47 protein-coding genes (1 of these 47 only partly in view) are annotated in these 57,113 nt (G+C 66.0%); 16 read left to right on the top strand and 31 right to left on the bottom strand.

The genetic code is table 11. The annotated features are described in order from the left end of the window. Positions 1–115: 115 nt before the first annotated feature. The 8 genes from neuC to pnp form a co-directional block, all read right to left on the bottom strand. Positions 116–1,291, bottom strand: a complete 1,176-nt coding sequence (gene neuC, locus QSJ34_RS07885) for a UDP-N-acetylglucosamine 2-epimerase (protein ID WP_285573568.1) — start codon at positions 1,289–1,291, stop codon at positions 116–118. After that, positions 1,288–2,295, bottom strand: a complete 1,008-nt coding sequence (neuB, locus tag QSJ34_RS07880; protein ID WP_285573565.1) for an N-acetylneuraminate synthase — start codon at positions 2,293–2,295, stop codon at positions 1,288–1,290. Before neuB ends, neuC begins: the two co-directional genes overlap by 4 nt. Continuing rightward, complete coding sequence (locus QSJ34_RS07875) at positions 2,292–2,921, bottom strand: acetyltransferase (RefSeq protein ID WP_285573563.1); 630 nt, start codon at positions 2,919–2,921, stop codon at positions 2,292–2,294. The genes neuB and QSJ34_RS07875 overlap by 4 nt, the downstream gene beginning before the upstream one ends. Positions 2,922–3,084: 163 nt before the next feature. Beyond that, complete coding sequence (locus QSJ34_RS07870; RefSeq protein ID WP_285573560.1) at positions 3,085–4,218, bottom strand: aminotransferase class I/II-fold pyridoxal phosphate-dependent enzyme; 1,134 nt, start codon at positions 4,216–4,218, stop codon at positions 3,085–3,087. A 3-nt stretch (positions 4,219–4,221) separates the two neighbouring features. Next, complete coding sequence (locus QSJ34_RS07865) at positions 4,222–5,481, bottom strand: polysaccharide biosynthesis protein (protein WP_285573557.1); 1,260 nt, start codon at positions 5,479–5,481, stop codon at positions 4,222–4,224. Positions 5,482–5,491: 10 nt separating this feature from the next. Continuing rightward, positions 5,492–6,187 carry an acylneuraminate cytidylyltransferase family protein gene (locus tag QSJ34_RS07860; RefSeq protein WP_285573554.1) on the bottom strand — a complete coding sequence of 232 codons (696 nt, stop codon included), beginning with the start codon at positions 6,185–6,187 and terminating at the stop codon, positions 5,492–5,494. Further along, positions 6,184–7,215: a sugar phosphate nucleotidyltransferase gene (locus QSJ34_RS07855; RefSeq protein ID WP_285573551.1), complete on the bottom strand. Its 1,032-nt coding sequence runs from the start codon at positions 7,213–7,215 to the stop codon at positions 6,184–6,186. Before QSJ34_RS07855 ends, QSJ34_RS07860 begins: the two co-directional genes overlap by 4 nt. A 219-nt stretch (positions 7,216–7,434) precedes the next feature. Beyond that, positions 7,435–9,609, bottom strand: coding sequence for a polyribonucleotide nucleotidyltransferase (gene pnp / locus QSJ34_RS07850; protein ID WP_285573548.1), 2,175 nt, complete (start codon positions 9,607–9,609; stop codon positions 7,435–7,437). A 405-nt stretch (positions 9,610–10,014) separates the two neighbouring features. On the opposite strand from pnp, the gene QSJ34_RS07845 reads away from it, so the two are divergent. The 5 genes from QSJ34_RS07845 to QSJ34_RS07825 all read left to right on the top strand — a co-directional run bounded on the left by QSJ34_RS07845 (position 10,015) and on the right by QSJ34_RS07825 (position 15,578). After that, complete coding sequence (locus QSJ34_RS07845; protein WP_309568725.1) at positions 10,015–11,064, top strand: MraY family glycosyltransferase; 1,050 nt, start codon at positions 10,015–10,017, stop codon at positions 11,062–11,064. Between the two features lie 327 nt (positions 11,065–11,391). Next, entirely contained in the window at positions 11,392–13,956 is a 2,565-nt protein-coding gene (locus QSJ34_RS07840) for a polysaccharide biosynthesis/export family protein (protein ID WP_285573543.1), read from the top strand. Positions 13,957–14,034: 78 nt separating this feature from the next. Further along, entirely contained in the window at positions 14,035–14,382 is a 348-nt protein-coding gene (gene queD, locus QSJ34_RS07835) for a 6-carboxytetrahydropterin synthase QueD (RefSeq protein ID WP_285573540.1), read from the top strand. 1 nt (position 14,383) lies between these two features. After that, positions 14,384–14,884 (top strand): hypothetical protein, encoded by a 501-nt coding sequence (locus tag QSJ34_RS07830; protein WP_285573536.1) that lies wholly within the window; start codon positions 14,384–14,386, stop codon positions 14,882–14,884. A gap of 13 nt (positions 14,885–14,897) precedes the next feature. Continuing rightward, positions 14,898–15,578, top strand: coding sequence for an HAD family hydrolase (locus QSJ34_RS07825; protein WP_285573533.1), 681 nt, complete (start codon positions 14,898–14,900; stop codon positions 15,576–15,578). Positions 15,579–15,695: 117 nt separating this feature from the next. On the opposite strand, the gene QSJ34_RS07820 is transcribed toward QSJ34_RS07825, so the two are convergent. The 5 genes from QSJ34_RS07820 to QSJ34_RS07800 form a co-directional block, all read right to left on the bottom strand. Continuing rightward, positions 15,696–17,225: an Rne/Rng family ribonuclease gene (locus tag QSJ34_RS07820; protein ID WP_285573529.1), complete on the bottom strand. Its 1,530-nt coding sequence runs from the start codon at positions 17,223–17,225 to the stop codon at positions 15,696–15,698. Positions 17,226–17,431: 206 nt separating this feature from the next. Then, on the bottom strand, positions 17,432–17,830 hold the full coding sequence (gene panD / locus QSJ34_RS07815) for an aspartate 1-decarboxylase (protein ID WP_285573523.1): 399 nt from the start codon (positions 17,828–17,830) through the stop codon (positions 17,432–17,434). Between the two features lie 117 nt (positions 17,831–17,947). Next, positions 17,948–18,838, bottom strand: coding sequence for a pantoate--beta-alanine ligase (gene panC / locus QSJ34_RS07810; RefSeq protein WP_285573520.1), 891 nt, complete (start codon positions 18,836–18,838; stop codon positions 17,948–17,950). 52 nt (positions 18,839–18,890) lie between these two features. Beyond that, complete coding sequence (gene panB, locus QSJ34_RS07805) at positions 18,891–19,754, bottom strand: 3-methyl-2-oxobutanoate hydroxymethyltransferase (protein ID WP_285573518.1); 864 nt, start codon at positions 19,752–19,754, stop codon at positions 18,891–18,893. Between the two features lie 61 nt (positions 19,755–19,815). Next, a complete protein-coding gene (locus QSJ34_RS07800) occupies positions 19,816–23,217 on the bottom strand; it encodes an ATP-binding protein (RefSeq protein ID WP_285573515.1) in 3,402 nt (1,133 codons plus the stop codon). Between the two features lie 185 nt (positions 23,218–23,402). Here QSJ34_RS07800 and QSJ34_RS07795 point away from each other — a divergent pair, with 185 nt between their 5' ends. The 3 genes from QSJ34_RS07795 to QSJ34_RS07785 all read left to right on the top strand — a co-directional run bounded on the left by QSJ34_RS07795 (position 23,403) and on the right by QSJ34_RS07785 (position 24,971). Further along, on the top strand, positions 23,403–23,912 hold the full coding sequence (locus tag QSJ34_RS07795; protein ID WP_285573512.1) for a hypothetical protein: 510 nt from the start codon (positions 23,403–23,405) through the stop codon (positions 23,910–23,912). Between the two features lie 93 nt (positions 23,913–24,005). Further along, on the top strand, positions 24,006–24,548 hold the full coding sequence (locus QSJ34_RS07790; protein WP_285573509.1) for a hypothetical protein: 543 nt from the start codon (positions 24,006–24,008) through the stop codon (positions 24,546–24,548). Between the two features lie 90 nt (positions 24,549–24,638). Next, on the top strand, positions 24,639–24,971 hold the full coding sequence (locus QSJ34_RS07785; RefSeq protein WP_285573505.1) for a hypothetical protein: 333 nt from the start codon (positions 24,639–24,641) through the stop codon (positions 24,969–24,971). A gap of 16 nt (positions 24,972–24,987) precedes the next feature. Here the strand turns inward: QSJ34_RS07785 and QSJ34_RS07780 are convergent, their stop codons facing one another. From QSJ34_RS07780 to QSJ34_RS07695, 18 genes are all read right to left on the bottom strand, one after another. Continuing rightward, on the bottom strand, positions 24,988–29,979 hold the full coding sequence (locus tag QSJ34_RS07780; RefSeq protein ID WP_285573500.1) for a Pls/PosA family non-ribosomal peptide synthetase: 4,992 nt from the start codon (positions 29,977–29,979) through the stop codon (positions 24,988–24,990). Positions 29,980–30,129: 150 nt separating this feature from the next. After that, the gene (locus QSJ34_RS07775) at positions 30,130–31,017 is read right to left on the bottom strand and encodes a protoheme IX farnesyltransferase (RefSeq protein ID WP_285573498.1); all 888 of its coding nucleotides are present in this window, start codon (positions 31,015–31,017) and stop codon (positions 30,130–30,132) included. A gap of 162 nt (positions 31,018–31,179) precedes the next feature. Beyond that, a complete protein-coding gene (gene coxB, locus QSJ34_RS07770) occupies positions 31,180–32,133 on the bottom strand; it encodes a cytochrome c oxidase subunit II (protein WP_285573495.1) in 954 nt (317 codons plus the stop codon). Between the two features lie 7 nt (positions 32,134–32,140). Further along, on the bottom strand, positions 32,141–32,455 hold the full coding sequence (locus tag QSJ34_RS07765) for a cytochrome C oxidase subunit IV family protein (RefSeq protein ID WP_285573491.1): 315 nt from the start codon (positions 32,453–32,455) through the stop codon (positions 32,141–32,143). A 9-nt stretch (positions 32,456–32,464) separates the two neighbouring features. Next, positions 32,465–33,067 (bottom strand): cytochrome c oxidase subunit 3 family protein, encoded by a 603-nt coding sequence (locus tag QSJ34_RS07760; RefSeq protein WP_285573488.1) that lies wholly within the window; start codon positions 33,065–33,067, stop codon positions 32,465–32,467. Continuing rightward, positions 33,064–34,686, bottom strand: coding sequence for a cytochrome c oxidase subunit I (locus QSJ34_RS07755; RefSeq protein ID WP_285573484.1), 1,623 nt, complete (start codon positions 34,684–34,686; stop codon positions 33,064–33,066). Before QSJ34_RS07755 ends, QSJ34_RS07760 begins: the two co-directional genes overlap by 4 nt. Next, a complete protein-coding gene (locus tag QSJ34_RS07750) occupies positions 34,683–35,531 on the bottom strand; it encodes an SCO family protein (protein ID WP_285573480.1) in 849 nt (282 codons plus the stop codon). The genes QSJ34_RS07755 and QSJ34_RS07750 overlap by 4 nt, the downstream gene beginning before the upstream one ends. A gap of 6 nt (positions 35,532–35,537) precedes the next feature. Next, positions 35,538–36,239 carry a c-type cytochrome gene (locus QSJ34_RS07745; RefSeq protein WP_285573477.1) on the bottom strand — a complete coding sequence of 234 codons (702 nt, stop codon included), beginning with the start codon at positions 36,237–36,239 and terminating at the stop codon, positions 35,538–35,540. Continuing rightward, complete coding sequence (locus QSJ34_RS07740) at positions 36,236–37,384, bottom strand: hypothetical protein (protein ID WP_285573474.1); 1,149 nt, start codon at positions 37,382–37,384, stop codon at positions 36,236–36,238. The genes QSJ34_RS07745 and QSJ34_RS07740 overlap by 4 nt, the downstream gene beginning before the upstream one ends. Continuing rightward, positions 37,381–38,523 carry a quinol:electron acceptor oxidoreductase subunit ActD gene (locus QSJ34_RS07735; RefSeq protein ID WP_285573470.1) on the bottom strand — a complete coding sequence of 381 codons (1,143 nt, stop codon included), beginning with the start codon at positions 38,521–38,523 and terminating at the stop codon, positions 37,381–37,383. The genes QSJ34_RS07740 and QSJ34_RS07735 overlap by 4 nt, the downstream gene beginning before the upstream one ends. Then, the gene (nrfD, locus tag QSJ34_RS07730) at positions 38,516–39,922 is read right to left on the bottom strand and encodes an NrfD/PsrC family molybdoenzyme membrane anchor subunit (RefSeq protein ID WP_285573466.1); all 1,407 of its coding nucleotides are present in this window, start codon (positions 39,920–39,922) and stop codon (positions 38,516–38,518) included. The genes QSJ34_RS07735 and nrfD overlap by 8 nt, the downstream gene beginning before the upstream one ends. A gap of 75 nt (positions 39,923–39,997) precedes the next feature. Then, positions 39,998–42,970 (bottom strand): TAT-variant-translocated molybdopterin oxidoreductase, encoded by a 2,973-nt coding sequence (locus QSJ34_RS07725; protein ID WP_285573464.1) that lies wholly within the window; start codon positions 42,968–42,970, stop codon positions 39,998–40,000. A 4-nt stretch (positions 42,971–42,974) separates the two neighbouring features. Further along, positions 42,975–43,178, bottom strand: coding sequence for a hypothetical protein (locus QSJ34_RS07720; RefSeq protein WP_285573462.1), 204 nt, complete (start codon positions 43,176–43,178; stop codon positions 42,975–42,977). An 11-nt stretch (positions 43,179–43,189) separates the two neighbouring features. Beyond that, complete coding sequence (locus QSJ34_RS07715) at positions 43,190–43,753, bottom strand: cytochrome c3 family protein (RefSeq protein ID WP_285573460.1); 564 nt, start codon at positions 43,751–43,753, stop codon at positions 43,190–43,192. Positions 43,754–44,153: 400 nt separating this feature from the next. Next, the gene (locus tag QSJ34_RS07710; protein WP_285573457.1) at positions 44,154–44,783 is read right to left on the bottom strand and encodes a Maf family protein; all 630 of its coding nucleotides are present in this window, start codon (positions 44,781–44,783) and stop codon (positions 44,154–44,156) included. Next, positions 44,780–45,280 carry a GNAT family N-acetyltransferase gene (locus QSJ34_RS07705; RefSeq protein ID WP_285573454.1) on the bottom strand — a complete coding sequence of 167 codons (501 nt, stop codon included), beginning with the start codon at positions 45,278–45,280 and terminating at the stop codon, positions 44,780–44,782. The genes QSJ34_RS07710 and QSJ34_RS07705 overlap by 4 nt, the downstream gene beginning before the upstream one ends. After that, the gene (gene lnt / locus QSJ34_RS07700) at positions 45,280–46,791 is read right to left on the bottom strand and encodes an apolipoprotein N-acyltransferase (protein ID WP_285573449.1); all 1,512 of its coding nucleotides are present in this window, start codon (positions 46,789–46,791) and stop codon (positions 45,280–45,282) included. Before lnt ends, QSJ34_RS07705 begins: the two co-directional genes overlap by 1 nt. Beyond that, entirely contained in the window at positions 46,785–47,552 is a 768-nt protein-coding gene (locus QSJ34_RS07695) for a TrmH family RNA methyltransferase (protein WP_285573446.1), read from the bottom strand. Before QSJ34_RS07695 ends, lnt begins: the two co-directional genes overlap by 7 nt. An 84-nt stretch (positions 47,553–47,636) precedes the next feature. Here QSJ34_RS07695 and QSJ34_RS07690 point away from each other — a divergent pair, with 84 nt between their 5' ends. The 8 genes from QSJ34_RS07690 to QSJ34_RS07655 form a co-directional block, all read left to right on the top strand. Beyond that, on the top strand, positions 47,637–49,766 hold the full coding sequence (locus QSJ34_RS07690) for an OPT family oligopeptide transporter (protein ID WP_285573443.1): 2,130 nt from the start codon (positions 47,637–47,639) through the stop codon (positions 49,764–49,766). A gap of 117 nt (positions 49,767–49,883) precedes the next feature. Next, positions 49,884–50,234: a PqqD family protein gene (locus tag QSJ34_RS07685; RefSeq protein WP_285573440.1), complete on the top strand. Its 351-nt coding sequence runs from the start codon at positions 49,884–49,886 to the stop codon at positions 50,232–50,234. 18 nt (positions 50,235–50,252) lie between these two features. Continuing rightward, positions 50,253–50,570, top strand: a complete 318-nt coding sequence (locus QSJ34_RS07680) for an ATP-dependent Clp protease adaptor ClpS (protein WP_285573438.1) — start codon at positions 50,253–50,255, stop codon at positions 50,568–50,570. Further along, complete coding sequence (locus QSJ34_RS07675; RefSeq protein ID WP_285573435.1) at positions 50,563–52,821, top strand: AAA family ATPase; 2,259 nt, start codon at positions 50,563–50,565, stop codon at positions 52,819–52,821. The genes QSJ34_RS07680 and QSJ34_RS07675 overlap by 8 nt, the downstream gene beginning before the upstream one ends. Further along, positions 52,803–53,483: a leucyl/phenylalanyl-tRNA--protein transferase gene (aat, locus tag QSJ34_RS07670; protein WP_285573432.1), complete on the top strand. Its 681-nt coding sequence runs from the start codon at positions 52,803–52,805 to the stop codon at positions 53,481–53,483. The genes QSJ34_RS07675 and aat overlap by 19 nt, the downstream gene beginning before the upstream one ends. Before the next feature lie 54 nt (positions 53,484–53,537). Further along, the gene (gene glgC, locus QSJ34_RS07665) at positions 53,538–54,803 is read left to right on the top strand and encodes a glucose-1-phosphate adenylyltransferase (protein WP_285573429.1); all 1,266 of its coding nucleotides are present in this window, start codon (positions 53,538–53,540) and stop codon (positions 54,801–54,803) included. A gap of 3 nt (positions 54,804–54,806) precedes the next feature. Beyond that, entirely contained in the window at positions 54,807–56,240 is a 1,434-nt protein-coding gene (gene glgA, locus QSJ34_RS07660) for a glycogen synthase GlgA (protein ID WP_285573426.1), read from the top strand. Position 56,241: 1 nt separating this feature from the next. Then, on the top strand, positions 56,242–57,113 hold the 5' portion of the coding sequence (locus QSJ34_RS07655; RefSeq protein WP_285573424.1) for a hypothetical protein. Its footprint extends 265 nt past the window's final position; 872 of the gene's 1,137 nt are visible here — the first part of the coding sequence; its start codon is at positions 56,242–56,244; its stop codon lies off the right edge, out of view.

The following is a 57,113-nucleotide window of genomic DNA, read 5'->3' as shown; positions in this document are numbered from 1 at the left end:
ATGTTAGGCGATTGCATGCCAGAGTTTCCAGAGCGGTCTCACCCGAATCAGGCAAACAGCGCGGTTAGGTTGTCCTTGGCAAGCGGTCCAAGTGGTTACCGCGGGCTGCCCGCAACTACTCCCGGAGCAATCCTGGGACAAAGTCATGGAACTGTTTTTTCAGAAGGTTGTTGAGAGGATGGTTTTCGAGGATCCGCGCGATTCTTCCGCTGGCACCGCCATCCCCGTAGGGGTTCTTCGTCTCCTGAAGGGTTTGCTTGAAGTCGGCGGTATAGAGCCTTTCGATTGCCGCCAGGATATCACCGCGCTGTGGAAGGCAGTCGATGACACTCGCGGCCTTGAGCCTGCCACGCTGGCGATCTCCGATATTGACGCTACCGACGCCAAGGCTGGGAGCTTCCGCCAGACCACTGGAAGAATTCCCAACCACACCGTCAACCAGGTGCATACATGAAAGATATCGAAGCTGGCCAAGGGAGGTATAGGCGCGGGCATTGGGATGCGACGCGACGAACCCCTCCACTAGGCGAGTCAACTCTCGGCCGCCGGCATCGGCATTCGGCAGGGTGATGATCAGGTGAGTGTCGGTCAACGTGTGCAGCGCTTCCAGAAGCTCCACCATCTGCTGGGGGGAGGTCTCACCTTCCAATGTGACCGGATGGAAGGTGACCAGCAGATTCTTCTTGGCGAATGTGAAATCAAGCGATATTTCCAATGCCTGCCGGTCCATGAATGTCAGTCGGGTGATGGCATCGACGCCCAGCCCACCCACCATGAACACGCGCTCCGGCTGTTCACCAAGTTGGATCACACGGCGCCGGTATTCTTCGGCGGCCACGAAATGCAGGTGTGACATCTTGGTCACCGAGTGGCGGATGGCTTCATCAATGGCACCTTCCGTGGTCTCCCCACCATGCAGGTGAGCCACGGGAATACCCGCGACCAGGGCAGCGGTAGCCGCCATCAAGATCTCGAAGCGGTCTCCCAGAAGCACCACCAGGTCGGGGGCTAAGCGCGCCAGAGCTTCTGACATTCCGATCAAGCCCAACCCCATGGACTTGGCTGTGCCGGTGCAGGTATCGGAACTGAGCAGCATCTCGATCTTGGCATCAATGGCGAATTCGTCGCGCTCGATGTCCCTGTAGGTCAGGCCGAACTCGGGCGAAAGGTGCGCACCTGTCGCCAGAATCTGCAGCTCGACAACGGGCGATTCCTTAAGCTCCTGTAGAAGCCACCGGAGCAGGCCATACTCCGCGCGAGTGCCCGTCACCACACAAATCTTGCGTGTCATAGCACGATCTGTTCATCGATGGCGAAATCGCGAATGGCCTCACGTCCGATCACTTCGTCCCAGCGCATGGGGGAGAGGCCTGTACCTGGCCGCTTGGCGATGAGGTTATTCTCGCTGAAGCGCTCCCCGGCGCTGATGGCCCGGGCGGCAACCAAGGACTTCCTGGCAATGGGCTTGTTCTTAAGCTCGCTCGGATTCGGTCGCTTAATGCCGTCGCCCAGGGCCTGCTCGATGTTACGGATGGCATCCACCATAGCCTTCATTTCCCGAGGTTCCAGGCTGGCCTGATGGTCCGGTCCGGGTAGGCCCCGGTCGGTGGTGAAATGCTTCTCGATTACGGTTGCCCCGAGAGCCACCGCAGCGATGGGCACCTCGATGCCAACGGTGTGATCAGAGTAACCAACGTCAAGGCCGAACGCACTCTTCATGCCGCACATGGCCCGGAGGTTCACATCGGCCATGGGGGTTGGATACTCGGTACTGCAATGCAGGATGGTGACCAGCTCGCGGGGAGTCCCGGCCTGCACGATGACCTCCAATGCGGCCTCGACCTCGCCGAGAGTGGCCATGCCGGTCGAAAGGATGACGGGCCGGCCGCTGCTCCCCAGATGCCGCAGCAGGGGCAGGTTGGTGAGCTCACCGGAAGGGATCTTGACCAAGTCAATGCCCAGCTCAATCAAGAGGTCGAAGCTCTCCGCATCGAAGGCGGTCGAGAGGAACCTGATTCCGTGACGGCGGCATTCCTCGATGAGGGCCACATGATCGGCACGTGAAAGTTCAAGCTTGCGGACCATCTCAAACTGGCTTTCCTCAGCGCCGGTAGCTGCAGTCTGGTACTGAGCCTTGGGCGCGTGGATCGAGATGCTCTTTTTGGCGATGAAGCTCTGGAACTTCACGATATCCGCGCCGGCAGCAGCGGCGCTTGCGACCAGTTTTTTCGCCAGGGTAATATCACCGTTATGGTTGACACCAGCCTCGGCAATAATGAGTGTTTTGTGATTCATATTTTCCCTGACCCAACACATTTACTACGATCCAAGACATTATGCCTGACCGAAACACCCATCCCAATTAAACATTCGTGCCCTAATTGCAGCCCTTCTTTGACTATACTTCCGCTACCGACAAAACTTCCCCAACCCACACTCACGTTGCCATTGAGAATAGCCCCAGTAGAGATGTGGCAGTGAGCATGAACGGTCACGTCATGTTCAATGAGTGCGCGAGAGTTGATCAAGCAGTTCTCACCAATGGATGATCCCGAATTGATAATTGCTCCATGCATGACAATGGTGCCCGGTCCAATTGGAACGCCCCGGGCGACGTGAGCGTAAGGCGAAACGATCACGGGGAACTGAAGGCCCAGTGAGGCCGCATACTCGTAGAGGCGGATCCGGCAATGTGGAGAACTAATTTGACCCACTGTAATGAGTGCGTATTGATATTCTTCGGCAATTCTAGGCAAATCGCTATCAGAGCCGATGACCTTATAGCCAAGGACCTGGGAATTTATTTCATCAGGCATACCAATTAAGCCAGCAATATCATATTTGCCCTGCTGTTCAATAACATCGATACAGGAATGGCAGTGGCCGCCGGCTCCGATGAGAATAATCTTGGGTTTATTCATTTAGTAATTTTAGCCCAATAAGGAATGCCCGTCGGGAAATTCTGGGAACTTTTGTCTCCGTGTGAGGTGCGAACTCCTGAGTATCGACGTTGTGGGTAACGGAACAAGTCGTCATTCATCCAAGATCACCGTCCATATTCATCCAAGATCACCGTCCATTCTCTCAGGAGGATTGTCTGTGCAGTTTAAGAACGGCCTCAATGACAGACTGCTGATCGTCTCCGGAAAGGCCTGTCGAGCATGGAAGTGATAACCCATGGGCGCAGAGTGATTCCGAGACGCGCCCTGAGCCAAGGAGTGTCACCTCTTTGTAGGGGGGCATCATGTGCAGTGCGGTCCATAATGGACGAGTCTGGATGCCCTTCTCCAGCAGCTGCTCAAGAGGAGCCTCCCACCGGCATTGCAACAGTATTGAATACAGCCAGAATGTTGGAGTCAGACCCGCAGGGCGCGGGGGGCAAACCACACCTGCCAGCCCTTGGAAAGCAGCATCATATCGGTTGGCGATCTCTGCCTTTCGCTGGAGGAAGGATCCCAGGCGCTCAAGTTGGGCCACACCAAGGGCCGCGGCTAAATTGGTCAGTCGGTAGTTGTAGCCGACCTCATTGTGGAAATAGGCATAGCCTGGAAGTTTCGCCTGTGTCGTCAGGTGTTTGGCCTGCTGGGCCAGCACCGCGTCGGCCGTTACCAGCATCCCGCCACCACCCGTGGTCATGATCTTGTTGCCATTGAAAGAGAAGCAGCCGATGCGTCCAATGGTGCCGACCTGCCTGCCCGCGAAGACCCCTTCGGTATAACGGGCTCCCAAAGCCTCCGCTGCGTCCTCGATCAGCCAGATGCCATAGCGGTCGCATGCCTCAGCAATGGCATCGAGCCTTGCCGGGCAGCCGAGTATGTGAACGGCCAATACAACCTTGGGCATGGGCCTATCCAGGCGGGCTCGCCTATCCAGTTCCTCGACAACCAGAGCCGGGTCGAGGTTCCAGGTGTCCATCTCCGAGTCCACCAGGATGGGACGTGCGCCTTGGTAGAAAATGGGGTTGCCTGATGCTGCGAAAGTGAAGTCACTGACGATCACCTCATCCCCTGGCCCCACTCCGGCGAGAATCAAAGCCATGTGGATCGCGGCCGTTCCATTGGAGATCGCCACCGCATGGGGCGAACCCACGAATTGGGCGAAGGCTTGCTCAAACTGGGTGACGAATGGCCCCACTGAGGAGACGAAATTCGTGTCCACGCACTGGCGCAGATACGCCATTTCATTTCCAGAGAGGTTCGGTTCCGCCAGATTAATCATTCGTCACATTCCTTTATCGAGTGAGTGATCCTTGGTTACATGCTGAAGTGAATCCACCACCAGCTTCATGCAATCGACGATCTGCTCCTTGCCGCTGCATGTCGCCGGGGCTTCCCGCCAGCCTGCCAGATCGGCAAACACCTTCCTCAGCAGGCCTGTGGTCGGCAGAGGAGGAGGGGTAACGACATGGAGTTTTTCAAGCCCGATCTCCACAGGCACTTCCCCGGCGCCCACGAATTCCTCGTATTCCTTCTCTCCCATTGCCTTGCTTGGCGAAAAGTAGCAAGGCCAGCTCTTCCCAGAGGGAAGGAACTGACGGGCGGCGATCTCCGAGTCGACCCAGTTCGGCTCCAGACGGTGGTAATCCAGCACCAATGCTGCGATTTCCCGGAAATCCTTCTGATCCTCGATGGGGGAAAGCCGAGGGACCAGAATCTCTCCATGCGCTGGGAGGACGGCCGCCAGACAGCAGATCTGCCCGGCCTCTTCGAGGGTGACGAAGTATCGGCGAATATCACTCGGGCCGGCCAGGGGCTGGCGCTTCGCGATGCGGTTCAGGAACCCAAGGAGCAGGCTCCCGTCGGAGAAGGCAACGTTGGCGAACCGCGCAGTGGTGCAGCGTACAGGCTTATCACCACAGGGCTCCCCGTGGAGGTTCCCCTGCCCGGCCTCAGGGGATCCGTGCCAGAACAGCAACTGCTCCATCATGCGCTTGGAGGCGCCCATCAGATTGGCCGGATTGGCAGCCTTGTCGGAGCTCACAAAGAAAACCCCCGCGCCGCCATGGCCATATGTGCGAAGCCATCCGAGGAAGCGGTCCGCCTTCAGGAGGTTAGTATCCGCCATCTGGAGTAGGCTCGGCACATCGCGCTCGCTGCGCACATGTTTGACCGCGGCGAAGTTGAATACCCAGTCGAATCCAGGATGAGTCGAGAGGATACTTTCCATCATCGGAGATCCGAAGTCGATGGGTTGGATGGCGAGGTTGGCTTCCGCCACGGCAGGATCCGAGCGCAGATCCCTCAAGACCTCGACCAGATTATTCTCGGCCGTGTCCACCAGGAGGATTTCTTCTGGGTTCCAATCAAGGATGCAGCGCAGGGTCGAACTGCCGATGGAGCCCGCAGCGCCCACCACCAGGATGCGCCTGCCCGAGAAGGCCTCCCGCAACCGGCCGGCGGCCTGCTGGTAGTCCCGCTCAAACAGGGAGCGCTCACGGCCGGTGACCCGCTTCCCGAGCTCAATCAGTCTGGTTTCCGTCATCGCAGTCCTCTCATTGCCGAGCCCCCTGGGCCAGCAGTCCCTCAGCCATCCAGAGGTCGGATGGCCGGTCAATGTCAATGCCGCGTTCAGGGGGCACCACGATGGAACGAGTCAGGCCCGAGACGATGAAGCTTTGATGCGTCTGGAGGAAATCCCGCCTCGCCAGGTAGAACCCGACAGGCCGGAATCCCTGGGGGAAGTCCTGGCGCCGGGTTGCGTCCTGAGGGGCGAGCAGGGGCTGCAGAGTTCCATCGGTGTTGCGGCTCCAGGTCCAGTGGATGGGATGGTCGATGGGGACCACACCCACCACGCAGGGTGCCCCCAGGCTCAGCATTGCCCAGGCGGCTTCGAGGTCCTCCGGGGCGAGAAGGGGCGAGGTTGGCTGGACTAGCAGAAGGCACTCGGCACCGAATCCCTCGGCCTCCGCTTGCGCCAATTCATAGGCCACCACATCCATGCTGGAGGCGGTATCGGTGGCGAGATGGGCGGGGCGGAGGCGCGCCGGACGGTCCTCCGTTGGCCAGGCAGCTGCTATGTCTGCACTGTCTGTGGACAGAAACAGCTGTGTCTCTTTGTGTGCGGACCGAAAAACGGAGAGAAGTTGATGGCTCCAAGTGACAAGAGGTCGGTTGCCAAGCAAGGCAATGTTCTTCCCGGGGAAGCCTTTGGATCCGCCCCGGGCTGTCACCAGGGCCAGAGTTTTCATGAAACGCCTCTCGCCTTTTTCAATTCTTCATGGCGGCCAACATCCACCCAATCCTCGCCGACCGGGAAAACACCCACCGGCTCGCCGGCGGATAGGCAACTCTCCACCACCCAGGTGATGGGCGTGGCACCACGAGCTCGTACACGGGCAGGAATGGAGGGATCGACGACATAGATCCCCGCACTGATAGGGAAGCTCACCCTTGGCTTCTCCTGCCAGCCGCAGACACGACCTTTCTGGAGGTCCAGCACGCCGAAGGGGACTTCATGAATATGAGTGGAGTAACCCACCGTTACGAGATTTCCGGCTTCGGTGTGGTGGTCGATCATCCGGGCAGCATCGAAGTGGGTAACTAGATCGCCGTTCATTACCAGGAGGGGCGCGGTGATACCAGAGGGTAGAAGCCCAAGAGAGCCACCCGTGCCCATGGGGGTGGCTTCTTTAAGGTATTCGATGCTGCAGCCGAACTTGGCACCATCACCGAAATGGGATTCAATCATCTCGCTCAGGTAGTGGGTGGCAAGATAGATTTTCCGAAATCCCGAGCCGACCAGATGGAGAACGATGCGTTCCAGGATGGGGCGGCCAGCCACATGGATCATGGGCTTGGGTATGGTCGCGGTGATCGGGTGGAGCCTGGTGCCAAAGCCGCCACAGAGGATGAGAGCTGCATTTTCCCGGGGCTTCGTGCCCAGCAAGTCATCCATGGTGTGTAGCCCGAGGAGCTCCATGTCCGAGCCGACAATCGGGATCTGCTTGAAACCCCTCGCTTTCATGATGTCGAGAACCACAGCGCGGTCCATCTCTGGTGGCACCCAAGTGAAGTGGGTTTGCATGGCCTTCGCGACGGGGCTATCGAAAGAGAGCCCATCAATGAGGGCTCGCCGCAAATCACCATCCGTCAATACTCCGGCCAGACGGCGATTGTGCGAGACTAGCGCAATTTCAAGCCCCCCCGCATCAAGCACTTTCATTGCGTGCATGATTGAATCGTCCGGGCAAATGATGGGTAGGCTTGCTAGATGCATACTTGTTGGCCTTAACGCATTGAGCTATAAGCTTGAGGAAAAGGTTCAGGGCTCTCAATACTTAAATTAGTGTAGCTGAATAAATCTGCAATCCTTCATCTGATGTGAGATGCGCGTTCGAATGCGTGACCGAGGAGATTTGTTCCGGTCAATGGGTGGTTGAATTACGATACGAGGGCCGCAATGGGCCCTCGTATCGGTGCGAATTGAGAAATCCGACTAGCGCCGGGGTCGGGGCCGCCGCTCGCGACGAGGCTCTTCGCCGCCCTCGGTCGCGGGCTCCTCTTCCAGGCCTTCGGGCTTGGGGATCAGCGCCTTCCGGCTGAGCTTGATCTTGCCGCTCTTCTCGTCGATGCCGATGCACTTGACCATGACTTCCTGGCCTTCGCTCACTTCGTCCGCTGGGTTTGCGACGCGGTGGTGGGCCAGTTCGCTGACGTGCAGCAGGCCGTCGAGGCCAGGAAGGATGGTCACGAAGGCGCCGAATTCGACGACCTTGGCGACCTTGCCCAGGTAGGTCTTGCCAACCTCGGCGGTCTGGATGAGGTCGCCGATCATCTTGAGGGCGATGTTCAGCTTCTCGGTGGTGGGGCCGGCGACCTGGCAGAGGCCGTCGTCGTCGATGTTCACCTCGCAGCCGCTCACCTCGATGATGTTGCGGATGGTGGCGCCGCCCTTGCCGATGACGTCGCGGATCTTCTCCTTGGGGAGCTGGATGCTCTGCATCTGGGGGGCGTTCTTGGCGTACTCGCTGCGGGGCATGGCGAGCACCTGGCCCATTTGCTCCAGCAGGTGCAGGCGGCCGGCCTTGGCCTGATCGAGGGCCTTGGTGAGGATCTCCGTGGTGATGCCGCCGATCTTGATGTCCATCTGCAAGGCGGTGATGCCCTTGTCGGTGCCGGCAACCTTGAAGTCCATGTCGCCGTAGTGGTCCTCCTGTCCGGCGATGTCGGAGAGGACGACGAACTTGTCACCGTCGCTGACGAGGCCCATGGCCACGCCGGCCACGGGGGCTTTGAGCTTGATGCCTGCATCCATCAGGGCCAGGGTGCCACCGCAGATGGTGGCCATGGATGAGGAGCCGTTGCTCTCGGTGATGTCAGACACCACGCGCACGGTGTAGGGGTTCTCCTCGGCGGGAGGCAGCACGGCGAAGATGGAGCGCTCAGCCAGCATGCCGTGGCCGATCTCGCGGCGGCCAGGCCCGCGGTTGGGCTTGCACTCGCCCACGCTGTAGCCCGGGAAGTTGTAGTGGAGGTAGAACTTCTTCTTGTACTCCTCTTCCAAGCCATCGATGATCTGGATGTTGTTGATGGTGCCGAGGGTGGCGGTGACCAGGGCCTGGGTTTCGCCGCGGGTGAAGAGGCAGCTGCCGTGGGCGGAGGGGAGGACGCCGACCTCGATGTTGAGGGGGCGGATCTGATCGAACTTACGACCATCGAGGCGCACGCCCTGCTTGAGGATGGCGTTGCGGAAGAGGGTCTCCTTCAGCTCATCGAAGCAGGCAACCGTGTCCTTCTTCAGCTCAGGCTTCTCGGCGCAGAACTGGGCCACAGCCTCCTTCTTGAGGAGGTCGATGGCCTTGTAGCTCTCGATCTTCACCTTCATGGTCAGCGCGGCGAAGAGCTTCTCGGCGAAGGCGGCGGCCACTTCCTTGTAGAGGGCTTCGTTGCGCTCGGCCTTGGCGGCGGCGACCTTGGGCTTGCCCACCTTGGCCTGAAGGTCCTTCTGCAGCTTCACAAGCGTCTTGATCTGGTCGTGGCCGAAGGCCAGGGCCTTGACCATGTCGGCTTCCAGCACTTCCTTGGCGCCGCACTCCACCATCACGAGGGCGTCGGCGGTGCCGGCCACCAGCAGGTCGATGTCGCTCTCAGAGCGCTGGTCCACGGTGGGATTCACGATGAGCTGGCCATTGACGCGGCCCACGCGGACGCCGCCCACGGGGTTCACGAAGGGGATCTCGCTGATGATGAGGGCCGCGGAGGCGCCCACCATGGCGAGGGTCTCGGGGGCGTGCTGGCCGTCGTAGCTGAGCACCTGGGCCGTGATCATGGTGTCGCCGTTATAGCCCTCCTCGAAGAGGGGGCGCAGTGGGCGGTCGATCAGGCGGCTGGTGAGGGTTTCCTTGGTGGTGGGACGTCCCTCGCGCTTGAACCAGCCGCCGGGGATCTTGCCGGCCGCCAGCACGGGCTCGCGGTAGTCGACGGTCAGGGGGAAGAAGTCGATGCCTTCTCGGGGTGTGCCGTAGCACACGGCCACGAGGACCATGGTGTCGCCCTGGCGAACGATCACGGCGCCGTGGGCCTGCTTGGCGATGCGGCCGGTCTCGAGGAAGATGGGTGTGCCGCCCAGATCCACCGAGACGGTGGTGGGATTGAATTGAAGTGCGTTCATGCAAGCTCCTGGGCCCTCGGGCCCAATGGGCTCCCCTGAGTCCGGGCTTCTGACCGGATCTCCCGCGATCGCTCCATGAAACCCGTCCACCGGATCCTGGATCAGGAGGGGGAGGTGGGCTTCCTGCAGAGGTCGCCGCCGAAGGGGAGTGGTGAAGATCGGCCAGGAAAGTGTAGCAGGTGTGAAGATGGGGCCAAGATCGGCCAGAAGTCATGGCCGTAAAATTCCGAGCCGATAGGAACGGTTCATGCCGAAAGTCACGTGATTTTTGCTTCTGGTTTTCCTCTTGCCCTGCAATGATTGGGACTCTAGAAAGTTTCAACCTGATCCTAGCAGGGTGCCTCTATTTCCCAATACCACTCGCTACTGAGGACGCTTGTGACACCGGTGTGGAGTCAGTTGACCATGGGGTTGGCTCTTGGATTGGGCCTTTCCTGGGCCATGATCCGCTGGGTGGCTCCCCTTGGCTGGATGGATCGCCCGGACCAGACCCGGAAGCATCACGCTCGTCCGACCCCGCGCACGGGTGGTTTGGCGCTATGGGCAGGACTCATCCTGATCCAAGTGGTCGGGAGGCCCTTCTTTCATCTGGATTGGACAGAGTGGGTGGCCATCCATGTCATGGCCTTCACTGGACTGATGGATGACCGCTTCAACCTGAAGGCCCGCTACAAGGCGGTAGCAGGCTTGGGCGTTGCTGTGTTGCTGGCCTTCCACATGTCCCAATCCCTCAAGGCTGTGGACCAGGTGCCCTTCCTTGGAGTGGAACTGCCCACGCACCCCATCTTCATTTTCCCCCTGCTCATGGCTTGGTTCTGGGGGGTTCCCCAGGCCTACAACCTGATCGATGGCATCAACGGGCTGTCCATGGGGTTGGGCGCGTTGCTACTGGGCATCCTGGGGTTGAACCTGGGTCACCAGCCCGCTCTGTTTTGGGGTGGACTGTTTGGCGTGCTGGCGCTCAATTTCCCGAAGCCCCGCCACTTCCTTGGGGATTGCGGGGCGCTGATGCTGGGCACCCTCTTTGCGGTGTTGGGCATGGAAGCCTTTGCCCTTCGGGATCCGAACCTGCTTTTCTGGGTCTTCGCCTACCCCATCGTGGATGTCTGCCTGGTGGTGAGCATTCGCCGCTGGAAGGGCACCCCACTTAGCGGCGCGGACCGCAGCCACCTGCACCATTGGATGATGGATCACGTGGGAGGGAAGGCTTGGCGCGCCACGCCGCTTCTCCTGTGCCTGGGCGGCCTGCCGATGCTTCGCGCCACATCCGTGCCCGGGAACATGGTCCTGTCCAGCCTTGGGTTGGTGAGCCTCGTGTTCCTGGCTTTCAAGGCCTTCAAGGATCGGGTTTCCCAGTCGCGGGAGCATCAGCCGAGCGCCCAGGTCCGCAGGGAGATCCCCTTCATGCTGCCCACCACGCTGAGTGAAACCTCCGGATCCCACCCCAAGATCTGAGCAGCGGGTTCTCTATGCCTCGGCCGCTGCCGCTCAGGCATACTCGGTGGAAGTCTGCTTTGTCTTCGGGATGGGAGCTATTCATGTCCCGAGGACCTTTTCGATAGGACCGTCCTGATGCGCCTTGTACCTTGGTTCGCCCCACTGATGGCCTCGGCGGCCCTCTTGGCTCAAATGCCCCAGGGGCTTGACCTCCAGGCGCTGAAGCAGGCGGCAGGAGCTCAGGGCATGACGGGTGGGGCGGACCCAGTGCCAGCCCGAACCGCTGGAACGCCGCAGGGCATGCTGACGGAGGACACCCAACGATCCAGAGCCGAAGAAGATCGGTTGGATCAGGAAATCCGGCTGCTCAAGCGGCGTGAAAAAGGGCCTCGCCGCTTTGCCGCAGATCTTTTCGAGGTGCGGCAGCGGGGCACGGGGGCCACGGAAGGCGGCATTTCCGAGGATTACGTGCTGGGGACCGGCGACCGGCTGAACCTGAACGTGTTCGGAAGCGCCACCTTCGATCTGCCCGTGCAGGTGGATGGCCGTGGTGAGATCGTGATCCCCAAGGTGGGCACGGCCAAGGTGGGCGGGCTGACGCTGGGCAAGGCGAAGGCGGCCGTGCAAGGGCTGGTGGGCCGCAATTTCTCGCGGTCCACGGTGGATCTCCAGGTGATCAAGCTGCGGGAGGTACGGGTCTTCGTTATGGGCGAAGTCTATAAGCCGGGCAGCTACCTGGTGTCGAGCCTCAGTTCCCTGGTGAACGTGCTGAGCCTGGCAGGGGGCCCCACGGCCGTGGGCAGCTACCGCGATATCCGTGTCATGCGAGGCGGTCGCAAGGTTTATGACCTAGACCTGTATCCCCTCCGCGCCGAAGGGCTGGGCAATCCGAACGTGGCCCTCCAGCAGGGCGACACCTTGTTCGTGCCCCTGGCGCAGAACCAGGTGGTCCTGGAAGGGGCCTTCCAGCGGGTGGCGAACCAGCTGCCCCAGCCTGTGAAAGGCGGGGAAAAGCTCGAGGATATTGAAATGGGGGACTTGAAAACAGATCCCTTGAAAGAGCAACGGGCGCGGGTGCAGCGTGAGATTACCGCCATTGAGGCGCAATTGGCGCCGCCCGCGAAAGTGGTTGAGCCTGCAACGGCTTTGGCCGGAAAGGACGGGCCGCAGGCGGTTGCCACTCAGCCACCCGCGCCTCTGACCCTTTCCGAACGGGCCGCTCTGGAAGATCGCCTCGCTTTCCTCAAGCACCAGATGGTGGCCCTCAAGGCAGCGCCGTTGGGGGATCACCGAGTACTAATCGACCCTGAAACGAAGCTTCCGGTGGTGCCTTCGGAAACCGATTCCCTGAAGCCTGAATGGGTACGCACTTGGGAGCGGACGGGTTTGGCCCCGACCCTGCAATTCGAAATGCGCGCTGGGGAAACCGTGGCGGATGCCCTCAAGTTCGCGGGAGGTTTCGCACCGGAGGCGGGCCCCGGTGCCCTGTCGCTGCGCCGCCGCGAAGCCACCGGCTCCCTGGTGGGACAGGACGTATCCGTTGCGACGGCGGAACGCATGCCCCTCCAACGTGGGGACATCCTGTCGGCGCTTCCTCGTCGGGAATGGACGGGACCCGTTGTCGAAGTCGCGGGCTGGGCGCGGACGCCCGGTGTGTTCGCGCGGACGGAGGGGCTGCGGGTCGGAGACCTTTTGAAGCGGGATGGCCAGATCCTTCCGGATACCTACCGCGCCAGGGGTGAGGTGGTGCGCACGGCGGTGGACGGCACGACTCGCTTCGTGGCCTTCGATCTGGACCGTGCCCTCGCCGGGGACGCCAGCCAGAACCTGCTTCTTGAAGATCGGGATCGCATCGAGCTGTTTCGGATGGAGGCCCTGCGCATGCCGAAATTCGTGACCGTGTTGGGGCCGGTGGCGCGCCCGGGAACCTTCGAATTCCACGACGGCATGCGGGCTTCCGACCTGCTCTTCCGCGCCGGCATCCCCACCCAGTCTGCGGACCGGATGGTTGCCGAGCTGGCGCGGAGCGGTCAGGGGAAGCCCAGTGAAATTTTCCGCCTCGATCTGACGAAACTGATGTCCACCCAGGAGGGAAGCCCCATCGCCCTGCTCGATGACGCTCAGAATCCCCGCCTCCAGGCGGACGATCAGCTGAGTCTCTTCGAAAAGCCCGATTTCAAGGTCCACCGCACGGTTCGAATCGGAGGCCAGGTCGCTCGTCCGGGTTCGTACACCCTGGATTCGGACCATGCCCGCCTGAGTGAGCTCGTGAAGCGGGCAGGCGGGCTGACGCCCGAAGCCATGCCCCAGTCGGGCGTTTTTCTCCGCCGGATGAGCACCCAGGACGCCTCGCTTCAGCGTGCCGCGGAGGAATCCGGACTGGCCGGCAAAGATCCCACGGCCAAGGGCATCAACGAGATTCTGGAGCGGTTGAACGAAACGAAGCGGCAAACCACGACGGGTCAGTTGCTCAAGAACCCGGTGCTCCACGGCCTTCTGGTGGGCAGCCTGAATCGCATGGTGGTGGACTTCCAGGGGGCGCTGAAGGGCGATGCCATGGCGGATGTGGACCTTCAGGACGGGGATGAAATCATCATCCCGCGTGCCTCGGCCGTGGCCTACGTGGTGGGTGAGACCGCGAGTCCCTTTGCGACCTACAAGGTGCGGCAGGGCATGAAGGTGTCCGATCTGCTCAAGCTGGCGGGTGGCACCACCCGGAATGCGGATACGTCCAACATCCGCCTGCTCAAGGCGAATGGAAGCATCGTGGACAGCTGGGTGGAAGGCAAGATCGTGGAACCCGGCGACACGGTGCTGGTGCCCCAGCGCTTCCGCCGCGACACCAACTGGCAGGAGAACCTGCAGGCCCTGACGCCCATCGCGATTCTGCTGAACACGCTCAAGCTCTAAGCGCCGAAACTCGAATCTTGGCCGTCTGCGTTAAACTGAAGGGCCCCGCCTCTGCGGGGCCTTTTCATCGTGAGTGCCATGATCCTGCGCAAAGAGTACTGGTTCGAAGCCGCCCACTTCATCTACAACCACCCGGGCAAGTGCCGCAATCTGCATGGCCACAGCTACAAGCTCTTCGTGCTGCTGGAAGGGCAGGTGAATCCCGAAACCGGCATGATCATCGACTTTGATGATCTCTCCAAGGTGGTGGTGGAGCAGGTGATTTCCAAGCTTGACCACCGCTTCCTCAATGACCTGATCCCCCTGTCCACGGCGGAAAACATCTCGGTCTGGATCTGGGAGCAGCTCAAGCCCTCGCTGCCCCAGCTGTGTCAGATCGAGGTCTACGAAACGACGGACAACTGCGTGATCTACCGCGGAGCCTGAGATGCGGCGCCCCTGGGCAATGACAGCGCTGGTCCTGCTGATCGGCTGCGAAGCCGTCAACCCGGCCCTGCGCTACGAGGAAGCCGCGCGGCAGCTGCGCTTCTCACTGGATCGGGTGGAGCCCCAGATCGACCTGGCCTTCCCCCTTGAGCAGTCGCGGTTGCGGTTGCGCCTCGAAGTGGGTGTGGAGAACCCCTCGGACCAGCGCCTGCGCACGCGGCGCGTGACCGGGGATCTGCGCCTGAACGCGCAGGGCGTGGACCATGCCCTGGGCTCGGTCAGCTTTCCTGAAGGGGCCGACATCGCGCCCCGGGGTCGAAGCACCCTTCTCGTCGATGTCGGATTCGGCTACGGCGATTTGAAGAATGCCTGGGGCCCTTTGTCCGGCGCGGTGCTGCGCCACGCCCCCGCCACCTGGGGCCTGTCCGGCGTGGCCCGCTTCGAGGTGCTGGGCATCGAGTTCGGGGTGCCCTTCAGCACGCGCAAGGAGAGCGGTCGATGAGGGGCGAGTTCGCATGATTCGAGCGGTCGTCTTCGATCTATGGAACACGCTCGTCTTCAGTCCGGCGGGCAGTCCCTTCCAGCGGATGCGGGAACTGCTGCGTCCCGAACAGGCGCACCTGTTTCCGGCCCTCATGCGGGATGGAATGGTCCGGCCCTACCCCTCGGTGCGTGCCTTCCTGGAGGCCTGGCAGGGACAGGCCAGCCTGGACGACGCCCAGATGGAGGCCATGGCGGAAGCCTTCCTGGAGGCTGGCGCGCAGGCCCAGTGTTTCCGCGAATCGCCCGAGGCCTTGGGCGCGGTGCGGGATCTGGCGCGGGTGGCCCTGCTTTCCAACACCCAGACCTTTGGATTGGAGATGCTCGACCGTCTTGGCATCTCCGAGCGCATCCGCACCCGGATTCTTAGCGCGGAGATCGGCACCCTGAAGCCCGAGGCCGATGCCTATGAGGCCGTGCAGCGCAAGCTGGGCCTCTTCCCGGGCAACCTCGCCATGGTGGGCGACAACTGGAACGATGACGTGGAGGGCGCCCTGGCGGCGGGCTGGACGGCCATCTGGGTGAACCGCGAAGCGAGGCCCCGTCCCGATCACGATCCCGAGGCCCCCGTCTACGAGGTGCGAAGCCTCGACCGGGTGCCCGAGCTCATCCAAAGTCTGCAGGAAGGCATGCGCTGCCCGACCTGCCTCGGCTGACATGAACGAAGGGGGACCGCCCGGACGCTTTGCGTCCTCTGCGTCCCCCCTCGTGCACCCCCACGTGGTGTCCGGGCCAAGCCCGGCCACCACGTCTGAATGGAATTCGGTAGCCGATCAGGCGGTCGCGCTGCCCTGGCCGGGAATCTGAAGGTCCATGACCACCGCGTGTCGCGGGGTGTCGGCGCGCTCGATCCAAGAGACGCGGGCGCCCATCAGGCGGGCCAGCTGCATGAGACCTTCGCGGGCCTCGTGATGGATGGCGGCTGACAGTTCGGGGTGCAGGGTGAGGCGCACATCGGCGCCGCGCAGGCGTTCGCCCAGGCGCACCAGCTCGCGGTAGGCCTTCAGCAGCGAGGTTTCGGGGCTCTGGGTGCGGCCGGCGCCGCTGCAGATGGGGCAGGGCTGGGTGAGCTGCCGCTCCAGTGAGGGGCCCGTGCGCTTGCGGGTGAGCTCCACCAGGCCGAACTCGGAGATGCCCCCGGCCCGGGCGTGGTTGCGGTCGCGCTTGAGCTCTTCGTGGAAGCGGGCCAGCACCTCCTCGCGGTGAAGGGGGTCCACCATGTCGATGAAATCGATGACGACGATGCCGCCCAGGTTGCGCAGCCGAAGCTGCCGCACGATCTCGGGAATGGCCTCGAGGTTGGTGAGGAAGACGGTCTCTTCCAGATCCTTCTTTCCGACGAATTTGCCCGTGTTCACGTCGACACTGACGAGGGCCTCGGTCTGGTTCAGCACGATGGAGCCACCGTGCTTGAGGAAGACCTTCGGCTGCCGGGCGGAATCGATCTCGGATTCGATGCCGAAGGCCTCGAAGATGGGCAGGTCCGACGTGAAGCGCTTCACGCGGTTGGACCATTCGGGGTGGAGGTTTTCCACGAAGGAGACCACTTCCCGGTGGGCGGCGTCGTCGTCCACCCAGAAGGTGGATACCTCCTCGCGGAAGATGTCGCGCATGACCTTCTGAAGCAGGCGGAGGTCCTGCCAGACCAGCCCGGGGGCGGGCACGGTGTCGGCCTTGGCCTGGATGCCCTGCCAGAGCTGGCGCAGGAAGATCACGTCGCCCACCAGATCCTCGTCCTTCTCGCCGATGGCGGCCGTGCGGACGATGAATCCCTCGCCTGGCTGGACATGGCTGCGGATCAGTTCGCGCAGGCGCTCCCGTTCGGCGGGATCGGTGATCTTGCGGGAGATGCCGATGTGCTCGATGCCCGGCATGAAGACGAGGAAACGGCCCGGGAAGCTGAGGTGCCGCGAGAGCCGGGGTCCCTTGGAGCCGATGGGATCCTTCACGACCTGGACGAGGGTTTCCTCACCTTCTTTCAAGGGCGGCAGGGGCGGGGGTGGCGGCGGCAGCTCCTCGGTGGAGGCTTCTTCACCCTCCTCTTCGGCAGACAGGTCGGATCCCAGGCGCTGGACGACGGGATCGTCCAGGTAGAGGAACCCATCCTTCACGCCGCCGATGTTGACGAAGGCGCTTTGCATGCCGGGGAGCAGCTTGGCCACCCGGCCTTTGTAGACATCCCCCACCTGGCTCTTGTTCATCGTCCGCTCGAGGAACAGCTCGCAGAGCTGGCCGTTCTCAAGCAGGGCGATGCGCGTCTCCAGGGGGGTCGAATTGACCACCAGGGACTTGCGGACTTCCATGGAACCAACCTTTCAGAACTTTGCAGGAAGGCGCCTTGCCCCCACTGCGGGCCCCGGGGTCGTACCAGACCGTGGGGTGATTCATTTCTACCATGACCGTTGGATGCCGCGCCAACGGTCAAAGGTTCCGAAATCGGTTTTTATAATTTCAGATGGGGCGAGTCCAAGGCCCCGGAGGCCATGCTGAAGCCCGCAGTCCTTCGCCCTCAGTCGGTGAAGGCGGCGACGCAGAGGGGCGTGCGCTCCTGGGTGCGGCGCTCGGTGATGCGGTTGCGCTCGTCCACGAAGACCACCTTGGGGGCCACGGTCTCGGCCTCTTCGGCGGTCATCCAGCCGTAGGCGGCGATGATCACCAGATCACCCGCGTTCACCAGGTGGGCGGCGGCGCCGTTGATGCCGACTTCACCGGAACCGGGCACGCCGGGGATCACGTAGGTGGATAGGCGGGAGCCGTTGGTGACGTCGTAGATATCGATTTTCTCGTTCTCCATGAACCCGGCGGCTTCGATGAGCAGCGGATCCAGGGTGATCGATCCCACGTAGTCCAGGTCGGCCCTCGTCACGGTGGCGCGATGGATCTTTCCGAGCAGGAAGTGACGTAGCATGCATCCTCCGGTCCAGGCTCCGTACGGGAGTCCCGGCCAACGCATAAGCATGGACTCAGGATTACCTTGGGTCCAGCCTCGTTTTTTTCTCAGGGAACGGATCTTCTGGTTGAATGATTAAAGGCTTTGGGTGCTTCTGGTTACGCTAAGGCCGGCGTCGGCGGGGGTGAGGGCCAGGATGACGTTATCGATGAGTCGGGTGGTGCCGACATAGGCCGCAACACAGAGGGCGGCCGTGCGATCCACCTGGCCCTGGATGGGCTCCAGGTTCTGGGTGTCCACCAGCTCCAGGTACTGCACGGAATCCACGGCGCTGAGGGGGCCGCGGGCCTTGTCCAGGAGGGCCTGGGCATCGCGCTCCCCGGCCTCGAAGGCAGCCTTGGCGGCCATCAGACCCTCGCTCAGGGAAAGGGCCCGGCGGCGGGCCTCCTCGTCCAGGTAGGTGTTGCGGCTGCTGAGGGCGAGGCCGTCGGCCTCGCGGATGGTGGGCACCACCACCACGTCCACGGGCAGGTTCAGATCCCGGGCCATGCGCCGGATGACGACGGTCTGCTGGAAATCCTTCTGGCCGAAGAAGGCCAGGTCTGGCTGCACCATGTTGAAGAGCTTGGCGACCACGGTGGCCACGCCCCGGAAATGGCCCGGGCGGAAGCGGCCGCAGAGGGGCTCGGCAAGGCGGCCGGGCTCGATGTGGGTCTGGAAGCCCGTGGGGTAGATTTCGGCGACTTCGGGCAGGAAGAGCACCGTGGCCTCGGCCTCCAGGCAGAGGTTCTGGTCTCGTTCCAGGTCGCGGGGGTAGCTGGCCAGGTCTTCGTTGGGGCCGAATTGGGTGGGGTTCACGAAGATTGAAACCACCGTCGCATCGCAGCGGGCGGCGCTCTGGCGGATCAGGGCCCCGTGGCCCTCGTGCAGGAATCCCATGGTGGGGACGAAGCCGATGCGCTTGCCCTCCTCCCTCAAGGGACGGAGGAGGGCGCGAAGATCAGCGATGGTACGTACAACTCGCATGGACAAAAGCGGGATCCTTCCGAAGGTGCCTGCCAGCTTACCAAGGGCTGCTTCAGGGGCGCCACTGGGTCAAAGCCGGACGAACGGCTTCTGGAAGGGTATAGGATTCGCGGCCATCCGGGAACCCTCCCCCCCGGACATCCTCGGCCCAGGCGGCGAGCGCCGTGCGTAGGTCTTCGAATCCCTCGGCATATCGCCGGACGAATTTGGGGGAGCTGCCGGGCAGCAGGCCCAGGATGTCGTGGAAGACGAGCACCTGTCCCGAACACTGGGGGCCGGCTCCGATTCCGATCGTGGGGATCTCGACGGTTTCGGTGACCTTGGCCGCCAGGTCCGCGGGAATGCCTTCGAGCACCAGGCCGAAGCAGCCCGCGTCCTGCAGCTTCTGGGCGTCCTCCAGCAGGCGGAGGGCGTCGCCCTTGTGCTTGCCCTGCACCTTGAAGCCGCCCATGGGGTTCACGCTCTGGGGTGTGAGCCCCAGGTGGCCCATGACGGGGATTTCGGCATCGATGAGGGCGTGGATCATGGGCAGGCGCTTGGCGCCCCCCTCGAGCTTGACCCCCTGGGCCCCGCGCTGGAGGAATCCCCCAGCGTTGCGCAGGGTGTCCTCCACGCTGAGGTGGAAGCTCAGGTAGGGCATGTCGGCCAGCAGCATGGCCGTGGGATGGGTGCGGGCCACGGCCTCCAGATGGTGGTTCATCATGGCCATGCTGACGGGCAGGGTGTTCTCGAAGCCCAGGCACACGTTCCCCACGCTGTCGCCCACGAGGATGAGGTCCACCCCCGCGGCGTCCGCGATGCGTGCCGTCACGGCATCGTAGGCGGTGGTCATCACCAGTTTGCGTCCCGCGTGGTACCAGGCGTTCAGCTGGGGCAGGGTGACGTGGGTGCGGGATTCGGCGGGCAGGTGGCTCATGGGGTCTCCGCTGGAAGGTCGAAGCCGTGGGTTTCCATGAGACCACCGATTGCTCAGCCCGTCATTCGGGATCGGGGAAGGCCGGCAGGTTCATCTGGGTGGGGGTCCAGTCCACGAGGGGATCGGCGCGTTCGGGCTGGATGAACTTGAGGCCGACGGCCTCCACGGTCTGCCGGAAGCGGTGCATGTCCTCCCGGCCGAGGAAGGTCGTTTCCTGTTCCGCGGGCAGCCGCGTCCAGAGCTGCTGGAAGCTGGGGAAGGCGTCCTGCATGCGGGCACGGGCGCCCAGCTTCTCGCCCCGCTGCAGCAGCAGCTGGGCCCCCTCGGCGCTGGCCTCCAGGATCTGGGCGGGGAATTGCATGTCCCGGGCCGCGGCCTGGACCTCGCTCCAGGCTTCCAGGGCCTCCTGAACCACCGCCTCGGTGGCGGGCACGATGGAAAGCAGCAGGGCGTGGGCGCGGTGCCATTCCAGATCGAGCCAGCGCGATCCCGAACCTTCGACCAGCCCCTTCAGGTTTTCCAGGATCGCCCAGCCCTGTTCGGGGGCCGCCTGATGCGCCTGGCGGGCCTCGCGGGCCAGGGCCTGGCTGAAGCGGAGCAGGGCCAGCCTCTGGCGCCAGACCAGGCCCGTGGATTCGTAGTGGTCGGCGGCGGCCTTGAAGAGCCGCCCCGCATCCCGCCAGGCGCTCCGGAAGCGCGCGACTTCACCCTGCAGGAAGAGGTGATCCCCCTGTTCCTCGGGCGACATCAGGGCGGGTTTGGCGGCCAGGGCCTGGAACTGGGCGTGGTCGGCGGCCACGGTATCGCCCAGGGCGGCGTAGCTGCGGGCCCGCCAGATCTGGATGAGGGCCACCTGGGCCGTATCGCCCAGTTGCTGGGCGCGGCTGAGGGCGCGATCGAGGTGGGAGAGCGCGGGGCCGAGGAACTGCTGCAGGCTGCGCAGGCGGCCGAGCGCGAGGTGGCCCTGGGCCTGGAGGGCGGTGTCGCCCTGCATGCGGGCGGTCTGCAGGGCCTCGCGCAGCAGGAGGACGCTGGATTCCGATTGGCCCTGGGCCAGGCGCACGTTGGCCAGGGCGATCTGCACGGGGACCAGGCTCCGGAATCCCTGCCGGTGCTCCAGCATCCGCTGGGCGGATTCGAGCATGGAGGCCGCGCGCAGGAACCGAGACTGCCCGCCCAGCGCCTGGCCCAGCGCCAGCATGAGGTCGGCCTGGTCCTCGGGCAGCGGCTTGAATCCGCCCTGGGCGGGGTGGAGCCCCTCTTCCAGTGCGGCGATCCCCTTGGCGAGGTGCCCCTGGAGCAGGTGCAGCCGGCCGAGGGCCAGGCGCAGGCGGGGCTGTTCGGCGTGATGCGGGTGGCCCACCAGGCGTTCGGCCACGGCATGAAGGGCTTCCTGGGCCTCGGCGGGGTGGCGCAGATGAAGATGCAGCATGGCTCGCTTGCGGTAGAGGCGGGCCTCCTTGAGGCGGATCCCCTCGTCATGGGGGGCGCGGGACAGGGCCTCGAGGGCGCGCCCCAGCGACAGGAGGGCCTCTTCAGAGGAACTGTGCCCGGCCGTTTCGCCGGGGGCGGGGACTCCGAAGGTCCAGGCGTCCGCCAGGTGCTCGTGCAGCCGCGCCTCGTCCTTGGGCGACGGTTTCAATTGAAGCGCCTGGCCCACGATGCGGCGCGTTTCCGCCGGGTGGCCGGGATGGGCGTGCTCCAGCGATTCCAGCACGGCGGCAAGGGCGGTGGCCTCGTCCGAAGCGAGCGATTGGAGGGGGACGGAACAGCTCCAGCCCTGCTCCTGGAAGACCGCCGACAGCGCCCGTGCGAGGCGCTTGAGCTCGGGCTGGGGCGTGTGCGAAAGCACCAGCTCGCGCCAGCGGGGATCGGGGATCTGGACCTGGCCCCGATGCAGCTGCGCCAGCTGGGACCCGGCAGCGACATGGAGGGCATCCTCCAGCGCATCGCCTTCCAGTCCGAGCAGGCGTCCCAGCGTGGAGGTCGGCAGGGGCTGCTCCGCCAGCGCCACCAGGCGCACGAGGGTCGCGGAAGCGGGAGTCAGCCGCTGCAGCCGCCCCAGGAAGATCTGGCGCATGAGGTCATCTTCGGCCTTCAGGGCCACGGGCTGGCCCGGGGCGAGGATCCAGCGGTCCCGATCCCAGGCCAGGGTTCCGGATTGATGGGCCAGCTCCAGGAAATTCCGCAGCAGGCCCGGGTTGCCCAGGCTTTGGGCGATCAGATCGGATTGGAAGGATTCAGGCAGATCGTGGCGGTCGAGCAGATCGTTGAGGACCATGCGAAGGTCCTCGTCCGCCAGGCGGTTCACGCCCACGACGGCGGCGGAGGCCTCGCCGCGCAACTGGGCGATGAAGGGCTTCAGGCCGGCCCCCTGGGCGCCGGTGGTGAGAGATAGCAACCAGGGGATGGACGAGGCGTGGACCAGCTCCCGGATCAGCGCGAGGACGCCGGGTGTGGCGCGGTCCAGGCCGGACAGATGGATGAGGCGGTGGTGCAGGAGGCCCGCGAAATCCAGAGCCTCCATCGCCGCCCGCACTTCCTCGGGTTCCGGCAGGGCCTCCTGCCCGTTCACGTGGCGGCCCCCCGTGAGGAAGGCGAAAGCCTGCACACGGAGGGACAGCACCTTGGCGGCCTGGGGGCGCTCGGCGTAGAAATCCACCTCGCTGCCCATGAGGAGGGCTTCGAGCAGGCGGCCCAGGAAGCGGCCCGGCGATTCATCGGCGGAGGCCGCCAGGTGGTGGACCCAGATGCCCTCGCCCTCCGCCACGGCGCAGGCCCAGGTAGCCAGTTGCTCCTTGCCCACGCCTTCCTCGCCCTGCAGGAGGACGATCCGCTCCATGGGGATGGGGGCGCTGAAGCCCAGCATGAGGGACTTGAGGTAGGGCAGTTCCTGGCCGCGGCCGCGCAAAGGGTGCGAGAGGGGTTCGGACAGGTCCCGGGTCTGATGCCAGGGCAGGTCCTCGGACAGGGCCGGCACGGGCGCCGTCTGGGGCAGGAATCCGGGAATGGCTTCCAGTCCCCAGGGGGAATCCCCGATGACCCGGGGAATCTGGGAGAGGCCCGGCCGGAGGGTGATGACCTCGGGATGCAGGAAACGTGGATGCGGATCCTGCCCAAGACAGGCCGCGAGGTGCTCCATCAGGGCCGCGCGCTGGGGTTCTCCCCAGCCGGCCCAGAGGCGGGAAAGCGGCGTGCCCTGGAGCGCCTGGATGTACCAGGCCTGGTCCCCGTCGAACCCCACGTGGCAGGTGACGGGATCCAGGGAGGTGGCGTCGAGGAAGCGCGCCAGGAAGGTGTCGCGGATGAGGTCGAGGTCGCGATCCGTGGGCAGGGGCGACCAGATCTGGGCGAGGAAGCGGGTGCCGTCCAGTTCCCGCCGCATGAGGTGCCAGCTGCAGCCTTCTTCCCGGCCCAGGTCCATGAGCCAGGTGTACCGGTGGGTGCCGAGAAAGCGCGTCACGTCCACAGATGGGCTTTCGCGGCTTCAAGGTTGGACTGGGTGGGCATGGCCGAAAGTGTAACCCAGCCCTGGCTCGGACCAAGGGGGCAGCCGGAACCCGGGCCGCTCTCCGGCCATGTTTCGGCATTTTGGCGAGCCTTTTGCTCTCCGGGATTCATGCCTGCAGGGGCTGCCTAGGAGTTCGAATGAGCCTTTCACCCGTGAGTTCCGACAGTTCTCAAAGCCTCGGCAGCCTGCTCCTCCAGCAGCTGAACGCCGCCTCGTCGGGCACCACCCAGGGCCAGGACACCAGTGGACTCACGGGCGCCCTCGGGGATCTGCTGACGCTTTCGCCCACGGCCCAACAGCTCACGCAGGCTCCAAGCGCCGTCACCCAGGCCCTGTCGGATCTTCTGTCTGGGCAAAAAGACGTGTCTGGTGACCTCAGCCAATTGAAGGCCTTCTTCCAGAAACATCCCCAGAGCCTGGCCAGCGTGCTTGGCAGTCTGCAGGCGAACGCGACCTACGGCGCCCCGGGCGGGCAGACCTCCACCGCGGCCCTGCTGACCAGCCTGATGAACCACCAGAGCAACAACTCGAATCCGGCCTCGCTTCTGGCCCTGCTCAACGGGAACACGACCCAGGATTCCCTGTTCTCGCTGCTGGGGGATTCAGGCAGCGGGTCCGATGGCAGCGCCGTATCGCTTCTCGGCTGATCGCCAAGCCAGCGGCATCGGGTCCGCCCGGTCTGCGGCAGGGCCCTTTAAACGGAGCAGATCCGGCCGATACTTGAAGCAGAGGTGGCTTCCATGACCGTTGGAGCTGCTGGTGCTCTGGGCGTTCCCAACACGTGGACGATGTGGCAACCCTACGCGCAGACCCCGGGCAACACTTCGGGGTCTGCCATTCTCCAGGCCTTTGCCTCGACCTACGCCGGCCTGACGAACCGGACCACGGGCCTCATGCAGGCCGATGGGCTTTCTGCGCTGGCGGGCAGTGGCGCCCTGCCGGACCTGATCGGAGGCATGTACTCGATCGCCAAAGCCAATGGGAGCAACCCTTCCACCTTGGCAGACCTCCAGGCTTCCGTGGCCACCATGGGCGGATGGGACACCACGGCCGCTTCCATCCTGTTCTCAGGTGATTCCTCCAACGCGAAACATGGGTGGTCTGCCGCCGCCCTGGGCATGAACACTGCTTTGGCCTTGGCTTCCTACGCCGATCGGCAACAGGGAATTCCGAATGGCACCGCCGCCGCGGCTGCGGCGGCCTCGGCCGGGGGTTCGCCTCAGACGGCCATCCAGTCGGGCCAGTCTGCGATGCTTCAAAGCATGCTGGACTTGTTGGGCTAGGGTCTTTGGTGGAGGCTCGCTCGAACAGGCCGGTGATCATTGACGAAACCCCGGCATGAACCGACTTTGGGACAGGTCTAGGACTGTTTTATGGCCATTGGCGCCACCCCCCTCATTCCGCTCTACCGGGTTCAGCCGATCCCGGATGCCCGTCTGCAGCGGTTCGGCGTGAACAACGCCCAGCTGTTCGGGAAGCCCATGGTGGAATTCACGGCCGCGGAGGCTCAGCCCAGCCAGCCAGCGCCTGCCCGTCCGGCGGCCTCGCGCCTCCAGGATCTGCAGGACAGGAATCAGAACCCCGCCCTGGAACCCCGCGCCTTCCTGCCGGATGCAACCGCCCCGGCGACGGCGCCACGATCCAGCAACCCGGCCGGTCTGGGCACGGCCTCTGGTCCAGGGGCCCTGGTGGATCTGAAGGCCTGAGGGTCCAGGTTCGAGTTCAAGAACCCGTTGAGGCCACGGAGGGTGTCGCCCTGGCCAGGGCCAGCAGGTAGGTCCGCCCTTCCACCTCGTGTTCCCGGCATTCGAGGTGCCAGCCCTCGGCCAGCGCTTCCCGGCCGAAGAGCCGCAGGAGCTTGAGGCCGCCCCGCCCATCCGGGCCGAGTTCCACCTGATCCAGGCCCGTGGCGAAGCCGTGGCCGAGGGCCTTGAGGATCGCTTCCTTGGCCGTCCAGAGGCGGAGCAGGGCCTTCCATCGGGGTTCAGGCTGTCGATCGGCCCAGTCCCGTTCGGCGGGCAGGAAGGCCTTCGAGGCGGCCTGGAGGGCCTCGGAGGGGCGGAGCCGTTCCAGATCCACGCCGAGGCGGCCCCCTTCGGCCAGGGCGAGCACCTGCACGCCGAGGGCCCGGGAACGGCTGATGGTCAGGGGGCGGCCTTCGCCATCCATGGCCCGGGGCCGCCCCTGCGGATCCGGATTCAGCAGGATCACTTGATCGGCGAGTTCGGCGGGCAGCGCATGAGGTTGCGTGTCTGATTGGATGAAGACGTGGATCCCGCCCCCGGCGCCTTCGCGAGCCGCCGGCAGCGCCGGGGCGGGAGGCGTCGGACGGCTAGAGGGCCGCGCGGGTGAGCCTTCCCAGCGGGTGCCGGCCGGCAGCGACTCCCCCTTCATGAGCAGGGACAGGTCGCCCAGCACGGAGCCCGCCTCCATGCGCGATCCGTAGAGCACCACCGAATCCGTCCCCAGCGAACATCCCGGGCCGATCTCGATGCGGTCCATCTTCATCACGCGATCTTCGAAGAGGTGGGTCTGGACCGTGCAATCCGCGTTGAGCTGGGCCCCATCGCCGATCCTCACGAGGTCGAACTCCGTCAGCCAGGTGCTTTCCATGCACACCCGGCGCCCGATGTGCGAGCCCAGCAGCCGGAAGTAGATGGGGACGAAGGGCGTGCCCACCAGCAGGCGCAGCAGCCAGGAGTCCGCCAGGTTCTCATGGAGCCCGCTCACCAGTTCGGTGCGCCACACGAAGCTGCACCAGAGGGGCTTTTCGCTGGGGCGGTAGAAGCCGATCACCAGCCACTTCACGGCCACCACGAAGAAGCAGGCGAGCAGGCCGCCGAGGAAGTACAGGGCCGGCAGGGAGAGGGCCGCGACCTTCAGGGAGAAGGCCTCTTCAATCTCGGTCATGGCCGTGAGCAGCAGGCTGGTGATGACGACGAAACCCGTGACGGGGGCGATGACGCGGAACTGCTCGATGAAGGCGCGGAGCAGGATCATCCGGCGCGGCGGACGGAAGGTGGTTTCCTCGCCGAAGGCGGAGCTCTCCTGTCGGCGTGGCAGGTAGATGGCCGGGGACCCGAGCCAGGAGCTGTCCACGCGGGCGGCTTCGAGCGGATCGACGGGCGGCACCGACATCACGCCCACGAGCACGCTTTCGCCCAGCGTGGTGCCTGAGGGGATGAGGGCGCTGTTGCCCACGAAGGCGCGGCGCCCCACGCGCGTGGGCGCGAGGGTGACGCGACCCAGGTCCACCCGCGGCGGGCCGAAGGAGACGCAATCGGCGATGAAGCTCTCTTCGCCGATATCGAGCAGGTCGGGACATCCCGAACCCGCCGTGGACACCTCGGCCCAGGCGCCGAGCCGCGCGCCGAGGAGGCGGAACCAGGGCGCCAGGTAGAGGGTCGCGTAGAGCGGCGCGAGCAGGTCCAGACCCAGGCTCATGAGGCGATCCACGAACCACTTGCGCAGGATGAAGGGGCCCTGCCGGTCGTAGGTGCCGGGCCGCACGCGCCCCAGCAGCAGCCACTTGGCGGCCGCGATCTCCAGGGCCAGCAGCACGACGAAGGAGAGGCCCACGGCGGGCGCCACCACCAGGTAGGCGAAGTAGCCGGAGGTGTTCGCGTAGAGCTCGTTGATGAGGATCAGGCCCGGGAAGATGGCCGCGAGGAAGGCGACGGGGATGAGGAAGGCGCCCAGGGCCTGGGCCGCGGCATATCCCATACGCCGCAGGGGCGCGGGCCGGGGCAGATCCACCGACAGGCGCTGCTGGTCAGAATCGGTGGGCGGCAGGGGCTGGGCCGGAGATCCCGTCCAATGCTGGCCCGAGGCGATGCGCGCACCGGCCGGCAGAAGGCTCAGGTCCTCCAGCATGGCGCCGTCCTCCAGCACGGTTCCCGGGCAGAGGATGGAGCGGTTGCCGACGTAGCAGCGGCGCCCGATGTGGATGGGACCGATCTGGAGGAAGCCGTCCTCCAGCGTGTAGCCGCTCAGGCGCGCGTCCTGGCCGATGCTTGCATCGTCGCCGATCTCCACGAGGTCGAAGGCCGCCAGCGAGGTGGTGCCCAGGTGCACGTTCCGGCCCATGCGGGCGCCCATGAGGCGGTAGTAGAGAGGCAGCCAGGGCGATTCGACGAGGTAGTCCAGGGGCGTGGCGGCGACGATCCGCTGCACGAGCCACCAGCGCCAGTAGTAGAAGCCCCAGATGGGATGGCGGCCCGGCCGCATGCGGCCCAGCAGCGCCCACTTGGCGAGGATGGACAGCCCGTACATCGCCGGGTAGACGAGGATCAGCGAGGCGAGGGCCGCCAGCATGCCGGTGCGCCGCGAGAAATCGTGATCCTGGCTCCAGCTGTAGACCAGGTAGGGGCTGAGCCACTGCAGGGCGTAGAAGCCGAGCAGCGGGTAGAGCGACAGGGCCTGGGCCAGGGCGCAGGCGCGGAACCGCCAGGGTGCGGCCTTCGGCGCGGGTTCTTGTGCGAGCGCGGGTGCGGCGCTGCGATGGGAGATCCGGGCCTCGCATTCGGCGGCGAGGGCGCGGAGGGTGGGGAAGGCGTAGACATCCGAGACGGCGAGCCCTTCGAAATCGGGCTCCCGCCGGAGTTCCGAGACCATGGCCGCCGCCAGGAGGGAGTGACCGCCCAGATCCTTGAAGAAGTTCTCGTCGAGACCCGGCGCGCGGCCCGAGAAGAGCCGGGTCCAGGTGGCCCTCAGGCGCTGCTGACAGGGCGTCAGATCCTCCGCGGGAGCCGCGATGGGCTCGCGGTGGCGGGGCGCGGGAAGCCGCTTGCGATCCAGTTTGCCGCTGGCGAGCGTGGGCAGGCTGTCCAGTGCCTCGACGGCGCTGGGAACCATGTAGCTGGGCAGGCGTTCCCTCAAGCCCCGCAGGAGGCCCTCCTCATCGAAGGAGGCGCCGGGGCTGGGCACCGCGTAGGCCACCAACCGCTCGGGGCCCGCCTCCTTCCAGAGTGTCACCGCGGCGGCCTGCACGGCGGGATCCAGGCGCAGCGAAGCTTCGATCTCCTCCAGCTCGATGCGGAAGCCCCGCAGTTTCACCTGCGTATCGATGCGGCCGAGGAATTCCAGATCGCCGTCGTCGTTGAAGCGGACGCGATCCCCCGTGCGGTAGAGCCGCTCGGTGAAGGGGCCGTCGGCGTAGGGATTCGGGATGAAGCGTTCCGCCGTCAACTCCGGGCGGCCCAGGTAGCCCTGGGACAGGCCGACGCCGGACAGGTGCAGCTCACCGGGCACGCCGATGGGGCAGAGGCGGCCGCGGGCATCCAGCACGTACACGCGGTCGTTGGGCACGGCCTTGCCGATGCTGACGGGGCGGTCGGGATGCAGGTCCGTCCAGGTGGAGATGACGGTGGCTTCCGTGGGGCCGTAGGTGTTCACCATGCGCAGGTCGGGCCGCCACCAGCGTGCGACCAGATCCGGCGGGCAGGCCTCGCCGCCGAGGATGAGCAGGCGCAGGGTCGGAACGGGGTCGTTCAGGAGGCCGAGGAGGGTGGGCACGGTGGACCAGACGGTGATGCCCAACTCGCCCAGCCGCCTGCCCAGGTCCGGCCCGGACTGCATCAGGGCCTTGGTGCCCACCACCAGGCAGGCCCCATTGGCCCAGGCCAGCCACAGCTCCTCCACGGAGGCGTCGAAGGCCAGAGAGAATCCCTGGAACACGCGATCCCCGGGCGTGACGGCGAAGAGGCGCTGCTCGGCGCGCACGAGGGTGCAGGCCGAGCGGTGCGTGATGGGCACGCCCTTGGGCGTGCCCGTGGAACCCGACGTGAAGATGACGTAGGCGAGATCGTCGGGACTGGGGCCATCTGGACTGGGGTCGACGGGCAGAAGGGTGACGCGTGCCTCCTCGACGTCCACGGCCTGGTCGAGGCGCGGGCAGGGCAGATCGAGGCTGGCGCCCTGGGAACGTGGCGTCAGCAGCAGGTCCATGCGGCATTCCACGACCACCTGGCGCAGGCGGGCCGGCGGCAGGTCCGGGTCCAGGGGCACGTAGGCGGCGCCCGCCTTCAGGATGCCGAGCAGGGCCGCGTGGGCGCCGCCACCGCGGGGGAACCAGTGCCCGACGAGCGACCCGCGGCCTAGACCCAAGGCTTGAAGCTGGCGGCCGATCCGCTCGGCTTCGGCTTCCAGCTCCGCATAGGTTTGCGTGCGGCCATCCACCTCGAGGGCCGCAAGGTCGGGGCGGAGGCGCGCCGTTTCCTCGAAGATCCGGGGCAGGGTCTCTGCGCGTGTGAGGCCGGGATCGTGGGCCGGTCCTGAAAAGGCCCCCAGAAGCAGGGCCCGCTCTTCGGAATCCAGCATGGACAAGTCTTCGCAGGGAGTCTCGGGTGACTGGGTGAGAGCCTCGAAGAGGCGCTGGACGTGGCGGGAGATCCAGAGGCTGGATCCCGGAGTGAGGCTCCGTTCGGCGCGGAGATCCGAGATATCGAGGCGCCCCGATAGCACCGCTCCGCCCGATGCGGCCCAGCCTCGGATCTCGAAATTTAGGGTTGCCGGGTCTAGGCTTTCGCCGAGGATCTGCGCGAGTTCCGCGGCGGATCCGAAGGTTGAAGGGTCGATCGAAATGTGTCGAACCTGGCCTCCAGCCTGCGTTTCAAGCTGAAGGTCGTCCTCTCCCAGGTGCGCCTGCGCAGCCAACGCGAAGGCGGCCAGGGCCGCCCAAGTGGGCCGTAGGTGAAGGGAATGGGGTGAGGGCATGGCGCTTCCGGAATCCAGCATGATCGTAGGACATGAGATCCCCTAGGGATTCAGCCGGTGGAGCGCCCTGTGTGGATAGACCCATCCTGACGCCACCACGGACTCCGAAGCCAGGCCGAAGGTTGAAGCCTGGTGCGTGTTTGGCGCGGGCTAGCGGCTGAAAAAGGGATCCAGGATCACCGCGGCAGTGAGCACGAGGGCGAACAGGTTGATGTTCATGAAGACGCGCCGGTAGAGCGGGGCATCCTGGCCGGGCTTCAACAGGGGCAGGGAGCCGAGGATGAGCCAGACGGCACCGAGGCCGAGCATGATCTCCGCGGGCTTCGAGACCAGCACGTGGAAGAGCGGCAGCAGGCCGCACGCGGCCGCCGTGCCGCAGGTCCAGGTGAAGGTGAGGCGCGACAGGCGGGGACGGCCGAAGAGGCCCACCAGCGTGGGATAGCCGGCCTCCTCGTAGCCCTCGGCGTGGAGGCCCACCAGCAGCCAGAAGTGGGGCACCTGCCAGATGAAGAAGACGAAGGCGAGGGCGAGCACCGAAGGATCCGCCGCGTGTCCGCCAGCTGCCGTCCAGCCGATGGCAGGGGGCAGGGCGCCGATGAGCGATCCCGGCACGACGGCGAAGGCGCTCACGCGCTTGAGGGGTGTGTAGAAGCCGTTGTACCAGACGAGGGCCAAGGCTCCGAGCAGGGCCGACGTGAGGTTGTGGGCCAGCCACAGGACGAGGAAGCCGGAGACGGCCATCACGCCGGCGATGAGCGCAGCCTGGGCCGGGGAGAGGTCTCCCCGGGGGATGGGTCGGTTCGCCGTGCGGGGCATCTGGGCGTCGAACTTGTGCTCCTGCACCTCGTTGAAGGCGCTGCTGCCCATGGCCAGCAGGAGGATGCCGAGCAGCGTGGTGATCAACCCCGCGTTCGCACCCCGGAGGTAGGCGATGTAGCCCGCCGCCGCCGTGAAGGTGGAGGCGCCTGATATCCGAAGCTTGGTCAGCTCGAGAAAGGTCGAGACTGGATGGGATTTCGGGGCAGAGAGGGCGGCCACGCTCAAATCATGACTCCTGTTGAAGCAATCGCCCAGCGAGGCTGGGCGATTGTGCGGGATGGGGTGCGTCTGGTCCCCCGGAGTTCTAAAGCCAGAGCTCAGCTTGGCTGGGCGATGGCGCGAGGGTCCGGGGGTGCAGGGCGCAGCCCGGTCCCCCGGAGATCATAGGCTCTTGATGTAGTTCACGACCTCGTTCAGTTCCTGCTCGGTGAGCGGGGTCTGGGGCATGGCGGGCGGATAGCCGCGCACCACCTGGTCGGCGGGGTTCGTGATGGCGTGGCGCAGGTAGGCGTCATCGACCCGGACGATCTTCATGGCGCCGGCCTGGAGGATCTGCTCCTCGCGGCCGTAGAGGGCCTTGAGGGTGGGGCCGACCTTGGGCTTGCCATCCACGGAGTGGCAGGCGAGGCAGCCCTTGCTGGTCAGCACGGCGAGGCCCTTCGGCAGGTCCTTGAGGTCGGGGTGCGCCTCGGCGGCGCGGAAGGCCTTGCCGGGCTCGGGGGCGTCTTCGCCGCCGAAGTACCAGGCCTTGAACTCATCCTCGGGCACCACGATGATCTTGCTCAGCATGAGGCTGTGGTCCACGCCGCAGATGACGGTGCATTCCACATCGTAGGATCCGACCTTGGTGGCCTGGAACCAGGTGGTGTTGGTACGGCTGGGCACGGCGTCGATCTTGATGCGGAAGGAGGGCACGAAGAAGCCGTGCACCACGTCCGAGCTGCGGACCTCCATCTTCATGGGCTTGCCCAGGGGCGCGAAGAGCACCTTGCTCTGCTTGCCGTTGGGGTATTCGAAGGACCAGTTCCACTGGCGGGCGGTGACCTTGATGGCCATGGCGTCGCGGGGGGCCTGGCGCATGTACTCGTAGTTGGTCCAGCCGTAGTAGAAGATCGACAGGAACAGCACGAGGGGGATGGTGGTCCACACGATCTCCAGGCCCACGTGGCCCTCGATCTGCGCAGCGACGGGGTGGCGCTTCTTGCTGTAGCGCACGACGAAGTAGATCATCAGCGCCGTGATGAAGATCAGGAAGGCCACCGACAGCCCGAACACGTAGAAGAAGACCGCGTCGGACTTCTGGGCCGAAATGGCGGCTTGGTTCATCCAATCCATGGGAGCCTCAGCGGAAAGCGACGTCAGAGAACAGCAGGGCGAAGAAGATCAGCAGCGTGCCCAGGGTCACGAGCACGACGACCTTGAACAGGGGCCCCTCGTACCGCAGGTGCATGAAGTAGTAGAAGACCAAGCCGGCCTTCAGGGGGGTCAGCGTGAGCAGGCCCCACACGGCGTAAGTCTGGCCCAGGTGGCTGGCGCCCACGAGGCAGCCCGTGAGGATCAGCAAGGCGACCCACACCCTGATGAAGGTGCCGTAGCCCGGGTGCTCGTCATGATGTTCGCCCTGGTTGTCGGCGGAATGTTCGACGTATTCGCTCATGGGAAGTCCTTACGCGGCCAGGTAGAACAGCGGGAGGAGGAAGATCCAGATCACGTCCACCAGGTGCCAGTAGAGGCCGCCGTTCTCCAGGTGGATGTAGCGGTCCTGGCGGATGCGATCGGTCGCCACCCACCAGAGCATGACGCCCAGCACCGACAGTCCGGCGATGACGTGCAGCCCATGCAGGCCGGTCATGGTGAAGTAGAGGCCGAAGAAGACCTGCTCGCCCGGGGGCAGCGTGGCCAGGTGGGCCGAATTCGGGTAGAGGCCGTGGTGGAACTTGGCGGCCCATTCGAAGGACTTGATCACGAGGAAGGTGACGCCGAGGACGAGCGTGCTGCTCAGGAAAGCCATGGCCAGCTTCTTCTGGGCGCGCTGGATGGCCACGATGGCGAGCACCACTGTGAGGCTGCTGGTGAGGAGCACCAGCGTGTTGATCACGCCCAGCGTGGCGTTGAGCTCGGAACCGCCGTGGTGGAATTCCGCGGGGTATTTGAAGCGCATGTAGGAGTAGCCGATGAAGAGGCCCCCGAAGAGCACCATCTCCGTCACCAGGAACAGCCACATGCCCAGGCGCGAACCGAAATCGTCGCGGTGAACGTGCCCGCTCATTTCGCCTCCTTCTGCTCGAAGTGGTAGGGGCCGTGCGTCACGGTGGGGATCTCTTCGAAGTTCTCAAGCGGGGGTGGGCTGGGGATGGTCCATTCCAGGGTCACGCCGCCCCAGGGATTGTCCTCGGCCTTCTTGCCCTTGAAGATCGCGTAGAGCAGGGTGCCGAAGAACATCAGCAGGCCCAGGACGAGGAACCAGCTGCCCACGGTGGCCACCACGTGCATGGTGTGGAACTGGGGCAGGTGGACGTAGTAGCGGCGGGGCATGCCCATCACGCCGAGGATCATCATGCCGAAGTAGAGCATGTTGAAGCCGATGAACATGGGGAACCAGGCGGCGTAGATCATCTTCTTGGAGTACATCTTTCCCCACATCTTGGGGAACCAGTAGAGCAGCGCCGCGAAGAGCGCCATGCCCGTGCCGCCGAACATCACGTAGTGGAAGTGGCCCACGATGAAGTAGGTGTCGTGGATGTGCACGTTCACGGCCAGGGCGCCCTGCATCACGCCCGTGAGGCCGCCGATGCAGAACAGGAAGATGAAGGTCAGCGCGAAGAGGAGAGGTGGCTGGAAGTCGATGCTGCCTTTGTAGAGCGTGCTCACCCAGTTGAAGACTTTGATGGCGCTGGGCACGGCCACGACCATCGTCAGGAGCGAGAAGACCATCTGGGCGACGTTGCTCATGCCCGAGGTGAACATGTGGTGGGCCCACACGAGGCTGCCCACGGCCGCGATGGACATGGAGCTGAAGGCGATCGCCTTGTAGCCGAAGACGGGGCGCTTGGCGAAGGTGGGGATGATCTCGGTGATGGCGCCCATGGCCGGCAGGATCATGATGTAGACGGCCGGGTGGGAATAGATCCAGAAGAGGTGCTGGTAGAGCAGCGGATCGCCGCCCTTGGCGGGATCGAAGATGCCGATGCCGAAGAAGCGCTCGAGGATCACGAGCACCAGCGTGATGGCGACGATGGGGGTGGCCAGCAACTGGATCCAGGCCGTGGAGTAGAGGGCCCAGCACATCAGCGGCATGCGGAACCACTTCATGCCCGGCGCCCGCAGGCGGTGGATGGTCGTGATGAAGTTGATGCCCGTGAGCATGGACGAGAAGCCCAGCACGAAGGCGGCGAAGACGGCGAGGCTCACGTTGGTGCCGGTCTTCAGGCTGAAGGGCGCGTAGAAGGTCCAGCCCGTGTCCGGCGCGCCGCCGCCCGTGAAGAGCGAGAGCACGGCGAGGATGGCGCCGACGATGAAGAAATACCAGGAGGCCAGGTTCAGGCGCGGGAAGGACACGTCCTTCGCGCCGATCAGGATGGGCAGGAAGAAGTTCCCGAAGATGGCGGGCAGGCCCGGCACCACGAACAGGAAGATCATGATCACGCCGTGGACCGTGAACAGGGCGTTGTAGGTCTGCGCGGTGATCAGCTTCTGGAAGGTGGTGAGCTGGACGAGGCGCATGACGAAGCCGATGCCCACACCCACGAAGAAGAACGTGACCATCGAGTACAGGTACAGCAGCCCGATGCGCTTGTGGTCTGTGGTGGTCAGCCAGGCCATCAGGCCCTTGCGCTCCCCGGTATCCACCAGGTAGCTCGGCTGCGCCGTGGAAGCATGCGTGCTCATTGGCCCTCCTCAGACTTGGTCTGGCGTCCCCGGCGGACGAGGAAGAACACGAAGACGAGCGCCGCCAGGATGATGAAGGTGGCGCCGAGGCTGGTGGTGTTCAGGACGTACTTACGTCCGGCGGGGTCATAGCTGAAACAGAACTTCAGGAACTTGTTGATGGTGGGCTGGGCCTCGCCGCGGGCGGCTTCCTGGGCGGCCAGCTGCAGGTCCGCGGGCAGGTAGGTGACGCCGTACATGTAGCGCGTGATCTGGCCCTTGGGGCTGATGAAGATGATGGCGGCGGCGTGGACGAAGTCGTCGTTCACGCGCTTGAACTTGAAACCCACCGCATCCGCCAGGGCCTTGGTGGTGGCGCCGGGTCCCGTGAGGAACCGCCAGGCGGCGGGCGGGAAGGGGCGGGTGATTTCGCCGAGGTAGTTGATGCGCTTCTGGGAGGCGACCTCGGGCTCGTCACGCTCGTCGAAGCTCACGGTGATTACCTGGAAGTCCTTCCCGGGCTCGGCCTTGGTGCGGTTCAGCACCTCGGCCACGCCGCTGAGCTGGGGCGTGCAGATGCCCGCGCAGCGGAAGTAGTTCAGGGTGAGGATGGTGGGTTTGTCGATGAGCTGGCGCAACGTGACGGGCTTGCCGTCCTCGGCCTTCAGCTCCAGGTCGAGCGGGATGGTGGCACCGAGCTTCTCGTTGATGCCCACTTCCTCAGGCGTGAACGAAGGCGTGGCTGCGGGTGCTGGCGTAGGTGTGGGCGTAGAAGCCGGCGCCTGGGCCCTCAGCCCGGCGGGCAGGCCCAGAAGGGCCGCGAAGCTGGCGGAAAGGAGGGCGCGACGGAGCGTGAGCGTGGTCATGGGAGCTCAGCGGAGGGTCGTGGCGGTTGGCTGGGGATGGGCTTCCGCGTACTCGCGGCAGAGCACCGTCACCGCGCGGCTCACGGGGATGCGGTTGGGAATGACTTCCCCGGCGCTGGCGAAGAGCTTCTCCAGGTTGGCGAGGGCCTTGGGATCGCTGGCGCCGTGATCGAAGGCGCCGAGCGACTGCACCACGTGGGCCAGGGCCATGCGGTCCTTCTTGGGCAGGTAGTTGTAGGACACCATCGAACTGCCCTTGATGCCCTCGTCGAGCGTCTTGTAGATGTCTTCGAGCTTCGTTCCGTTCTTCCACCCGGCATTGGCGGTGAAGTTGCGGGGGTGCGGGGTGAGCCCCTTGCCGGCGGCGCCGTCGCCTAGGCCTTCGGGGCCGTGGCAGGTGGCGCAGTTCTGGGCGAAGAGGGCCTTGCCGCGGGCCATGAGCGCCGGGTTGGGCGTCATCACGGTCTTGGGATCGATGGGCGGGATGACCTCCTTGGCCATGACCGGGTATTCCGTGGGATCCAGCCAGCCGGTCTCGCCCTGCACGGCCTGCACCTGGGATTCGCCCGTGGTGTAGGCCTGGTAGCGTAGGCCGGGCACGACGGTGAAGCCGAAGAAGGCCGCGATGCTGATGAAGCCGAGCACCACGAGCAGGGCCGAGATGAGGCGCTTGAGCTCTTCGTGGGAGAGGTAGTCGTTAATCTTCATAGCCGGAACTCCAGACCCTCGCGGAGGAAGGGATCGCCGACGGGCATGTCCTCACCCTTCTGCATGGCGCCGCGGATCCAGAGGAGGATGCCGCCGATGAAGAAGAGGGCGAAGCTGAGCTCGGGCCAGGAGAAGTGGGGCTTGGTGCCGAGCACGGGGAAGATGAGCCAGTACATGTCCAGCACGTGGGCGCCGAGCATGAGGAAGGCGACACGGCGCAGGCGCTTCGGATCCTTCTTGGCATCGCGGGTGACGAGGGCGAAGAAGGGGATGACGAAGTGCAGGGTGGCCAGGCAAATGGTGATGGCGCGCCAGGAACCGGCGAGGCGGACCTTGTAGTAGATGACTTCGTCGGGCAGGTTGGCGTACCACATCAGCATGTACTGGGCGAAGCCGATGTAGGACCAGAACACGGTGAAGGCGAAGAGGAAGCCGCCCAGGTTGTAGAGGTGGTCGCCGCGGACGCCCTCGAGGCGGTTCTGATCCTGCAGGTAGAGGACGCAGAGCGCCGTGGCCGCCAGGCCGCTGAGGAAGGCGCCGGCAAAGACGTAGACGCCGAAGATGTCGCTGTACCACTCGGGCGTGAGGCCGGAGATCCAGTCGAAGGCGATCAGGGTGATCACCAGGGCGAAGATCGCCATGAAGGCCGGGGCGAACTTGCGGGCGCGGAAGTTGAAGGCGGGATCCTTGGTGGCGTCCTGCTTCAGCGAGCCGCCCACGAGCACCGCCAGGCCGAGCATGCAAAGGGCGAAGGCGACGAGGGTGCGCACGGAGAAGAAGGGGATGCTGAGCCAGAAGGCCTTGCCCGCGAGGATCGGGTGGTGGGCCGCCTCGGGCCGGGTGCCCGGGTAGAGCACGGGCAGGGCGCCCAGGGCGATGAGACCCACGGGGACGGCGGGCAGCAGGAGGGTGGCCAGGCGCTCGGGGATGCGGCGCACGGGCACGCTCCACTTGGCGCTGACGAGGTGCTCCAGGGCCACGATGAAGAGCGATCCGAGGCCCAGGGTGAAGAGAAGGACGAACCAGAGCACCCAGTTCGCCCAGAAGCGCTCGTGTCCGGCGGCGACGTAGCTGCCGAGGACGCCGAGGGCGCCGAGCGCCGTGGCGCCCCAGATCAGGGGAGAAGCGTTCTTGTTCTGGCTCATGGTGCGACCACCTTCAGGTCCTCGTCCTTGGCGTTCTGGGCGCGCTGGAGGGCGCGCACGTAGTGCACCACGGCCCAGCGCTCGTTCTCAGACAGGTAGGGGGCGTGGGAGGGCATGGCGTTCTTCCCGTTGACGATGGCCCAGTAGATCTTGCCATCGGGGTATTCGCGGAACATCTGCGACTGGAGGTTCGCGGGCTTGCCGCCGTAGGCCGCCGTGAGGCTGCCGACGCCGTTGCCGAGGGAACCGTGGCAGACTTCGCAGCGGTTCACGTAGACCTTGCGGCCTTCGGCGAAGACCTCCTTGGTGCGGGGCAGGGGATTGACGAGCGAGGCCGCCTCCTCCTGGGTGCCCGTGGCCGTGGGCAGGAAGCCGCGGGCCACCGTGCCGGCGACGGGCTGCTGCATGCCGTGACCGTCCTTGAAGAAAGTGGAGGCCTTCTGGGCGTTCAGGCGGGGCTGGTCCTGCATGTATTTCATGGGCGCCAGCAGGGGGAACCACTTGGTGAGGAAGAACATCGCCAGGCCGGCGACGACGCAGGCCGTGAAGATGCCGCCGAGGGCGCGCAGGATGAAGTTGCTGGTGAGGAAGGGGCTGCGGTCCGGAGCCGGCAGGATCTCGACCTCGATGGCGCCCGCGTCCTTCAGGGTCTGGGCGGCGGCGGCGCTGTCGAAACTCTCGTCCTCGGCCTCGATGGCGAGGGCGTAGCGATCGCGGGTGATGCCCGTGATCGACTTGGAGGACAGCACCGGGTGGCCGAAGAAGGGCAGCTTGTTCAGGAGGAACAGCATGCCGAGCCCGGCAGTGAAGGTGGCGAAGAGCACCGTCACTTCGAACATGATGGGAATGAAGGCTTCCCACGAGTTGGCGGCCTTGCCGCCGGTGATGATCGGGTAGTCGATGGCGCTGATCCAGTACTGGAACCCGAAGGCGGTGATCGCGCCCAGGATGCCCATGACCAGCACCATGCCGCCCAGGGGCGACTTGCGGTGGCCCAGCGCGTCATCGATGCCGTGGATGGGGTAGGGCGTGTAGGCTTCGACTTCGCCGAGCTTGGCGGCCCGGGCCTTGGGGATGGCCTTCATCAGGGCGTCAGGCGTCTCGAAGATGCCCAGAACGGAGTAGGAGGTCTCAGGCATGGTGCTCGTCTCCATGGTGAGAAGGCTGCGCGTCCGGCAGGATGGCCTTCACCTCGGTGGTGGCGATGACCGGCAGCACGCGGGCGAAGAGCAGCACCAGGGTGAAGAAGATCCCGAAGGTGCCCAGGAGGACGCCGAAGTCGACCATGGTGGGCTTGTAGATGCGCCAGGCGGAGGGCAGGAAGTCCTGGTGCAGCGAGATCACGATGATCACGAAGCGCTCGAACCACATGCCGATGGTCACGCCCACGGCCACGAGGATCATCCAGAAGTAGCTGGCCCGGGCCTTCTTGAACCAGAGGATCTGGGGGATGAGGATGTTGCAGCTGATGGTGACCCAGCCGGCCCATCCGTAGGTGCCGGTGACGATGTTCATGAAGCCGTGGTGGAGGAACTCGTTCATCGAGTACCAGGCCGTGAAGCCTTCCATCATGTAGCTGTAGCCCATGATGCAGCTCATGGAGAGGATGACCTTGTTCATCACGTCCAGGTGGCGCATGGTGATGAGGTTCTTCAGCTCCATGGTCTCGCGCACGACCACCAGCACCATCACCACCATGGCGAAGCCGGCGAAGATGGCGCCCGCCACGAAGTAGGGCGGGAAGATGGTCATGTGCCAGCCGGGCACGACGGAGGTGGCGAAGTCGAAGCTCACCACCGAGTGCACGGAGAGCACCAGGCCGGTGGCCAGGCCCGCCAGCAGCAGGTAGGCCTTCTCGTAGTGCTGCCAGTGGGTGGCGGCGCCGCGCCAGCCCACGGCCAGGATGGTGTAGATGACCTTGCGGAGCTTGCTGGTCGTCCGGTCGCGCATGGAGGCGATGTCGGGGATCAGGCCCAGGTACCAGAACATCAGGGACACGGAGAAGTAGGTGTTCACCGCGAAGACGTCCCAGAGCAGCGGGGACCGGAAGTTGGTCCAGAGGGCGCGCTGGTTCGGGTAGGGGAAGAGCCAGTAGGCCAGCCAGGGACGACCCACGTGGATGAGCGGGAAGATCACGGCGCAGATCACCGCGAAGATCGTCATCGCCTCGGCGAAGCGCGCGATGGCGTTGCGCCAGCGCTTGCGGAAGAGGAAGAGGATGGCGGAGATCAGCGTGCCGGCGTGGCCGATGCCCACCCAGAACACGAAGTTGATGATGTCGAAGGCCCAGAACACCGGGCTGCTGTTGCCCCAGGCGCCGATGCCTGTGATGAAGGTGTAGCCGATGGAGATGACCCCGATGAGGGCCGCGGTCAGGGTGATGGCCAGGGCGAAGTACCACTGCTTGGGCGGCTTGGTCTCGGGGAAGGCCAGCACCTGATCATCGAGGCTGCCGGGGGTGACCCGGCCCACGGTGAGCGCAGGTTCCAGCAGGCCCTCCGGGATGTCGCCGGCGGACGTGGCGGCATCAAGCTTCATGCCGCACCTCCTGTGCGGCACCCTGGGGGGCCGCGCTACGCACGGTGGCACTTCGCTCCTGCTTCGTGCTCATGGTTATTCTCCTGCCGCAGGGTTTTTGAGATCAGCGAGGTAGGTGATGGCGGGCTTGGCGCCCAGCTCTTCCAGCACGCGGTAGGCGCGGCTGGCGGTCACCAGCTGGGAGACCTTGCTCTTGGGATCCTTCAGATCGCCGAAGACGATGGCGTCCGAGGGGCAGCCGGCCATGCAGGCCGTGGTGATCTCGCCGTCGAGGATGGCGCGGCCATCGCCCTTGGCGCGGATCTTCACGTCATTGATGCGCTGCACGCAGAAGGAGCACTTCTCCATGACGCCGCGGGGACGGACCGTGACCTCGGGGTTGTTCGCGAGGGTCTCGGGCTCGGTCTTGTAGGCGGTGTATTCGAGGAAGTTGAAGCGGCGCACCTTGTAGGGGCAGTTGTTTCCGCAGTAGCGGGTGCCCACGCAGCGGTTGTAGGCCATCTGGTTCAGGCCTTCGGGGCTGTGGTTGGTGGCGTTGACCGGGCACACGTTTTCGCAGGGCGCGTTGTCGCAGTGCTGGCAGAGCATGGGCTGGTGGACCACCTTGGGGTTCTCCAGCTCGCCCTCGTAGTAGCGGTCGATGCGGATCCAGTGCATCTCGCGGCCGCGGGCCACCTGCTCGGGACCCACCACCGGCACGTTGTTCTCGGACTGGCAGGCGACCACGCAGGCCGAGCAGCCCGTGCAGGCTGCCAGATCGATGACCATGCCCCACTTGTGGTCGGGGAACTTCTGGTCCTCGTAGAGGCTCACGATCTCGGGGGCATGATGATGGCCCTGGGGGTGATGCTCGAACTCGTCCATGGTGAGGGAGCGGACGATGTCGCGGCCTTCCATGCGGTGGTGGCTCTGGGTGCGGGAGAGCTCCTTCTTACCGCCGGCCTTGGCCAGCTTCGCGCCCTTGCGCACGTGGGCGCTGGCGGGATCGAGGCCGAGCAGGGGGAAGGCGTCGACGCCCACGCCCTTGGCCACGCCGCCTGTGGTGCGGCCGTAACCCAGCGCCAGGGCGATGACGCCCTTGGCCTGGCCGGGCTGGAGGATGGCGGGCAGGCGCAGGGTCGTGCCGTCCAGCGACAGGCTGACGTAGTCGCCTTCCTGGATGCCCATGGCCTGCGCGTCCTGCACGGAAACGGCCACGGGGTTGTCCCAGGTCATCTTGCTGATGGGATCGGGCGTCTCCTGCAGCCAGCTGTTGTTGGCGTGGCGGCCGTCGTGGGTGGCGAAGCCGGGGAAGAGCACCAGCTCCAGGCCCTGGGGCTTGGAATCGGCGGCCTTCTTCGCGGCGGCGGCCACGGACGCGCCCTTGAAGGCGGGCGAGGCGGCCTTGTCCTCGCCCTTCACGAGGCCGTCATGGAGGGCCTGCGCGAAGCTGGTGCCGAGGGGCAGGCTCTTCTGCCAGCGGGCCTGCAGGTAGGCGTGGTAGTTGTCGGCGGTGGCGGCACCCAGGGCCTTGGCGGCATCCAGGAGCACGTCCTCGCCCTGCTTGGTGTCGTAAAGCGTGCCGATGGTGGGCTGCTGCAGGACGGCGGCGCTCGCGGTGCTGAAGTCGCCCCAGCTTTCCAGCCAGTGGTTCTCGGGGAGGAGCAGCTGGCACTGGGCGGCGGTCTCGTCTTCGACCTGACCAATCCAGGCGCGGAAGGGCACCTTGGCCAGGGCTTCCTTCCAGGCCGAAGCCTTGGGGAAGGTGTAGGCGGGGTTCACGTCCCAGAAGATGGCGGCGGCGTAGCGGCCTTCGCCCATGCCCTTGGTGGCGGTTTCGAGATCCTTGACGGTGGCCAGGGGCTCGGCGGCGCGCACGGACACGGCCTCGGAACCCAGCATGGCGTTCAGCAGGTGGGCGGCCTGATGGGCCTCGGCGGGCATCTGGGCGCCGCAGAGCACCACGGCGTTGCGGCCGGCGTGCTGGAGATCCTTCACGAGGTTCGACCAGGCCTTGGCGGGGACTTCGCTCTGTGCCGGGATGGCGGAGAGATCCGTGCCCGCGGGTAGGGAGACGCCCTTGGCGGCCAGCTCCTTCGCCAGGGCGAAGGCCACGGCGGCCAGGCGGGAGGGCACCACAGGCACGCGCTGATCGGCGTTGGTGCCGGTCAGCGTGAGGGGGCCTTCCAGCACCCAGAGGCGGTTGATGTTGTCCTTGGCGCTCTTCAGGCGGCGCTGGGCGCCCCAGGCGCCGAGGGATTCCGGATCCTCGCCGCTGAGGAAATCGGCGCCGAGGGAGAGGATGACCTTGGCCTTGTCCAGGCGCGGCTGGACGTCGACGGACTGCCCGAAGCTGGCCTTGGCGGCCTCCTCGGCGCCATCACCGGCGACGGGCTCGTAGGCCAGGTGTTCCAGCGTGGGCAGGGCGGCCTTGAGATCCGCCAGCAGGGCCTTGCGCGAAGGTGAGACCACGGCGCCCGAGACGAGCAGCACGGCCTTGCCCGAGGCCTTGGCGGACTTCAGGGCGGCCTGGAGCTGGCCCTCGGCCTCGGTCCAGCCGAGGGTGCGACCGTTGGCCTTGGGGGCGCGCAGGCGATCGGGATCGTAGAGGCGCAGCACGTCGGCCAGGGTACGGGGGCTGGTCTTGCCCTTCACGCCGGGGTGCTCGTCGTTGCCCGTGATGTGGATGGGGCGGCCCTCGCGGGTCTTCACGAGCACGGGGTAGACGCGGCGGCCTTCGTTCGTGGCGCTGGCGTAGTAGTTGGCCACGCCGGGCGTCACTTCCACGGGGCGCTTGGTGTAGGGCACCACGGTGCCCTGGCCCTTGCGGTCGCAGGCGACGGTGGCCGCCACGGCCGCGGCGGCGCCAACGAGGCCGAAGAAGTCGCGGCGGGAGAAGCCGTCCTGGACGGGCAGGCCGTGGACGTCGTCGAAGGCGCCGGGGCCGGCGCTCGGCAGGAATTCGTGATGGGCGGCTTCCTGGGCGTCCAGCGTTTCGACGCGCTCTTCGAGCGTCCGCCAGAACTTCGGGGTTTCGAGGGGGCCGTGATCTGGGAGTCGTGTCTTCATCGGGTCATCCGCGGCGCTTGATGGCGTGTTCAGGGGGCTTGATGGAGATTCGAAGGGCGGCTGGCTCGGGCGGCGGGTCGCCCGGCGACTTGTCCGGCTGGAAGACCAGGCCCAGCGCGCGCTGCCCCAGGAGGAAGGGGCCCGCCAGAAGGGCGGTGGCGCGATCCACGATCGGTTGGCGGATCGGCTTGCGGGTCACATCGGCCATCGTCGGTGCTCCTAGCGATGGCAGGCGGAGCAATGCTCGGCGCCCTTGGTGATTTTCGAACCCGGCGGCAGCACGGCGTGGGGATCGCGGTGGCAGGCGAGGCAGTTGCCCATGCGCATGCCCATCTCGCGGGTGATGACCTTCATGGTCTGCACCTCGCCGTGGCAGCTCTGACAGGCGATGCCTGCGTTCACGTGGGGCCGGTGGTCGAAGAAGACGTGGTCGGGCAGGGTGTGCACGCGCTGCCAGGGCAGGGGCTCACCGGAGGCGGCGATCTGGGCCAGTTTCTGGATGGCCGGGCGCTCGGTCCGGGTGACCTTGTGGCAGCCCATGCAGAGGTCGGGGCTGGGGATGCCCGCCGAGCGGGACTTGGTCACCCCCGAGTGGCAGTACTGGCACTGCATGCGGAGGGTGCCGGCGTGCAACTCGTGGGAGAAGGGAATGGGCTGTTCGGGGGCGTAGCCTTTGGCGAAGCGGTCCGGTTGGGTGAACCAGCCTACGCTCAGGACGGTGGCGAGGATCGCCACGGCCGCGGCCGGCAGGACGAAGCGGAACGCTCGGTCAAATCGGTGCATGCACAACCCCTTGGGAAACCGCGGACCCCCGGGGAAGGCCGGGGACCTCAGGGAACGGTGGAACAGGTGCTCAGGGCGGGGAACCATAACCGTGGGTTATGGCCAAGGCATGAAGGTGGGGGTGAACCCTTATCGACATGCCCAACCGCAGGCTTAGGTTGGGGAGGGTGCTGGTCCGAAGGGCTCGGACACCATCCCTAGGCCGGGGCCTGCAGGCCCCATCGCGACAACGCGGCAAGTTGTGTCGCAGATCACGATGATAGAGCATGGGAACGCGAATGTTTACCTATTTTTCCCGAGGCGTTTCCAAGGAATTAAGAGGATTTTCGGGTGATCTATTTTGGGGCTCTTTTCGAGGACGATTTCCTCCAGGGAAACCGCCCGAATTGCCACGGGAAAGTCACGCGCCCCGTGGGAATCCCATCCAGGGCTTGAGCAGGCCCAGTACCCCGAAGAGGGCGCCCATTTTTTCCACGGGCAGGCCCATGACGGTGGAGAAGCTGCCCTCCACGTTCTCGATGAAGAGGGCTCCGATGCCCTGGATGGCATAGGCCCCGGCCTTGTCCATGGGCTCGCGGGTGGCGACGTACCAGCGGATCTGCGCCTCGGTCAGCGGGCGGAAGAAGACCTGGGCCGTGTCCACGAAGCTGTGGACGGTGTCGTTCTTCTGCAGGCAGAAGCCCGTGTGAACCTGGTGGGCCCGGCCCTGGATCAGGGTGAGCATGCGGACGGCGTCCTCCACGTCCACGGGCTTGTTCAGGGTGTGGTGGTCCACGGCCACGGTGGTGTCGGCGGCCATGACCCAGCGGCCCGGGTTGCGATGGGCGATGACCTCGGCCTTGAGTTCGGCCAGGCGGAGTACCAGGTCGGAGGGCTCCTCGTCGAGGAGGGGCGCCTCGTCCACGTCCGGGACCTGCAGTTCGAAGGGGATGCGCATGGCCTCGAGCCAGTGGCGCCGGCGGGGGCTGCCGCTGGCCAGGATGAGGGGCTGAAGGGCCATTTCGGAAAGGCCGGGTCGGGTGTCCGTCATCGAAGGCCTCGTGCCTGGAGGTCGGCGGTTTTCACGCGCATGTGGATGCTTTCCACTTCATGTCCGAACTGGAAACCGAAGCGGGGATAGAACTCGGAGGCGTCGCGGGTCTCCAGGACGAAGCGGTGCACGTCGCCGGTCCAGGGGTGGCGCAGGGCCCACTTCACCAGCTCGGAGGCGATGCCCTGGCCCATGAGGTCCTGGGCCACCACCACGTCGTAGAGCTTGGCTTCGTAGGCGTGATCCGACCAGAGGCGCGTGGCTCCCACCAAACGGCCGCCCTTGTGTCCCTCGGGAACGAGGCGGGCCGTGAGCATGCGGGAGCAGGCCAGGAGGCGCCGCCACTGTTCGATGGTGCGGTAGGCCGTCCAGTAGACCTCTTCGGCCTGGAAGAAGATCTGGAGTTCGCGGGGGTCCACGCTCCAGGTCTCGTCGAAGAAGGCCACGGTGCCGTGCGGTGTCGCCAGCGGCTCGGGTACGAGAAAATCACGATCCATCAGGGTTTCCGGGGTTGGGCCTTCCATCCTAGCAGGAGCAAAGCCGCTGTTAGGACGCTCATCAGGAAGGGCACCAGCCAGGCGGAACGGGCCGGTGTGTGGACCGGCCGCCACTGGAGATCGAGGGCGTAGGTGCCCTCGCTGAGGGGTTCGCCCCAGAGCTCGAAGCGGCCGTCCTCCCTAAATATCCCCGACTTTCCGCTGAGGGTGGCCCGCAGCAGGGGCACGCCCAGCTCGGGGGCCCGCAGGCGGATCTGGGCGGCGTGCAGGTCGGTGGCGATGCTCTGGTCGAACCAGCCGTCATTGGTGTGGTTGCTCAGCAGGTCGGCGTGGCCCAGCGCGAATCCGCGGCGGGTCCGCTCGGGCATGAGGGCCTCGCTGCAGAGCAGGGGATGGACACGGATGTCCCCCTGGGGCGTGGGCACGGCGAAGGCGCAGCCTTCCGACAAGGTTCCCGCCTCCTGGGAGGTGAAATCCATCTGCTTGTCCAGCCAGCGGCGAAAGGCCGGGGGCCCTGGATTGCGCTCGCCGAAGGGCATGGGGTCGACCTTGGCAAAGAGGAAGGTGGGCCGGCCCGCCGCCTCGCCGCGCACCAGGTTGAAGAGACCGCCTTCGGTGCCGTAGAGCCAGGCCACTCCGCGGGAGGCGGCCTCCGAAGCCAGGCGGGGATTAGGCTGACGGTCGTCCCGGCCCATCACCGAACTCTCGGGCCAGAGCAGCAGGGTCGCGCGCTCCTTCCGCGGCCAGCCCTGGGTCTTGAGCAGGGCATCGCTGCGCCGCCACATCTCGGTTTCCATGCCCGGCCACTGATGGCCCGCGGGGAAGTTGGGCTGGATCATGGCCACGTCGAGCCTACGGACGGGATCCCGGGGAAGGAGGTACCAGGCGCCTCCGGCCACCAGAAAGAAGCCGAGGGCGAGCCCCGGTCCCGCCAGGGCCCGGCGGGCGGAGCCGCCTTCGGCGAGGGTCGCGGCGGTCCAGGCGCCCGCGCCCCAGGCCAGGGCCGACAGGCCCGAGGCGCCGAGGAAGGCCGCCGAGCGCGCGGTCCAGGGCAGGGATCCGAAGGCGGCCCCCCAGGTCCAGGGATAGACATGAAAGCCCCAGGTTTCCCAGAGCAGCAGCAGCAGGGCTGCGGCGCAGGCCGCACCTGCCGCGCCGCTCCGGCGGAAGGCCCAGCGCGATCCCAGGGCCACCGCCCACAGGCCCGTGGCTTCCCACAGACCCAGGAGCACCGTGCCCACCAGGGCGAGGCCGAAGGGCAGGCCACCCTTGCTGGCGAGGGTCTGGGGCACCCACTGGTAGAGGAGGAGGAGGCCCAGCACCAGCGTGATCCACACCCAGAAGGCGTGGCGCCCCTTGAACAGCCCATCCAGCAGCAGCAGCGGAAAGATCAGCGCCATGGCGGGTTCGAGGCAGCCCCCCAGGGCGCCGGGAAAACGGAAGGCCAGCACGAACACGAAGGCCAGGAACAGGGCGCTCAGGAGGCTCAGCAGCCAACCGGATTTCAGCACATGGATCTCCGAGCTACTTCGTAGCATGCGATGCCCGCGGCCACGGCGGCGTTGAGGCTTTCCACGCCCTGGATGGGGATGGCTAGGCGCGAGACGCCTTCGGGAATCTCGACGCCCTGCCAGCCGTGGCCTTCGTTGCCCACGAGGAGGCGCAGGGGCCCGGAAAGGTCGGCCTCGGCCAGGGGCACGGCGCCGGGCCCGCCATCCAGGGCGTACCAGTGGCCCTTGTCGGGTTCCAGACGATCCATGCGCCGCAGGGGCATGAGGAAGGCGGCGCCCATGCTGCCGCGCAGGGCCTTGGGGTGGAAGGGATCGGTGCAGCCGGGCCCGAGAAGGGCCTCCTGGAATCCGAAGGCGGCGGCGCTGCGGAGGATGGCGCCCAGGTTGCCGGGATCCTGGATGCCCCAGGCGCCGATGACGCGGGCGGGCAGGGGGCCCGCGGGTTCAGGGCCCAGGTCCATCAGCAGGGCGTGCTCCGGGGGGCTGCCCGCATCGGCCAGCTCCCGCATGAGGGCCTCGCCCAGGATCTGGGTCTCCAGGCCCAGGCCCGCCTCCAGAGGGTGCGGATCGGTCTGTTCCAGACGCAGCCAGAGGGCCGGTTTCAGGCGCTTCCCGGCGGCGGTCTGCTGGACGGCCGCCCAGGCCTCGATGAGCTTGGGCCCCAGCAGAAGGGTGGCCTCCCGCCTGGTTCCGGTGGGGCGCAGCCTCGCCAGGAGGGCCCTGAAGCGAGGGTTGGCTTTGCTGGTCAAGAGAGATGGCATGGGGACCTGGATGGCGACAATGGTTTAGACTATCCGCTCCATCCTGTTCTCTCGTTTCCCTTTCGCGCCTTTTCAGGAGCACCGATGCAACCCTTTGTCCCATCCGACCAGAACCTGAGGGAATTCTCCCTCCGGGCGGTGCTCATCGGCCTGATCATGGCCGTGGTGCTCGGCTCCGCCAATGCCTACCTGGGATTGAAGGCCGGCATGACCATCGCCGCCACCTATCCGGCCGCGGTGATCGGCATGGCCCTCATCAAGCTGATGAAGGGCACCATCCTCGAAGAGAACATGGCCCGCACCGTGGGCAGCATCGGCGAGTCCGTGGCCGCCGGCGCCATCTTCACCGTGCCCGCCTTCGTCATCAGCGGCATCTGGCCCAAGTTTTTCACGGCCGGCAACTACATCACCAGCTCGCTCATCATGTTCACCGGCGGCGTGCTCGGCATCATGTTCGTGGCCCTCCTCCGCCGCGTGATGGTGGAAGACGCCGAACTGCCCTACCCCGAGAGCGTGGCCGCCGCCGAGATCCACAAGGCCGGCGCCCGGGGCGGCAGCGGCACCAAGTTCCTTTTCGGCGCCATGGGCATCGGCGCCGCCGTACAGGCGCTCGTGCAGCTTTCGCTGTTCGCCAGCGCCTGGGAGAAGTTCGTCTTCTTCAAGACCTCGGCCATCAACCTCGTGGGCACCTGGAAGGCCAAGGTCGCGGGCGGCATGCTGCTCAGCTCCCCCGGCATCAGCCCGGCCTACATGGGGGTGGGCTACATCATCGGGCCCAAGCTCGGCGCCCTGAACTTCTCCGGCGGCATCATCGCCTGGGGCCTGTTGGTGCCGATCATCACCTACTTCCTTGCCCCCGGCGTCCTGCCCGACGGCGCCCCCCAGGGTGACTGGATTGCGCTCTCCTACTCGGTGTGGAAGTTCATCGTCCGCCCCATCGCCATCGGCGGCATGCTCGTGGGCGCCGGCTTCACCCTCTTCAAGATGCGCAAGAGCCTCGTCGCGGGCCTGGCCCGTTCCGTCACCGACGTGAAGAAGGCCGCCACCGGTGAGCACGTGGTGGACCGTGTCAACAAGGACCTGCCCTTCACCTACGTCCTCGGCGGCATCGGCTTCGCCGCCGCCGTGACCTTCCTCATCACCTGGCAGATCTTCCACGTGAGCGGCCTCACGGCCTTCGTGGCCGCCCTCGTCATGGTCATCCTCGGATTCTTCTTCGCCGCCATCAGCGGCTACCTCGTCGGCATCATGGGATCCAGCAACAACCCAATCTCCGGCCTGACGCTGACCGCCCTGGTGCTCACCGCCCTCGTCATGGTGCTCCTCGGCGTGAAGGGCCGCGAAGGCGTCGCCGCCGTGCTCGGCGTGGCCGCCATCGTCTGCGTCTCCGCCGCCGTCGCCGGCGAAATGCTGCAGGACCTCAAGGCCGGCCACATCCTGGGCGGCACCCCATGGCGCATGGAAATGGGCGACCTGCTCGGCGTGGCCCTGGCCTCCATCGTGCTGTTCATCCCCCTCATGGTGCTGCACGAAGGCGACATCACCGCCCAGGGTACCAAGCGCATCGCCGAACTGACCGCCCAGCAGGTGCAGGTCGTGACCGCGCCCCCCGATGCCAATGGTGTGGTCAAGACCTACACCATCGATGAAGTGAAGAAGCTGCCCGCCGATCAAAAGAAGGCCGTGCTGTCCCTGGATGCCGGCTTCGGCTCCAAGCAGCTGGCGGCGCCCCAGGCGGGCCTGATGGCCCTGCTCAGCCGCGGCATCGTGGAAGGTAAGATGGCCTGGCCGCTCATCATCGTCGGCATGATGATGGGCTTCGCCTTCATCCTCATGCAGGTGAAGAGCCCCATGCTCGTCTCCGTGGGCATGTATCTGCCGCTGGAAACGACCTTCGCCATCTTCCTCGGCGGCCTCATCAAGGGCGTCGTGGAAATGACCGCTGCCAAGCGGGGTCTGAATGAAGCCCAGAAGGTGCGCGTGGAGAACAACGGCGTGCTGCTGGCCGCGGGGCTCATCGCCGGCGAGGCGCTCGTGGGCCTGCTCTTCGCGTCCTTCGCCTTCTTCGAGGTGAAGTACAAGCTCATCGCCAACCCCGGCATGTTCTGGATCAGCCTCCTCATCCTGGCCGGCATCGCCATCTATCTGGTAAAGGTGCCCCTGGCCAACGCCGGCGAGGCCGACGAGCCCGCGCCGCCCAGCGCCAATTTCTAATGTCCTCCGGGGGTTCCCCTTGCCAAGCATGCGTGGCGAGGGGAACCCCCGGACCCCCGCGCGAAGGCCCGGCCAAGCCGGGCCTTCGCTTTCTCCACACCCTCGGAATCCCGAACCATGACCGCTTTTCCCGATGAAGCCTTTCTCGCCGCCGTGCCCGTTCAGGCCCTTTCCCATGAACCGGGTGAAGGCGGCAACCTCATCCTGCTGCGCCCCAAGGTCCTCTCCAAGCGCTGGGCCTGGGTGCTGAGGCTGATGAAGAAGCCCGTCTACCGCGTGAGGCTCGACGCCCGTGGCACCGCCGTGTGGGAGGCCTGCGACGGCGTCCGAACCGTGGCCGAGGTGGCGGCCCTGGTCGCGGAGCGCTTCCCCGAGGAACCCGACACCACCCTGCGCACCGCCCTCTTCATCCGTGAATTGGCCCGGGGAAAGTTCCTGAATCTCTTCCAGAGGCCCGGGCTATCCTGAGGTCCGGAGGCATGTTCCATGGCCAGGCAGGTGAAGGAAGATGGCCAGGTCCTCACCCGCAAGCGCGCGAAGCTGCGGGAGCCGGGCATGTGGAAGGTGCTGCTGCACAATGACGACTACACGACGCAGGAATTCGTCGTCTACCTGCTGAAGACGGTCTTCCGAAAGGCCGAACCCGAGGCCACGGCCATCATGCTTTCCGTGCATCGCGCGGGCGTGGGTGTGGCGGGCGTCTACACGAAGGATGTGGCCGAGACCCGCGCGGAACGGGGCCGCCAGATGGCGGAGCGGGAAGGCTTCCCCCTGCTGCTCACGGTGGAGGCGGAAGATGCCTGATTCACCCCAACTGAGTCCCGAACTGAACCAGGGTTTCCAGCGGGCCTTCGAGCTGGCCAAGGCGCGTCGCCACGAGGATGTGGCCCTGGAGCACCTGCTGCTCGCCCTGCTGGAGGATGCCCACGCCGCCAAGGCGTTGCGGGGCTGCGGCGTGAAGCTGGATGCCCTCCGCACCGATCTGGAGTCCGTCCTTGCCAAGGCTTTCGAGGCGGTGCCTGCCGGCGAAGCCTTCCAGCCCCACAGCACACTAGGTTTCGTGCGCGTGGTGGAGCGCGCTCTCGTCCACGCCTTCAGCTCGGGCAAGCGGAGCGTGCAGGGCGGCGAGCTGTTGCCGGCCTTCCTGGAAGAAGACTCCAGCCACGCCCGCGCCCTGCTCGAAAAGCACGGCGTGAAGCGGCTGGCCCTCTTGAAGGTGCTGAGCCACGGCCCGGCTGCGGACAAAGGTGCGTCCAAGGCCCCGGCGAAACAGCAGGCCGCCGAGGAAGACGAAGAGGAAGCCACCGTCGCCGAGAACCCCCTGGAGGCCTACGCCACGGACCTCGTGGCCCGCGCCGCGGCGGGACGGCTGGATCCGCTGGTGGGCCGCGACGCCGAGATCACGCGCATGGCCCAGGTGCTCTGCCGGCGCCGCAAGAACAATCCGCTCTTGGTGGGAGAACCAGGTGTGGGCAAGACCGCCATCGTCGAAGGCCTGGCCCGACGCATCCACGAAAAGGCCGTGCCCGAGCCACTGCGGGCCGCGCGGATCTTCGCGCTGGACCTGGGCGCCCTGCTGGCGGGCAGCCGCTACCGGGGCGACTTCGAGGAGCGGCTCAAGGCCGTGCTGAAGGCCCTGGCCGAAGCACCCGGCGCCATCCTCTTCGTGGATGAGCTGCACACCCTCGTGGGCGCGGGGGCCACCAGCGGCGGAGCCATGGACGCCGCCAACCTGCTGAAGCCCGCCCTGGCCTCGGGGGAGCTGCGCTGCATCGGCGCCACCACCTTCCAGGATCTCAAGGGCTCGCTGGACCGCGACCGCGCCCTCGCCCGCCGCTTCCAGGTGGTGGAAGTGAGCGAGCCCTCCACCGAGGACGCTCTGGGCGTGCTGCAGGGGCTGAAGGCCGCCTACGAGAAGCATCACGGTGTGGCCTATGCGGCGGAGGCCCTGGAAGCCGCCGTGCGCCTGGCTTCCAAGCACCTGCCTGACCGCAGGCTGCCGGACAGCGCCCTCGACGTGATGGACGAAGCCGGTGCGGCGCAGAAGCTGCTGCCGAAAAAAGAACGGGTGAAGCAGGTCGGTCCCGCCGAGATCGAAGCCGTGGTCGCGCGCATGGCCCGCGTGCCCGTGGCCTCGGTCAGCGCCGATGACCGCGAGGCCCTGGCCACCCTCGAAGCCTCGCTGCGGGCGCAGATTTTCGGCCAGGACGCGGCCTGCGAAACCGTGGCCAGCGCCATCAAGCTCGCGCGCTCGGGCCTGCGTGATCCGCTCAAGCCCATGGGCTGCTTCCTCTTCGCGGGGCCCACGGGCGTGGGCAAGACCGAACTCTCCAAGCAGCTCGCCAAGGCCCTGGGCATCGCCTTCCTGCGCTTCGATATGAGCGAGTACCAGGAGAAGCACGCCGTGGCCCGCCTCATCGGCGCGCCGCCGGGCTACGTGGGCTATGAGGAGGGCGGCCTGCTGACGGACGCCGTGCGGAAGTCACCCCACGCCGTGCTCCTGCTTGACGAACTGGAGAAGGCCCATCCCGATCTCTTCGGCGTGTTGCTGCAGGTGATGGATCACGCCGCGCTCACGGACAGCCACGGCCGAAGCGCCGACTTCCGCCACACCGTGATCGTGATGACGACCAATGTGGGCGCGCGCGAATTGTCGGCCCGGCAGGTGGGCTTCGCCGACGCGGGCGCCCGACGCTCGGCCAGCGGCACCATCGAGAAGGCCTTCAGTCCCGAGTTCCGCAACCGCCTCGACGCCATCCTGCAGTTCGCGCCCCTGGGCCGCGCAGACATGGAGCGCGTGGCGGACAAGCACCTACGCGAGCTGGAGGCCCAGCTGGCCGAGAAGGCCGTGAGCCTGACCTGCACGCCCAAGGCCCGGGCCTGGCTCGCAGAGAAGGGCTACGATCCGGCCTTCGGCGCCCGTCCCATGGCGCGCCTCATCGAGCGAGAGCTGCGTCGTCCCCTGGCCGAAGCCCTGCTCTTCGGCCCCCTGGCCAAGGGCGGCAAGGCGAAGGTGGATCTCAAGGATGGCCGCCTGTGCCTGTCTTTCGGCTGACCGAGAAGCTCCTCTTTCCGGATCCTGAACTGGCCGAGGACGGCCTCCTGGCCATCGGCGGCGACCTCAGTGTGGCGCGGCTGCTGTTGGCCTACCGCAACGGCATCTTCCCCTGGTTCGGCGAGGAGGATCCGCTGCTCTGGTGGTCGCCGCCAGAGCGGGCCCTCCTGCGCCCGGGCCACCTGCATCTGTCCGCCCGCACCCGGCGCAGCCTGCGCCAGCGCCCCTTCGAGATCCGCTTCGACACGGCCTTCGAAGCGGTCATCGGCCACTGCTCGAAGGTGCCGCGGCCGGGCCAGGATGGCACCTGGATCACAGAGGAGATGCGCGGGGCCTATGCCGATCTGCATCGCGCGGGCCACGCCCACAGCGTGGAAGCCTGGCGGGATGGCGACCTGATGGGCGGGCTCTACGGCGTGTCCCTGGGCGGCGCCTTCTTCGGCGAAAGCATGTTCAGCCTGGAGCCCGAGGCCAGCCGCGCGGCCCTGGCGGCCCTGGACGCGCGGCTGGAGGCCTGGGGGTTCACCCTGCTGGACGGTCAGCTGCCCCACGAGGGGCTGGCGGGCTACGGCTTCCAGGCGGTGCCGCGGGCCTTCTTCCTGCAGGAGCTGGCCGAAGCCCTGCGCCTGGAGGGTCGGATCGGGAGCTGGTCAGAAGGCTGACGATTCCGGACCCAGCGTGGCTATCATGCAGCTAGGCACAAACCGAGGGCTTCCATGCTGACGATCTCGGAATCGCGACTCTCCCCCCGGCACACCATCTCCCTCGTCATGGCGGGCGGGCGCGGCAAGCGCCTGATGGACCTGACGGACCACTACTCCAAGCCCGGCCTGGATTTCGGCGGCAAGTACCGCATCATCGACTTCACCCTGTCGAACTGCGTGAACTCGGGCTTCCGCCGCATCATGGTGCTGACCCAGTACAACTCGCACCGCCTGCTGGAGCACCTGCAATTCGGGTGGACCTTCCTGGCGGGCAAGCTCAACGAGTACGTCCACGTGCTGCCGGCTCAGCAGAGCTTCGACAAGAACGCCTGGTACAGCGGCACGGCGGACGCCGTCTACCAGAACCTCAGCAACATCCAGTCGGCGAATCCCAAGAACGTGCTCATCCTCGCAGGCGATCACATCTACCGCATGGACTACAAGATCTTTCTGCAGGACCACCTGGAGAACCAGGCGGACATGACCATCGCCTGTCTCGAGGTGCCCCGCGATTCGGCGCGGGGCTTCGGCATCTGCCACGTGGATGCGGACGACCGCATCGTGGATTTCGTGGAGAAGCCGCCGGATCCCCCGGCCATTCCCGGCAAGCCCGATCACGCCTTCGCCTCCATGGGCATCTACCTGTTCAAGGCGGAATTCCTTTACCAGGCGCTCATCCGCGATGCGGAGGATCCGAATTCGGGCCATGATTTCGGCCACGACATCATCCCCAAGATCGTGCGCGAGGCCCGCGTCTTCGCGCACCGCTTCGAGCGCAGCTGCATCCCCAACGAGGGCCATCCCGAGCCCTATTGGCGGGACGTGGGCAGCGTGGATTCTTACTGGGAGGCCAACATGGACCTCACCAGCGTGTTGCCCGCCCTCAACCTCTACGACGAGAGCTGGCCCATCACCACGCACCAGGAACAGCTGGCCCCGGCGAAGTTCGTCCACTCAGGCGAAATGCGCAACGGCGTGGCCCTCTCCAGCCTCGTTTCTGGCGGGTGCATCATCTCCGGCGCCCACGTGCACCACTCCCTGCTTTCCAGCCGGGTCTATGTCAACTCCCACGCCCGGCTCGACGGCGCCGTGGTGCTGCCGGACTGCGACATCGGCCGCCACGTGCGGCTGCGCCGCTGCATCGTCGCCCGGAACTGCCACATCCCCGACGGCTTCGTCGTGGGCGAGGACGCCGAAGAGGATGCCCGACGGTTCTATCGCACGCCGGGAGGCGTTACCCTGATCTCCCAGCGCATGCTGAGCCAGCTGGAGCCCTAGCGTTTGAGAGTTCTCTTCGTCGCGTCCGAACTGTTTCCCTATGTCAAAACCGGTGGCCTGGGCGATGTGATGGCGGCCCTGCCGCGGGCCCTGCGCGCCCTGGGTGCGGACGTGCGCATGCTGGTGCCCGCCTACCCGGCCCTGCGGGAGGCGCTGGATCTGCAAGGGCAGGCGGCGGCCTTCCCGAACCTGATGGGCGGCGGTCCCGCGCGGATTTACCGGGCCGAGGCGCCGGGGCTGCCGCTGTACCTGCTGGATCAGCCGGCCTTCTTCGACAAGACGGGCAGCCCCTACGGCCATCCCGACGACCTGCCCCAGCGCTTCGCCGCCCTGGCCTGGGCGGCGGCCCACCTGGGGCGCGCGGGGGATGCCGAAGGCTGGCGGCCCGACCTGCTCCACGGCCATGACTGGCCCGTGGGCCTGATGCCCGCCTACGTGGCCTATGGCGCGGGCCCACGGCCCGCCACGGTCATGACCATCCACAACATCGCCTACCAGGGCCGCTTCGCGGCCGCCCTGCTGCCTGAGCTCCAGCTGCCCCGCCACGCCTTCACGCCCGAGGGCGTCGAGTTCCATGGCGACATCGGCTTCCTCAAGGCCGGCCTGCGGCTCGCGGACCGCATCAGCACCGTGAGCCCAACCTACGCGCGCGAAATCCAGGTGGCCGACGGGTACGGCCTGGAGGGCCTGCTCTCCCACCGAAACGGAGAGCTACGGGGCATCCTCAACGGCGTGGACCGCGCGGTGTGGAACCCGGCCACGGATCCGGGCCTCGTCAGCCGTTACGACGCGGCGAACCTCGACCGCCGCGGCCCGAACCGGCGGGATTTCCAGATCCGCATGGACCTCGATGAGGACGCGGGCGCGCCGCTCTTCGCCGCCATCAGCCGTCTGGACCCGCTCAAGGGGCTGGACCTGGTGCTCGACAACGTGGATCACCTCGTATCCCGCGGCGCCCAGTTGGCCATCATCGGCACGGGGGATCCCCATGCCGAAGGCGCCTTCCGGCAGGCGGCCCAGCGGCATCCCGGCCGGGTGGGCGTGTTCACCGCCTACGACGAGATCCTGGCGCACCGGGCCTTTGCCGCGGCCGACGTGATCCTCGTGCCTTCGCGGCAGGAGCCCTGCGGCCTCACCCAGCTCTACGCCCAGGCCTACGGCGCCCTCCCGCTGGTGCGCCGCACGGGCGGGCTGGCAGACACCGTGGTGGGGGCCACGCCCCACACGCTGGCTGACGACACGGCCACGGGCTTCGTGTTCGACAAGGCCAACGGCTGGGCCCTGGGCGAAGCGATCAACCAGGCCCTGGCCCTCTTCCAGCATCCCGCGGCTTGGCGGCAGGTCCAGCGGCGCGGCATGATGACTGAATTCGGTTGGGCAGGCCCGGCAAAGGCCTACCTCGACCTTTACGCGACCATTCCTGCAAAGGGCCACTGACATGGACATCCGCACCCCCTGGCACGCCATTGAGACCCATCCCATGGGAGGCTGGCGCACCCTGTCTGAGCCGGCCCTCCCCGCCCTCGATCCCGCGAAGCGCCTGCTCTGGTGCGGCATCGGCGGCTCCCTGCTGCCTTCGGAAACCCTCGTGCGCGCCTTCGGCGATGAGCGCGCCTTCCACAACTGGGTGCCCCTGGCTTCGCCCGAGCCTGCGCCGGATTTCCGCATCCAGCCCGGCGATCAGCTGGTCTTCGCCTCCAAGAGCGGCAAGACCCTCGAACTCTGGACCTGGATCGCCCGCCTGCGCGCCCTGCCGGGTTTCAAGGATCTGGCCGCGCCCATCCTCATCACCCAGGACGACGCCAATCCGCTGGCCACCTGGGGCCGCGCCAACGGCTGCCGCATCCTGCCCATCCCCGTGGAAGTGGGCGGCCGCTTCTCGGCCTTCACGCCCATCGGCACCCTGCCGCTGTCCTGGATGGGCCGCGACGCCGCGGGCTTCCTCCAGGGCGGCCGCGACGTCATCGCCGAGATCGAAGCCGACAAGGGGCCCTGGCGGGACCGCATCGCCGCCACTGTGGACCTGCTGCTGGACGCCCACCGGCGCGGCGTCAGCGAGTGGGTGCTCTTCCCCTACGCCATGCGCCTGGACAGTCTCTCCGCCTGGTGGGTCCAGCTCATCGCGGAATCCCTGGGCAAGGTGGCCAAGGACGGCACCCGCAAGGGCTTCACGCCCATCCGCGCCGTGGGCCCCGTGGACCAGCACAGCCAGCTGCAGCGCTGGATGGCGGGCCCCCGCAACCTGGGCGTGATCCTCATGACCGTGGACGGCGCCGCGGCCCACGAGAAGCTGGATCCGCCCCAGGGCTC

Source organism: Geothrix limicola, assembly GCF_030268085.1.
GTDB lineage: Bacteria > Acidobacteriota > Holophagae > Holophagales > Holophagaceae > Geothrix > Geothrix limicola.
Note: the sequence above shows the minus strand (reverse complement) of the source record. Positions and strands in the feature narration are given on the sequence as shown.

What these genes read in the sequence shown, in the direction of transcription:
- QSJ34_RS07725 (WP_285573464.1), bottom strand. Translation starts at nt 42,970, where the DNA reads ATGAAGACACGACTCCCAGATCACGGCCCCCTCGAAACCCCGAAGTTC.
- queD (WP_285573540.1), top strand. Translation starts at nt 14,035, where the DNA reads ATGATCCTGCGCAAAGAGTACTGGTTCGAAGCCGCCCACTTCATCTAC.
- QSJ34_RS07820 (WP_285573529.1), bottom strand. Translation starts at nt 17,225, where the DNA reads ATGGAAGTCCGCAAGTCCCTGGTGGTCAATTCGACCCCCCTGGAGACG.
- QSJ34_RS07695 (WP_285573446.1), bottom strand. Translation starts at nt 47,552, where the DNA reads ATGCCATCTCTCTTGACCAGCAAAGCCAACCCTCGCTTCAGGGCCCTC.
- neuC (WP_285573568.1), bottom strand. Translation starts at nt 1,291, where the DNA reads ATGACACGCAAGATTTGTGTGGTGACGGGCACTCGCGCGGAGTATGGC.
- QSJ34_RS07870 (WP_285573560.1), bottom strand. Translation starts at nt 4,218, where the DNA reads ATGATTAATCTGGCGGAACCGAACCTCTCTGGAAATGAAATGGCGTAT.
- pnp (WP_285573548.1), bottom strand. Translation starts at nt 9,609, where the DNA reads ATGAACGCACTTCAATTCAATCCCACCACCGTCTCGGTGGATCTGGGC.
- QSJ34_RS07795 (WP_285573512.1), top strand. Translation starts at nt 23,403, where the DNA reads ATGAGCCTTTCACCCGTGAGTTCCGACAGTTCTCAAAGCCTCGGCAGC.
- QSJ34_RS07875 (WP_285573563.1), bottom strand. Translation starts at nt 2,921, where the DNA reads ATGAATAAACCCAAGATTATTCTCATCGGAGCCGGCGGCCACTGCCAT.
- neuB (WP_285573565.1), bottom strand. Translation starts at nt 2,295, where the DNA reads ATGAATCACAAAACACTCATTATTGCCGAGGCTGGTGTCAACCATAAC.
- QSJ34_RS07790 (WP_285573509.1), top strand. Translation starts at nt 24,006, where the DNA reads ATGACCGTTGGAGCTGCTGGTGCTCTGGGCGTTCCCAACACGTGGACG.
- QSJ34_RS07680 (WP_285573438.1), top strand. Translation starts at nt 50,253, where the DNA reads ATGGCCAGGCAGGTGAAGGAAGATGGCCAGGTCCTCACCCGCAAGCGC.
- QSJ34_RS07735 (WP_285573470.1), bottom strand. Translation starts at nt 38,523, where the DNA reads ATGCCTGAGACCTCCTACTCCGTTCTGGGCATCTTCGAGACGCCTGAC.
- QSJ34_RS07780 (WP_285573500.1), bottom strand. Translation starts at nt 29,979, where the DNA reads ATGCCCTCACCCCATTCCCTTCACCTACGGCCCACTTGGGCGGCCCTG.
- QSJ34_RS07855 (WP_285573551.1), bottom strand. Translation starts at nt 7,215, where the DNA reads ATGCATCTAGCAAGCCTACCCATCATTTGCCCGGACGATTCAATCATG.
- panB (WP_285573518.1), bottom strand. Translation starts at nt 19,754, where the DNA reads ATGAGCCACCTGCCCGCCGAATCCCGCACCCACGTCACCCTGCCCCAG.
- QSJ34_RS07830 (WP_285573536.1), top strand. Translation starts at nt 14,384, where the DNA reads ATGCGGCGCCCCTGGGCAATGACAGCGCTGGTCCTGCTGATCGGCTGC.
- glgC (WP_285573429.1), top strand. Translation starts at nt 53,538, where the DNA reads ATGCTGACGATCTCGGAATCGCGACTCTCCCCCCGGCACACCATCTCC.
- QSJ34_RS07720 (WP_285573462.1), bottom strand. Translation starts at nt 43,178, where the DNA reads ATGGCCGATGTGACCCGCAAGCCGATCCGCCAACCGATCGTGGATCGC.
- nrfD (WP_285573466.1), bottom strand. Translation starts at nt 39,922, where the DNA reads ATGAAGCTTGATGCCGCCACGTCCGCCGGCGACATCCCGGAGGGCCTG.
- QSJ34_RS07715 (WP_285573460.1), bottom strand. Translation starts at nt 43,753, where the DNA reads ATGCACCGATTTGACCGAGCGTTCCGCTTCGTCCTGCCGGCCGCGGCC.
- QSJ34_RS07740 (WP_285573474.1), bottom strand. Translation starts at nt 37,384, where the DNA reads ATGAGCCAGAACAAGAACGCTTCTCCCCTGATCTGGGGCGCCACGGCG.
- QSJ34_RS07750 (WP_285573480.1), bottom strand. Translation starts at nt 35,531, where the DNA reads ATGACCACGCTCACGCTCCGTCGCGCCCTCCTTTCCGCCAGCTTCGCG.
- QSJ34_RS07685 (WP_285573440.1), top strand. Translation starts at nt 49,884, where the DNA reads ATGACCGCTTTTCCCGATGAAGCCTTTCTCGCCGCCGTGCCCGTTCAG.
- QSJ34_RS07845 (WP_309568725.1), top strand. Translation starts at nt 10,015, where the DNA reads ATGGGGTTGGCTCTTGGATTGGGCCTTTCCTGGGCCATGATCCGCTGG.
- panD (WP_285573523.1), bottom strand. Translation starts at nt 17,830, where the DNA reads ATGCTACGTCACTTCCTGCTCGGAAAGATCCATCGCGCCACCGTGACG.
- QSJ34_RS07765 (WP_285573491.1), bottom strand. Translation starts at nt 32,455, where the DNA reads ATGAGCGAATACGTCGAACATTCCGCCGACAACCAGGGCGAACATCAT.
- QSJ34_RS07755 (WP_285573484.1), bottom strand. Translation starts at nt 34,686, where the DNA reads ATGAGCACGCATGCTTCCACGGCGCAGCCGAGCTACCTGGTGGATACC.
- QSJ34_RS07785 (WP_285573505.1), top strand. Translation starts at nt 24,639, where the DNA reads ATGGCCATTGGCGCCACCCCCCTCATTCCGCTCTACCGGGTTCAGCCG.
- panC (WP_285573520.1), bottom strand. Translation starts at nt 18,838, where the DNA reads ATGCGAGTTGTACGTACCATCGCTGATCTTCGCGCCCTCCTCCGTCCC.
- coxB (WP_285573495.1), bottom strand. Translation starts at nt 32,133, where the DNA reads ATGGATTGGATGAACCAAGCCGCCATTTCGGCCCAGAAGTCCGACGCG.
- QSJ34_RS07710 (WP_285573457.1), bottom strand. Translation starts at nt 44,783, where the DNA reads ATGACGGACACCCGACCCGGCCTTTCCGAAATGGCCCTTCAGCCCCTC.
- QSJ34_RS07705 (WP_285573454.1), bottom strand. Translation starts at nt 45,280, where the DNA reads ATGGATCGTGATTTTCTCGTACCCGAGCCGCTGGCGACACCGCACGGC.
- QSJ34_RS07675 (WP_285573435.1), top strand. Translation starts at nt 50,563, where the DNA reads ATGCCTGATTCACCCCAACTGAGTCCCGAACTGAACCAGGGTTTCCAG.
- QSJ34_RS07760 (WP_285573488.1), bottom strand. Translation starts at nt 33,067, where the DNA reads ATGAGCGGGCACGTTCACCGCGACGATTTCGGTTCGCGCCTGGGCATG.
- QSJ34_RS07860 (WP_285573554.1), bottom strand. Translation starts at nt 6,187, where the DNA reads ATGAAAACTCTGGCCCTGGTGACAGCCCGGGGCGGATCCAAAGGCTTC.
- QSJ34_RS07825 (WP_285573533.1), top strand. Translation starts at nt 14,898, where the DNA reads ATGATTCGAGCGGTCGTCTTCGATCTATGGAACACGCTCGTCTTCAGT.
- QSJ34_RS07745 (WP_285573477.1), bottom strand. Translation starts at nt 36,239, where the DNA reads ATGAAGATTAACGACTACCTCTCCCACGAAGAGCTCAAGCGCCTCATC.
- QSJ34_RS07690 (WP_285573443.1), top strand. Translation starts at nt 47,637, where the DNA reads ATGCAACCCTTTGTCCCATCCGACCAGAACCTGAGGGAATTCTCCCTC.
- QSJ34_RS07865 (WP_285573557.1), bottom strand. Translation starts at nt 5,481, where the DNA reads ATGACGGAAACCAGACTGATTGAGCTCGGGAAGCGGGTCACCGGCCGT.